General features: G+C 34.7%; 53 protein-coding genes (1 of these 53 only partly in view). 22 read left to right on the top strand and 31 right to left on the bottom strand.

Features of this window, described 5'->3' with window-relative positions:
- Nucleotides 1-140: 140 nt before the first annotated feature.
- The 7 genes from miaB to groL all read left to right on the top strand — a co-directional run bounded on the left by miaB (nt 141) and on the right by groL (nt 7,059).
- On the top strand, nt 141-1,601 hold the full coding sequence (gene miaB, locus Q4566_RS11245; protein WP_303421195.1) for a tRNA (N6-isopentenyl adenosine(37)-C2)-methylthiotransferase MiaB: 1,461 nt from the start codon (nt 141-143) through the stop codon (nt 1,599-1,601).
- 91 nt (nt 1,602-1,692) lie between these two features.
- Nucleotides 1,693-2,964: a sigma-54-dependent Fis family transcriptional regulator gene (locus tag Q4566_RS11240; RefSeq protein ID WP_303421193.1), complete on the top strand. Its 1,272-nt coding sequence runs from the start codon at nt 1,693-1,695 to the stop codon at nt 2,962-2,964.
- 52 nt (nt 2,965-3,016) lie between these two features.
- Nucleotides 3,017-3,526, top strand: a complete 510-nt coding sequence (gene lptE, locus Q4566_RS11235) for an LptE family protein (RefSeq protein WP_303421191.1) — start codon at nt 3,017-3,019, stop codon at nt 3,524-3,526.
- 43 nt (nt 3,527-3,569) lie between these two features.
- Nucleotides 3,570-4,532 carry a hypothetical protein gene (locus Q4566_RS11230; RefSeq protein WP_303421188.1) on the top strand — a complete coding sequence of 321 codons (963 nt, stop codon included), beginning with the start codon at nt 3,570-3,572 and terminating at the stop codon, nt 4,530-4,532.
- On the top strand, nt 4,532-4,882 hold the full coding sequence (gene secG, locus Q4566_RS11225; RefSeq protein WP_303421186.1) for a preprotein translocase subunit SecG: 351 nt from the start codon (nt 4,532-4,534) through the stop codon (nt 4,880-4,882). The genes Q4566_RS11230 and secG overlap by 1 nt, the downstream gene beginning before the upstream one ends.
- 170 nt (nt 4,883-5,052) lie before the next feature.
- Nucleotides 5,053-5,328, top strand: a complete 276-nt coding sequence (gene groES, locus Q4566_RS11220) for a co-chaperone GroES (protein WP_303421184.1) — start codon at nt 5,053-5,055, stop codon at nt 5,326-5,328.
- A 99-nt stretch (nt 5,329-5,427) separates the two neighbouring features.
- Nucleotides 5,428-7,059 carry a chaperonin GroEL gene (gene groL, locus Q4566_RS11215; RefSeq protein WP_303421182.1) on the top strand — a complete coding sequence of 544 codons (1,632 nt, stop codon included), beginning with the start codon at nt 5,428-5,430 and terminating at the stop codon, nt 7,057-7,059.
- Nucleotides 7,060-7,153: 94 nt separating this feature from the next.
- Here the strand turns inward: groL and Q4566_RS11210 are convergent, their stop codons facing one another.
- The 8 genes from Q4566_RS11210 to xrtF form a co-directional block, all read right to left on the bottom strand.
- On the bottom strand, nt 7,154-7,552 hold the full coding sequence (locus Q4566_RS11210) for a hypothetical protein (protein ID WP_303421180.1): 399 nt from the start codon (nt 7,550-7,552) through the stop codon (nt 7,154-7,156).
- Between the two features lie 73 nt (nt 7,553-7,625).
- The gene (locus Q4566_RS11205; RefSeq protein WP_303421178.1) at nt 7,626-8,765 is read right to left on the bottom strand and encodes a PepSY domain-containing protein; all 1,140 of its coding nucleotides are present in this window, start codon (nt 8,763-8,765) and stop codon (nt 7,626-7,628) included.
- A 106-nt stretch (nt 8,766-8,871) separates the two neighbouring features.
- Nucleotides 8,872-11,262, bottom strand: a complete 2,391-nt coding sequence (locus Q4566_RS11200) for a TonB-dependent receptor (RefSeq protein WP_303421176.1) — start codon at nt 11,260-11,262, stop codon at nt 8,872-8,874.
- Nucleotides 11,263-11,568: 306 nt separating this feature from the next.
- On the bottom strand, nt 11,569-11,931 hold the full coding sequence (locus Q4566_RS11195) for a heavy-metal-associated domain-containing protein (protein WP_303421174.1): 363 nt from the start codon (nt 11,929-11,931) through the stop codon (nt 11,569-11,571).
- Between the two features lie 35 nt (nt 11,932-11,966).
- Entirely contained in the window at nt 11,967-14,213 is a 2,247-nt protein-coding gene (locus Q4566_RS11190; protein WP_303421172.1) for a TonB-dependent receptor, read from the bottom strand.
- 119 nt (nt 14,214-14,332) lie between these two features.
- The gene (locus Q4566_RS11185; protein ID WP_408056949.1) at nt 14,333-14,734 is read right to left on the bottom strand and encodes an HYC_CC_PP family protein; all 402 of its coding nucleotides are present in this window, start codon (nt 14,732-14,734) and stop codon (nt 14,333-14,335) included.
- A 68-nt stretch (nt 14,735-14,802) separates the two neighbouring features.
- The gene (locus Q4566_RS11180) at nt 14,803-15,231 is read right to left on the bottom strand and encodes an exosortase F system-associated membrane protein (RefSeq protein WP_303421168.1); all 429 of its coding nucleotides are present in this window, start codon (nt 15,229-15,231) and stop codon (nt 14,803-14,805) included.
- Nucleotides 15,224-15,805: an exosortase family protein XrtF gene (xrtF, locus tag Q4566_RS11175; protein ID WP_303421166.1), complete on the bottom strand. Its 582-nt coding sequence runs from the start codon at nt 15,803-15,805 to the stop codon at nt 15,224-15,226. The genes Q4566_RS11180 and xrtF overlap by 8 nt, the downstream gene beginning before the upstream one ends.
- 103 nt (nt 15,806-15,908) lie before the next feature.
- On the opposite strand from xrtF, the gene Q4566_RS11170 reads away from it, so the two are divergent.
- The 7 genes from Q4566_RS11170 to def all read left to right on the top strand — a co-directional run bounded on the left by Q4566_RS11170 (nt 15,909) and on the right by def (nt 24,574).
- Nucleotides 15,909-16,367 (top strand): GAF domain-containing protein, encoded by a 459-nt coding sequence (locus Q4566_RS11170; RefSeq protein ID WP_303421164.1) that lies wholly within the window; start codon nt 15,909-15,911, stop codon nt 16,365-16,367.
- 217 nt (nt 16,368-16,584) lie between these two features.
- Entirely contained in the window at nt 16,585-18,117 is a 1,533-nt protein-coding gene (gene purH / locus Q4566_RS11165) for a bifunctional phosphoribosylaminoimidazolecarboxamide formyltransferase/IMP cyclohydrolase (RefSeq protein ID WP_303421162.1), read from the top strand.
- A 188-nt stretch (nt 18,118-18,305) separates the two neighbouring features.
- On the top strand, nt 18,306-19,334 hold the full coding sequence (locus Q4566_RS11160) for a rod shape-determining protein (RefSeq protein ID WP_303421161.1): 1,029 nt from the start codon (nt 18,306-18,308) through the stop codon (nt 19,332-19,334).
- An 18-nt stretch (nt 19,335-19,352) separates the two neighbouring features.
- Nucleotides 19,353-20,177, top strand: coding sequence for a rod shape-determining protein MreC (gene mreC / locus Q4566_RS11155; protein ID WP_303421159.1), 825 nt, complete (start codon nt 19,353-19,355; stop codon nt 20,175-20,177).
- Between the two features lie 495 nt (nt 20,178-20,672).
- The gene (gene mrdA / locus Q4566_RS11145; protein WP_303421155.1) at nt 20,673-22,610 is read left to right on the top strand and encodes a penicillin-binding protein 2; all 1,938 of its coding nucleotides are present in this window, start codon (nt 20,673-20,675) and stop codon (nt 22,608-22,610) included.
- Nucleotides 22,611-23,888, top strand: coding sequence for a rod shape-determining protein RodA (gene rodA, locus Q4566_RS11140; RefSeq protein WP_303421153.1), 1,278 nt, complete (start codon nt 22,611-22,613; stop codon nt 23,886-23,888).
- 59 nt (nt 23,889-23,947) lie between these two features.
- Complete coding sequence (gene def / locus Q4566_RS11135; RefSeq protein WP_303421150.1) at nt 23,948-24,574, top strand: peptide deformylase; 627 nt, start codon at nt 23,948-23,950, stop codon at nt 24,572-24,574.
- Here def and gldC read toward each other — a convergent pair.
- Together gldC and gldB are read right to left on the bottom strand one after the other, a co-directional pair.
- Complete coding sequence (gene gldC / locus Q4566_RS11130; protein WP_303421148.1) at nt 24,571-24,909, bottom strand: gliding motility protein GldC; 339 nt, start codon at nt 24,907-24,909, stop codon at nt 24,571-24,573. The two genes, def and gldC, sit on opposite strands and share 4 nt — an antisense overlap.
- Nucleotides 24,909-25,883, bottom strand: a complete 975-nt coding sequence (gldB, locus tag Q4566_RS11125) for a gliding motility lipoprotein GldB (protein WP_303421146.1) — start codon at nt 25,881-25,883, stop codon at nt 24,909-24,911. The genes gldC and gldB overlap by 1 nt, the downstream gene beginning before the upstream one ends.
- Nucleotides 25,884-25,957: 74 nt before the next feature.
- On the opposite strand from gldB, the gene nadE reads away from it, so the two are divergent.
- Entirely contained in the window at nt 25,958-26,746 is a 789-nt protein-coding gene (gene nadE / locus Q4566_RS11120) for an NAD(+) synthase (RefSeq protein WP_303421144.1), read from the top strand.
- 102 nt (nt 26,747-26,848) lie between these two features.
- Nucleotides 26,849-27,478, top strand: coding sequence for a response regulator transcription factor (locus Q4566_RS11115; RefSeq protein WP_303421143.1), 630 nt, complete (start codon nt 26,849-26,851; stop codon nt 27,476-27,478).
- Here the strand turns inward: Q4566_RS11115 and dnaG are convergent.
- Entirely contained in the window at nt 27,473-29,431 is a 1,959-nt protein-coding gene (gene dnaG / locus Q4566_RS11110; RefSeq protein ID WP_303421141.1) for a DNA primase, read from the bottom strand. The two genes, Q4566_RS11115 and dnaG, sit on opposite strands and share 6 nt — an antisense overlap.
- 258 nt (nt 29,432-29,689) lie before the next feature.
- On the opposite strand from dnaG, the gene Q4566_RS11105 reads away from it, so the two are divergent.
- The 3 genes from Q4566_RS11105 to Q4566_RS11095 are packed head-to-tail and all read left to right on the top strand — an operon-like array spanning nt 29,690 to nt 33,036.
- Nucleotides 29,690-31,132, top strand: a complete 1,443-nt coding sequence (locus Q4566_RS11105) for a circularly permuted type 2 ATP-grasp protein (RefSeq protein ID WP_303421139.1) — start codon at nt 29,690-29,692, stop codon at nt 31,130-31,132.
- Between the two features lie 14 nt (nt 31,133-31,146).
- A complete protein-coding gene (locus tag Q4566_RS11100) occupies nt 31,147-32,073 on the top strand; it encodes an alpha-E domain-containing protein (protein WP_303421137.1) in 927 nt (308 codons plus the stop codon).
- A 6-nt stretch (nt 32,074-32,079) separates the two neighbouring features.
- The gene (locus tag Q4566_RS11095) at nt 32,080-33,036 is read left to right on the top strand and encodes a transglutaminase family protein (RefSeq protein WP_303421136.1); all 957 of its coding nucleotides are present in this window, start codon (nt 32,080-32,082) and stop codon (nt 33,034-33,036) included.
- Between the two features lie 36 nt (nt 33,037-33,072).
- Here Q4566_RS11095 and Q4566_RS11090 read toward each other — a convergent pair whose 3' ends face one another.
- From Q4566_RS11090 to Q4566_RS11020, 15 genes are all read right to left on the bottom strand, one after another.
- Complete coding sequence (locus tag Q4566_RS11090) at nt 33,073-34,326, bottom strand: DUF2254 domain-containing protein (protein ID WP_303421134.1); 1,254 nt, start codon at nt 34,324-34,326, stop codon at nt 33,073-33,075.
- Nucleotides 34,327-34,412: 86 nt separating this feature from the next.
- On the bottom strand, nt 34,413-35,390 hold the full coding sequence (locus Q4566_RS11085; RefSeq protein WP_303421132.1) for a polyprenyl synthetase family protein: 978 nt from the start codon (nt 35,388-35,390) through the stop codon (nt 34,413-34,415).
- Between the two features lie 47 nt (nt 35,391-35,437).
- Nucleotides 35,438-36,478, bottom strand: coding sequence for a 23S rRNA (adenine(2503)-C(2))-methyltransferase RlmN (gene rlmN, locus Q4566_RS11080; protein WP_303421130.1), 1,041 nt, complete (start codon nt 36,476-36,478; stop codon nt 35,438-35,440).
- A gap of 121 nt (nt 36,479-36,599) precedes the next feature.
- Entirely contained in the window at nt 36,600-37,649 is a 1,050-nt protein-coding gene (gene queA / locus Q4566_RS11075) for a tRNA preQ1(34) S-adenosylmethionine ribosyltransferase-isomerase QueA (RefSeq protein WP_216065949.1), read from the bottom strand.
- A gap of 79 nt (nt 37,650-37,728) precedes the next feature.
- A complete protein-coding gene (locus Q4566_RS11070) occupies nt 37,729-38,952 on the bottom strand; it encodes a 3-phosphoshikimate 1-carboxyvinyltransferase (RefSeq protein WP_303421125.1) in 1,224 nt (407 codons plus the stop codon).
- A gap of 36 nt (nt 38,953-38,988) precedes the next feature.
- A complete protein-coding gene (locus Q4566_RS11065; protein ID WP_303421123.1) occupies nt 38,989-39,315 on the bottom strand; it encodes a nucleotide pyrophosphohydrolase in 327 nt (108 codons plus the stop codon).
- The gene (locus Q4566_RS11060; RefSeq protein WP_303421121.1) at nt 39,281-39,826 is read right to left on the bottom strand and encodes a metal-dependent hydrolase; all 546 of its coding nucleotides are present in this window, start codon (nt 39,824-39,826) and stop codon (nt 39,281-39,283) included. The genes Q4566_RS11065 and Q4566_RS11060 overlap by 35 nt, the downstream gene beginning before the upstream one ends.
- A complete protein-coding gene (gene dtd, locus Q4566_RS11055) occupies nt 39,826-40,278 on the bottom strand; it encodes a D-aminoacyl-tRNA deacylase (RefSeq protein ID WP_303421119.1) in 453 nt (150 codons plus the stop codon). The genes Q4566_RS11060 and dtd overlap by 1 nt, the downstream gene beginning before the upstream one ends.
- Nucleotides 40,275-41,225, bottom strand: a complete 951-nt coding sequence (rsgA, locus tag Q4566_RS11050; protein WP_303421118.1) for a ribosome small subunit-dependent GTPase A — start codon at nt 41,223-41,225, stop codon at nt 40,275-40,277. Before rsgA ends, dtd begins: the two co-directional genes overlap by 4 nt.
- Before the next feature lie 140 nt (nt 41,226-41,365).
- Nucleotides 41,366-44,689, bottom strand: a complete 3,324-nt coding sequence (locus Q4566_RS11045) for a bifunctional proline dehydrogenase/L-glutamate gamma-semialdehyde dehydrogenase (RefSeq protein ID WP_303421116.1) — start codon at nt 44,687-44,689, stop codon at nt 41,366-41,368.
- A 431-nt stretch (nt 44,690-45,120) separates the two neighbouring features.
- Nucleotides 45,121-45,651 (bottom strand): hypothetical protein, encoded by a 531-nt coding sequence (locus Q4566_RS11040; RefSeq protein WP_303421114.1) that lies wholly within the window; start codon nt 45,649-45,651, stop codon nt 45,121-45,123.
- A gap of 145 nt (nt 45,652-45,796) precedes the next feature.
- A complete protein-coding gene (locus Q4566_RS11035) occupies nt 45,797-46,879 on the bottom strand; it encodes a bifunctional 3-deoxy-7-phosphoheptulonate synthase/chorismate mutase type II (protein ID WP_303421112.1) in 1,083 nt (360 codons plus the stop codon).
- 9 nt (nt 46,880-46,888) lie between these two features.
- Nucleotides 46,889-47,740 carry a prephenate dehydrogenase gene (locus tag Q4566_RS11030; RefSeq protein WP_303421110.1) on the bottom strand — a complete coding sequence of 284 codons (852 nt, stop codon included), beginning with the start codon at nt 47,738-47,740 and terminating at the stop codon, nt 46,889-46,891.
- Between the two features lie 2 nt (nt 47,741-47,742).
- Nucleotides 47,743-48,888, bottom strand: a complete 1,146-nt coding sequence (locus tag Q4566_RS11025; protein ID WP_303421108.1) for a pyridoxal phosphate-dependent aminotransferase — start codon at nt 48,886-48,888, stop codon at nt 47,743-47,745.
- Nucleotides 48,885-49,712, bottom strand: coding sequence for a prephenate dehydratase (locus Q4566_RS11020; protein ID WP_303421106.1), 828 nt, complete (start codon nt 49,710-49,712; stop codon nt 48,885-48,887). Before Q4566_RS11020 ends, Q4566_RS11025 begins: the two co-directional genes overlap by 4 nt.
- A 336-nt stretch (nt 49,713-50,048) precedes the next feature.
- Between Q4566_RS11020 and gldA the strand changes: the two genes are divergently transcribed.
- The 3 genes from gldA to Q4566_RS11005 all read left to right on the top strand — a co-directional run bounded on the left by gldA (nt 50,049) and on the right by Q4566_RS11005 (nt 54,379).
- Entirely contained in the window at nt 50,049-50,945 is an 897-nt protein-coding gene (gene gldA / locus Q4566_RS11015; protein ID WP_303421103.1) for a gliding motility-associated ABC transporter ATP-binding subunit GldA, read from the top strand.
- 153 nt (nt 50,946-51,098) lie between these two features.
- Nucleotides 51,099-53,189: a phosphate acetyltransferase gene (gene pta / locus Q4566_RS11010; protein WP_303421101.1), complete on the top strand. Its 2,091-nt coding sequence runs from the start codon at nt 51,099-51,101 to the stop codon at nt 53,187-53,189.
- A 2-nt stretch (nt 53,190-53,191) separates the two neighbouring features.
- Nucleotides 53,192-54,379: an acetate/propionate family kinase gene (locus Q4566_RS11005; RefSeq protein ID WP_303421099.1), complete on the top strand. Its 1,188-nt coding sequence runs from the start codon at nt 53,192-53,194 to the stop codon at nt 54,377-54,379.
- Here Q4566_RS11005 and Q4566_RS11000 read toward each other — a convergent pair.
- The 5 genes from Q4566_RS11000 to metH form a co-directional block, all read right to left on the bottom strand.
- Nucleotides 54,365-55,111, bottom strand: a complete 747-nt coding sequence (locus Q4566_RS11000; protein ID WP_303421097.1) for a head GIN domain-containing protein — start codon at nt 55,109-55,111, stop codon at nt 54,365-54,367. The two genes, Q4566_RS11005 and Q4566_RS11000, sit on opposite strands and share 15 nt — an antisense overlap.
- Nucleotides 55,108-56,205 carry an acyloxyacyl hydrolase gene (locus Q4566_RS10995; protein ID WP_303421095.1) on the bottom strand — a complete coding sequence of 366 codons (1,098 nt, stop codon included), beginning with the start codon at nt 56,203-56,205 and terminating at the stop codon, nt 55,108-55,110. The genes Q4566_RS11000 and Q4566_RS10995 overlap by 4 nt, the downstream gene beginning before the upstream one ends.
- Before the next feature lie 33 nt (nt 56,206-56,238).
- Nucleotides 56,239-57,195, bottom strand: coding sequence for a methylenetetrahydrofolate reductase [NAD(P)H] (gene metF / locus Q4566_RS10990; RefSeq protein ID WP_303421093.1), 957 nt, complete (start codon nt 57,193-57,195; stop codon nt 56,239-56,241).
- Nucleotides 57,196-57,364: 169 nt separating this feature from the next.
- Nucleotides 57,365-57,610, bottom strand: a complete 246-nt coding sequence (locus Q4566_RS10985) for a hypothetical protein (RefSeq protein WP_303421091.1) — start codon at nt 57,608-57,610, stop codon at nt 57,365-57,367.
- Nucleotides 57,611-57,624: 14 nt separating this feature from the next.
- A protein-coding gene (gene metH / locus Q4566_RS10980) for a methionine synthase (protein WP_303421089.1) crosses the window boundary here: on the bottom strand, nt 57,625-57,671 show its 3' end. It continues 2,629 nt past the right edge of the window; only the last 47 of its 2,676 coding nucleotides appear in the window; its start codon lies off the right edge, out of view; it ends in the stop codon at nt 57,625-57,627.

Genomic DNA, 57,671 nt, shown 5'->3' with positions numbered 1-57,671 from the left:
AACATAACCGAAAGCAAAACCTCTATGAATCATTAAAACAATCTTAATTGTGTGCTAAAATCGAACTGTCACTTTGTCACAAATCATAATTAAATTGTATCTTTGCGTGCTTATTGACCGATAAAAGGTTTCAGTAAATTATGGAAAAGATTATAGACGAAAACAAACAAGGAGAAGCCTTAGTTTTAGAACAAAAAGACACCAACAAACGTAAACTATTTATTGAAAGTTACGGATGTTCCATGAATTTTAGTGATAGTGAAATCGTGGCGTCTATTATGGCGAACCAAGGTTTTAACACCACGCAAAAACTAGAAGAAGCCGATTTAGTTCTAGTAAACACTTGCTCTATTCGAGATAAGGCAGAACAAACCGTACGTAAACGTTTAGAAAAATATAATGCCGTTAAGCGCGACCTAAATCCGAAAATGAAAGTTGGAGTTTTAGGCTGTATGGCAGAACGCTTAAAAACAAAATTTCTTGAAGAAGAAAAAATCGTCGATTTAGTAGTTGGCCCTGATGCCTACAAAGATTTACCAAATCTTTTAGCTGAAGTTGACGAAGGTCGAGATGCTATTAACGTGATTCTTTCAAAGGAAGAAACTTATGGCGACATTTCACCTGTACGATTAAACACAAATGGTGTTACCGCTTTTGTTTCCATTACACGAGGTTGTGATAATATGTGTACTTTTTGTGTGGTACCTTTTACTCGCGGTCGTGAGCGTAGTCGCGATCCTCAAAGTATTCTTGAAGAAGTAAATGACTTATGGAACAGAGGTTACAAAGAAATAACACTCTTAGGTCAAAACGTAGACAGTTACCTTTGGTACGGTGGCGGATTGAAAAAAGATTTTGAAAAAGCCAGCGATATGCAAAAAGCGACAGCGGTAAACTTTTCAAACTTGTTAGAAATTTGCGCCAAAGCACAACCTAAAATGCGTATTCGATTTTCAACATCTAATCCTCAAGATTTAACGCTTGATGTGATTGAAACGATGGCAAAATTCGATAACATTTGCAATCACATCCATTTACCAGTTCAAAGTGGTAGTAACCGCGTTTTAAAAGCCATGAACCGTTTGCATACGCGTGAAGAATACTTCGAATTGATTGACAACATTCGTCGCATTATACCAAATTGTGCCATCAGTCAGGATATGATTGTTGGGTTTCCTACAGAAACAGAAGAAGATTTTCAAGATACCGTTTCCTTAATGGAGTACGTAAAATATAACTTTGGATATATGTTTACTTACTCGGAGCGTCCAGGCACCATGGCTGGAAGAAATATGGAGGATGATGTTCCTGAAGAAACTAAAAAACGTAGACTTCAAGACATTGTGGATTTACAACGTATTCATAGTGAAATTAGAACCAAAGAACATTTAAATACTGTTGTAGAAGTTTTAATTGAAAAGGAATCAAAAAAATCTGCCGAACAATGGTCTGGAAGAACATCGCAAAACATCGTATGTGTTTTCCCTAAAGCACATTACAACATTGGTGATTTTGTAAATGTAAAAGTTACCGATTGTACAAGTGCCACTTTAATTGGGGAGGCAAGCCCCCTAATCCCCGAAGGAGAAACTGCAGAGTAAGACCTAAATTGATTTAAGAAAAAATTAAAGGGATTACGGCATAAATAATTAATAAATTAAAAAGATTTCCGTTTTCACGGAAATGAAAATTATGGAATCAGTTCAAGCAATAAAACAACGTTTTGGTATTATTGGGAATACACCAGCATTAAATCGTGCTATCGAAAAAGCCATTCAAGTGGCACCTACAGATATTTCGGTTTTAGTTACAGGAGAAAGTGGTGTAGGTAAAGAGAGTATTCCTAAAATAATACATCAGTTATCACACAGAAAACACAACAAATATATCGCTGTAAACTGTGGTGCGATTCCTGAAGGCACCATAGACAGTGAACTTTTTGGTCACGAAAAAGGCGCTTTTACAGGCGCTTCGCAAACCAGAGCAGGTTATTTTGAAGTTGCTGATGGCGGAACCATTTTTCTAGATGAAGTTGGCGAATTACCCTTAACTACACAGGTTCGTTTATTACGTGTTTTAGAAAATGGCGAGTTTCTAAAAGTAGGTTCTAGTAAAGTACAAAAAACCAATGTTCGCATCGTTGCAGCTACAAACGTAAATATGTTTGAAGCTATTGAAAAAGAAAAATTTCGTGAAGATTTATACTACCGTTTAAGCACAGTAGATATCAATTTGCCGCCGTTACGCGAACGCCAGGATGACATCCACTTATTATTCAGAAAGTTTGCGAGCGATTTTGCTTTGAAATATAAAATGCCTACCGTAAAACTTAGCGATAACGCGATACAAATGCTTATAAAATTCCGTTGGGGTGGTAACATTCGTCAGTTACGAAATATCGCTGAGCAACTTTCGGTTTTAGAGCAGAATAGAACCATTACTTCAGAAATTCTACGTGGTTATTTACCAGATTCGGCTTCAACTAATTTGCCTGCTGTTATAAAAACATCAAAATCGGAAAGTGACTTTAGTAGTGAACGTGAGATACTGTACAAAGTGCTTTTTGATATGAAAAGTGACTTGAACGATTTGAAAAAACTCACCATGGAGTTGATGAAAAATGGCAACACCAAAGATGTTGAGAAAAACAACGAAAGTTTAATTCAGAAAATTTATGGCGATGAAGACGATGAGGACACCGATTATGAAGAATCGTTAGACCCAGAAACAGAGCTACTTTCAATTAATGAACATGCCATTGAGGAAGACCTCGCTCCTATTCAAGATAAATATCATTTTGCTGAAGAAATCGAGGAAGAAGAAACCTTATCGCTTCATCAAAAGGAACTCGAACTTATTAAAAAATCACTTGAGCGTCATCAAGGAAAGCGTAAATTAGCTGCCGCAGAATTAGGTATTAGCGAGCGTACCTTATATCGCAAAATTAAACAGTATGATCTTTAGAAATAAGTTTTACAACCTTATAAACCTGCTTATTAAGTTATAGTTATTCAGAATGAAAAAATATTTAAAACACATAGCCCTTGCCGTATTTAGCTTAACATTTTTAGGCTGTGGCATCTATTCTTTTACAGGAGCTTCTATTCCTGCGGGGGTAACCACCTATCAAGTTAATCGTTTTGAAAACACTGCGCTTCTTGTAGAACCAGGTTTAGAACGTGACTTTAAACTAGCTTTAGAAGATTTAATTCAGAATCAAACCAATTTAAACTTAGTGCCTTCTGGTGGTGATTTAGTTTACGAAGGTGAAATTACAGAGTATAGAATCTCACCAACCACAGCAACTTCAGACCAAATAGCCGCGCAGAATAGATTAACAATTAGTGTAAGTCTAAGATTTATCAACAGAAAAAAGCCTGAAGACGATTTGGAGCAGCGTTTTTCATTTTTCTATGATTACCCAGGAACCGATCAACTTATTGGCACCCAAAAAACAACAGCTCACGAAGAAATATTTGAACGTATTACACAAGATATTTTCAATGCAACCCTAGCCAAGTGGTAAAACCAGCCTTTCATATTTAAAATTACTAAATTTGGCACGGCCAATGAATCAAGAAGATTACATACAAATTCTCCAAAATCCACAAGTTTTAACGAACGCGCAAACTGATGGGCTAAAATCGGTAATCACGAAGTTTCCCTATTTTCAGTCGGCTCGCGCCATTTACCTAAAAGGTCTCAAGGAGCAAAGTAGCTTACAATACAATCAAGAACTAAAAACAACAGCAGCCTACACTGCGGATCGAAGCATTTTATTTGACTTTATAACTTCAGAAATATTTGTTCAAAATGAAATTTCTGAAACCATAAAAAACAACAGTTCTTATTTAGGAAATATTCCTGTAGAAATAGAAGATCTTTCAATAGACAGAAAAGTGACTATTGACGATACTTTGAAACAACAAATTAGTGATACCGATGGTGTTTTAGATCCAGCACTTTTTGAACCAAAAGAAGCGAGGCCTCTAAAAGAAACACCTTTACTTGAAAAATCGACTAAAGCCGCTGAAGCTTCAAAAGAGACACTGGAAACAGAAACATCTTCCGCTGAAACAGTTTTAGATTTGGGTAAACCACTTCCTTTTAATAAAAAAGAATCACATTCTTTTAATGAATGGTTACAATTAACACGTTTTGCGCCTATTGAAAGATCTTCTGAAGAGAAAGAACCTATAAATACTGAAGATGAAATTGCTGAAACAGTGCCTTCTACAGATTTAGAAAAGGAACAAAAGTTCAAACTTATCGATAAATTCATCGCTGAAAATCCTAAAATTAGTCCGACAAAACCCTTATTACAGAAAGGGAATTTGGCTCAAGCGCAAATGATTCAGCCGGAAGCCTTAATGACAGAGACTTTAGCACGAATTTACGTAGAACAAAAAAACTTTAAAAAGGCAATTCAATCTTATAAAATTTTAAGTTTGAAATATCCAGAAAAAAGTAGTTTCTTTGCAAACCAAATTAGAGCAGTAGAGCAATTACAAGAACAAAACAATAAAAAATAATGAGTACGTTTACAATATTTTTAGTCCTTATAGTGGTGGTAGCGTTTTTACTTATCGTAGTAATCATGGTTCAAAACCCTAAAGGTGGCGGATTATCATCATCTTTCGGTGGTGGTGGAACACAACAATTAGGTGGTGTAAAGAAAACCACAGATTTCTTAGACAAGAGTACTTGGTACTTAGCAACCTTACTATTGGTATTAATTTTAGCTTCTAACGTGGCTATCAACAGAGGACCTGCTAACAACGAATCTAAAGCTTTAGATACTGATGCGGTTTCAACTCCAGTAGCTTTACCTGATGTTCCTGCAACAACTAATGATGCAGCTCCAGTAAAGGAAGCAGAATAGTATTCAAACACATAAAACAAGACAAAAATGCCAACTATTTAAGTTGGCATTTTTTGTTTCTACCCGTTCGGTAGACAGGTCTGCAAGTTTGTCAGTTATCTGCTATTGGCACATTTTTCGTATGAATTGACCTAGTATTTATAAACTTAATCATTAAAATATAAAACAAAATGGGATTAAACATTAAACCATTAGCAGACCGTGTTCTTATTGAACCAGCTGCAGCCGAAACTAAAACTGCTTCAGGAATTATTATTCCAGACAACGCTAAAGAAAAACCTCAAAAAGGAACTGTAGTAGCCGCTGGACCAGGTACAAAAGACGAGCCAATTACTGTTAAAGTTGGAGATACCGTTTTATATGGTAAATACGCTGGAACAGACTTAAAACTTGAAGGTACCGATTATTTAATCATGCGTGAGAGTGATATTCTTGCGATTGTATAAATAGCTTTTTTCATTTCCACGAAAGTGGAAATCTCATAAAACAAAAACAAAACATATTTAAAAGATTCCCTTCTTCAAGGGAATAAAAATAAGAAAATCATGGCAAAAAGTATAAAATTTGATATTGAAGCACGCGACGGTTTAAAACGTGGTGTTGATGCATTAGCAAACGCTGTAAAAGTAACTTTAGGACCTAAAGGTCGTAACGTAATTATTAGTAAAAGTTTTGGAGCCCCATCGGTAACTAAAGATGGTGTATCTGTTGCTAAAGAAATTGAATTAGAAGATGCACACGAAAACATGGGTGCACAAATGGTAAAAGAAGTGGCTTCTAAAACTAACGATTTAGCTGGTGACGGTACAACTACCGCTACTGTTTTAGCCCAAGCTATCGTTAAAGAAGGTTTAAAAAACGTGGCTTCTGGTGCTAATCCAATGGATTTAAAACGTGGTATCGACAAAGCTGTTGAGGCGATTACAAAAGACCTTGAAGACCAAGCTCAAAAAGTAGGAAACTCTTCAGAAAAAATTAAACAAGTTGCTGCAATTTCAGCAAATAACGATGATACTATTGGTGAATTAATTGCTCAAGCTTTTTCTAAAGTTGGAAAAGAAGGTGTGATTACCGTTGAAGAAGCCAAAGGTATGGAAACTTATGTTGACGTTGTTGAAGGTATGCAATTCGACCGCGGATACTTATCTCCTTACTTTGTGACAGATTCAGATAAAATGGTTGCCGATTTAGAGAATCCGTACATTTTATTATTCGATAAGAAAATTTCTAACTTACAAGAAATTCTTCCAATCCTTGAACCAGTTGCACAATCTGGTCGTCCTTTATTAATTATTGCTGAAGATGTAGACGGTCAAGCTTTAGCTACTTTAGTAGTTAACAAATTACGAGGTGGATTAAAAATTGCTGCTGTAAAAGCGCCAGGATTTGGTGATAGACGTAAAGCTATGCTTGAAGATATCGCAATTTTAACTGGTGGAACTGTAATTTCTGAAGAAAGAGGATTCACTTTAGAAAATGCTGATTTAAGCATGTTAGGTTCTGCTGATACGGTAACTGTTGACAAAGACAATACAACGATTGTAAACGGTTCTGGTGATGGTGAAACGATTAAAGCGCGTGTAAACCAAATTAAAGCTCAAATTGAAACAACGACTTCAGATTACGATAAAGAAAAACTTCAAGAGCGTTTAGCTAAATTAGCTGGTGGTGTTGCTGTACTTTACGTTGGTGCTGCAAGTGAAGTTGAAATGAAAGAGAAAAAAGACCGTGTTGACGATGCTTTACATGCAACAAGAGCTGCTGTAGAAGAAGGTATCGTTGCTGGTGGTGGTGTTGCTTTAGTAAGAGCAAAAGCTGTTTTAGAAAAAATCACTACTGAAAATTTAGATGAAACTACAGGTGTTCAAATCGTAAATAAAGCGATTGAAGCGCCTTTAAGAACGATAGTTGAAAATGCTGGCGGTGAAGGTTCTGTAGTAATCAATAAAGTATTAGAAGGTAAAAAAGACTTTGGTTACGATGCAAAAACTGAAACTTACGTAGACATGCTAAAAGCTGGAATTATCGATCCTAAGAAAGTAACACGTATTGCTTTAGAAAACGCTGCTTCTGTTGCTGGAATGATTCTTACAACGGAGTGTGCCTTAATTGATATTAAAGAAGAAGCTTCTACTATGCCTCCAATGGGTGGTGGCGGAATGCCAGGCATGATGTAGTCGAGAGCCTCGACACACAAATTATATTAAAAACGCTTCAATTGATTTTGAAGCGTTTTTTGTTTTTAATTTAACTGGGGTTAGACCTAAGTTTTTACTTTGAAGTCCGTTTTAACAACTCCTGTTCGATGTTGGTAGGAAACTTTAAAACGCCGCGATACCAATAATTGTATTCGGTTAACTCTTCTGGTTTAAACTTGTGTTGCTTAACCGCTTTAAAAAGTTTCAGCTCTTTTTTACGAAGCTTTTTTATATGTTTCAAATATTTAGATTCTGAAATCACTCCCGTTTTAAACAAATTCTGTTGGGTTTCAAATTCATTTTGAATATGGTTAAAACGTAATTTAAAGGCTTCAGCAGAAATACTATCTTGATTCACTTTAATATTTTCAGCCTTAACAAAGGAGTTTAGTGGCGTATTTCTGTTTTCCGCCGTAAGGCTAATAGTAGAGAATAGCACAATAGTGAAAACAACTATTTTGGTATGTATCATAAATCAAAAATAGTCAAAAGGCAACCAATAAGTTCACTTATTTAATTAGCTGAAGTATAAAGTATTATTCTTGTTATGCTTGAAGTTCCTTTTTATTTTTATAGTTTCTACCGTACCAAAGCAACACCCCTGTTACAGGTAAACTTGCTGTGAGTAGACTCACTAAAAAGGCTATAATTTTCCCAACAATCCCACCAATAGCGCCAATATGAATGTCATAATTCATTCTTAGTATTTTATCAGCAAACTTAGCATCTTCATATTTCCCATAGATACCCGGTGTTTCAATTTCTTCAAGTGTATTTTGATCGAAGAACCTAAAATCAGAATCATAAAAAATGCCTGCCGTTTTAGAAACCTCAACATAAATACTAGACGTGTCCGATTCTGGATAATGCAATTCATAATTATCAACGTCAGGAGACGCTTTCCAAAGTTTCGGAATTAATTGATCTATAGGTGCAACGCCTTCCGAAGCATCGTTAATTTTTAAGCCGCTATTATTTTCAGGGATAATAAAAGCCGCCACTTTATCACCTCCAGTAGACTTATAAAGCACGTATTTTAACCAATCATATGACATTACGGTACCTGTAAAAGCTAAAATCAAAGCTAAAGAACAGATATAAAAGCCTATGACAGTATGCAAGTCGAAGTTCTTTCGTTTCCACCGTGTAGTTGATTTCCAATCGAAAGTAATGCGTTGTTTTAAATTTTTACGCTGTTTTGGTATCCATAAAAGGAAACCTGAAATGATTATAAAAATAAAAAGTAATATAGAAGCTCCTACGAATTGTTCTCCAAATTCTTTAGGAAACCACAAACGCATATGCCCTTTCAATATAAAAGGAAAAAAACCAGAAAGATTATCATTAACCTGAATCACTTCACCTGAATACGGATTTAAATAAACATCTTGATAAAATTCAGGTTCTCTATCGTAAAAAATAACTTGAATGGCTTGATTAGGTTTTCCGAAAATCGCGCCATGAATATGGTTATCTGGGAAAACTTCTTGTGCAATAGTTTGTGCTTCGGTAACCGTAATTTGAGGTGTGTCTTGTACTTCTACCGTTTTATAGTCTGAATATAAACTTTCTATTTCATCTTTAAAAGCCCAACAGCATCCTGTAATAGAAACCAGAAAAACGACCAATCCTGTGGCAAGTCCAAGTATTTTATGCAGGGTTAATATTTGTTTTCTATATTTCATAGGCTTAAAAAAAGATTGTTTGATAGTCTAGTTTTAACTCAAACTAAAGTCGGCAAAAGTACCACAACTTGAGACTATCAAACAACCTACTAATTATAATTTATTATTAAAATTTATAAGTAAAGTTTGCAATTAAAGCTCTTGGTGTTTGCGGCGTAATGGTTGTCCAACCTTTATAATATTCTTTATTAAACGCGTTATTTAACTTTAAAGCCACACGGTATTGTTCTGCTTGATAAAATAAAGACGCATTAAAAATGGTATAGCTTGGTAAAATAAAATCACCCGTGTTCGCATAATTAATAGCAAAACGTTCGCTAGCACCGTTAAATCCAGCTCCCATTCCGAAGCCATCTAACAGCCCTTCTTGAAATTCGTAGTTTGCCCAAAAGTTATAAAGATTTTCTGGACCCGCTTCAAGCGGACGCTTACCTAAGATATTCACATTATCAGATTCGGTCGTTTCACTAAAGTTATTACTAAAACCAGCTCTTAGGTTTAATCCGTCAACAGGATTAGCATTTACTTCAAGTTCAAAACCTCTACTCACCACTTCACCACCTTGAATTTTATTAAAAGGCGAACTTGGATCTGTGATCACTTGATCGGTCACTTTAATATCATAATAACTTACAATGGCATTTAAACGATTTGAGAATAAATTGGTTTTAACACCAAATTCTAATTGATTGGCTTGCTCTGGATCAAAAGTTTTCAAGGTTTGTGCACCTGCACTAGGATCGCCAACTAATGTTGGAGCTACGTTTGTAAATCCGTTTTGATAGTTGGCAAAAACAGATAACTTATCTTGAATTGGCTGAAACACCAATCCGAATTTAGGCGAAAAGGTACTTTGGTCATAGTCATCTTCAGAGTTAGACAAATCACCTTTATTATCAAAATGATCAAATCGAATACCTACCATAGCGGAAAGACTTTCAGTAATATTCAATACATCTGAAGCATAGATACTAAAAATATTATATTCTGATTTGATATTATTTACCGTTGCAGAAGCTAAAGCAGCATCAATTCCTGAAGCTGATAAAGGATAACCGTCTTCGGTAGTACCATCAGCTTGAACGCTTCCGTAGTATGCATAACTTGTACTGTTATCCACACTTGTGGTGTTTAAATAATCGATTCCAACTACCATTTTATTTCTTAATCCTAAAACGTTAAAGTTTCCGATAAAATTTTGCTGAATATCGGCAGTTTCAGTAGTTGCATTTTGTTTATTTATAAATCTTGAAAAAGTATCTACTGGATTTCCACCCAAATCATATAAATAACTATAGTATCCTTTTGTAGAGGTGCTACTTCTTGAAAGAAGCGTTTGTGATTGCCATTGATCAGACAATTTATAATCCATTTCTACTCTGTAATTTTGAGTAGGATTTTCTAATGTAATATCGTTACTCGTGAATGATAGTTTATTATCATAACCTAACTCATCCAAATTACTAGCAATACTTGGCGCTCCTCTGTTTAAGAATAAAAACATCGGGTTGGTTTGTTCGGCCTGTGTAATTTCTCCATAAAATGAGAATGATAGTTTATTATTCACCTTATACGAAAGTGAAGGCGCTACAAAAAATGATTGTTTAAATCCTGCATCCTGAAAGCTTTCAGATCGCGAAAAAGAAGTATTTAATCTGAAATAAATATTCTTGTCTTTGTCTAAGGCCGTGTTGAAATCTCCAACAATTTGATTTAACCCGTAAGATCCTGTAGTAAACGATAGTTCACCGCCTGTACCTACAAATGGTTTTTTAGTCACTACGTTTATTAATCCCCCATAAGAGCTTACTGCATTACCAAATAAAGTTGCTGAAGGCCCTTTGATAACTTCTATACGCTCAATATTAGCCGCGTTAATCGTTCCGTTGGTTAAACCAGGAAGACCGTTTACCAACTGTGGCTGTACAGCAAACCCCCGTAAAGAATAGTAGCCTGCACCATCGCCACCTCTACCGGTAGATGTCCATAGGTTTTCTACCCCTGCAGCATTTTTTAACGCATCATCAAAGTTAGTAACCACTTGAGATTCTAGCAAGCTCGTAGTAATGGTACTGTAAACTTGTGGGTTTTCGATATCTTTTAATGGTAATTTAGAAACGTAGGCCGTTTGCTTTCTAGAGAATTTATTTCCGTCTCCACCATAAACAACCACTTCATTTAAAATTTCGTTGCCTTCATAAAGTGTAATGATACCTAAGTCCAAATTCTGATTAGCCATAACCGAAATCTCAACTTCTTTAGTTTTGTATCCTAAAAAAGAAAAAGACAACGTATAGCTTCCCGCTTCAATATTTTCGAGATTAAATTCTCCCTGCGCATCTGTTTCTGTTCCTGTTGTTGTGTTTTTCAACACCACATTAACGTTCTCAATAGGTTGAAAAGCTGAGTTATTTACAACACCTAACACGTCGTTGTTTTGAGAGAATCCTAAGAAAGAAAGGGTTAAAAATAATAAGCAAGTAATTTGATATTTCATTTAATTTTATTTAAACCAATTATAAATAGTAAATTTTTCGGCAAATGTAATTGCTGAACTCCTTACTCCCAAATTATTTATAATAAATCTAAATAAAATCTTAATTTTAATATATTAAGCCTGAAAACACTTACGACAAACGGTAAATTCTACCAATATAATCTTATGTTTTAAGTTCGTTTTACCTCTTGTAAACCACCAGATATAACTATAAAAAAAATCTCAGATTAAAAATTAACCTGAGATTTTATTATGAATTTCTACTTGTAGCGCTAACCACAAGATTTTACTTAAAAGGTGTTCAATTTATTCCTCTTCTTCTTTATGATCGTCTTGAACAGCTTCGTCACGATACTTACAGCAAGGATGTACACTGTTATAAGCTTCATCAGTAGCTTTTAAATCTTTAGTATCATGGCCTACTTCTAACACACTAGCTTCAATAGCTTCTAGATTTGTTTTTCTTTCGTCATAGATTAAAGCAAGCTCATGTGTGTTAACATCCCAAACGGCAGATTTTACACCTTTGGTTTTAAAACAGGCTTTTTCAATTCTAGTTTTGCACATTAAACATACGCCGTCGACTTCAATAGAAGCTCTAGCGTTTTTATTTTGTGCGAATGACACAGTCCCAACAAGGAGCATGAATACAATAATTACTTTTTTCATTTTTTTTATAGGTTTTAATAGTTTATTAATTTGAATTATATTTTTAACCGAAAACCTGCATAATACAGACTTCCAAAAATAGGACCATACACAAAAGTAGTGTCAAAATTTGATCCAAAAGGATCGTTTGCCGCTAAAATAGGGTTTGATTGCCTTAAGTTGGTAATATTCTCTCCCCCTACATAGATTTCAAATTTAGGCGAAAACACCTTAGTCACTTGTGCATTTAAAGTTGATAAGGTTGGTGTATAATCTGGAAGTTGATAAGCTACCGGATTACTTGCTGTGGAAGAAAAACGCTGTTCGCCTAACCAGTTAAACGTGGCATCAAACTTCCAATGCCCACCATTTTCTTTTGGCGCTGTTTCATAGGAAGCATTAGCAAAAAAACGATGTTTTGGCACCAATGGCTTATCTAACAACCCTGACTCGAACTGGGTTTTCACTTCATAATATTTATAAGCCAATCTGACATCGAAATGTTCAAAAGCGTTGTAATTTAATTCAGCTTGAAAACTATTAGCGTAACTCTTTCCTTCTAAGTTATAAAAATTGACTTCTAAAGGGTTTTCATAATCGACAACCACCTGGTTGGTAAAATCGGTTTTGTAATAGTCTAAAGTGATATCGGCTTTTCTTCCGAATAAATTAAAGCCTTGTAAATAGGATATGCCATAATTCCAAGCAATTTCAGGATCTAAACCATAAATGTTTCCGTTTGAATTCTGAATATTAAAGGTTCTAGACGTCGCAAACATCTGTTGATTTTCAGCAAAAATATTAGCACTACGTTTACCTCTTCCGAAAGACATTCGAAATGCTGATTTTTCCCAAGGCGTATATTTCGCATGAAACCTCGGCGTAATAAACGTACCTAATAAATTATTATGATCAATACGAATACCTGCTGTTAAATTCAGTTTTTCTAAATTATCATAGTTATATTCAAAGAAAGCACCAACGTCATATTCAGTACGCTCATAATTTGAGTCAAGATTTGAAGCTACTAAAAACTCATCATAATGATCATAAGTGTAGCTCAACCCTGTTTTAATTTTGTGTCTGGAATCGCTAATAATCGAACTATACATCGCACTGGTGTATAAACTATTCTGTGTGATATCGTATTGATTTAAACCAAAATAAGATTCTTGCTCATGACTGCTAAACGCCGCTTGAACGCCAATTTTCTGATAAGGAATATTCGGATTCACATAACCAAACTTCCCTGAAACCTCATAACGTTTAGTATCAATTTCACTTCCCCAAGCGTTTGTAGTCAGTTTATCCGTATTCGGATCAAAATCTAACTCCCCTGTTTGCTTTTCATCATTTAGAAACTTTAAATTGATGAAACTTACCAAGCCTTTTTCAGCATTAGTATACTGCCAACGGTTCATAAGGTTTATTTGGTTGTATTTGGGCATATCAAGAAAACCATCATGATTCACATCGTGTTCCGCATTGTGTGAGTTTCCGTGTAAATACAATCCGGTATCCCATTTGTCACTCACTTTTGTGTTGATATGGGTGTTAATTTCCATACGCTGACTGGAAGCGCCATACACATTTACAAACACTTTATCATCTGTTAGTGGCTTTACTAATTCGGCATTAATTTGTCCTGCTATGCTTTCATATCCATTTACAACACTCCCCGCTCCTTTGGTGATTTGAATACTTTCCACCCAAGTTCCTGGGATAAAGCTTAATCCGAATGCCTGTGAAGCGCCACGAATGGAAGGAATGTTTTCAGTGGCTATTAAAATATACGGACTCGTAAGACCCAACATTTTAATTTGGCGTGTTCCTGTAACCGCATCGGCAAAGTTCACATCAATGGACGGGTTGGTTTCAAAACTCTCTGCGAGGTTACAGCAGGCCGCTTTAAGCAACTCATCACTGCTAACGGTAAATGTGTTTGTAGCTTTTAAATATGATTTGGATGTGGCTTGTTTTCGCGATTTTATAGTAACCGCATCTAAATTATCGGTGGGCTCAAGCCAGTGTTTAACTGGCTTTGTAGAATTAACAGTAATGGTATCTGTTTTAAACCCGATATAACTTATCACCAGTTTTTTATATTCTGGTTTATAAGGTATGCTGAACTCACCATCAATATTGGTTACAGCTCCAACCGTCGTATTGAGCCAATAGACATTAGCTCCGGGTAACAACAGATTTTTATTTTCATTATTTGCTTCTAAAATAACACCTTCAAGCTGCTCTTGAGAAAAGAACATCGTAGGCACTAGTAAAAGCACATAAAATATATGTTTCATTGAATTAAAATTTGATTTTATATTATTCACTAACTATTTCCACAAATTGAAAATAGACCTGTACTCTACATGCACAACATGAAGAGTATCCTTTTTAAAAGGTTACAATGAATATAAAATCAAATGATAAAAACCTGGTCTAAAACCTGAATATCGGTAACCAGTTTTGGAGGAGCATAATTTTTATGTGGAATCTCATGCTTTTCTAGGCTTTCAAAACCAAAAATATAACTGTGTGTAAAAGCATAAAGAAATTGTTGCTGCTCAAACTCTAAATCGTCGTAAGAAGAAATTGTTAGTTCATCTTGCCCTTGAACAACATTCATTTCGTCTTTACAGCAGGTTTTCTTCTGAAGTATTTCTAAGGCTTCCATTTCACATTTATCGGCTTCGACAAAAACCGAAACATCAACTAAAACATCACCACAGAAATGCTTTTCAATGGTAAAAGATACCGTTGAAAACAACACCAGCAATGCTAGTATACTTGTAAAACCTTTATGTAAAATTGTCTTTAACACCATACAAAAGTACAAAATTGAATATTCCTATAAACTTTTTATTACCGCTTTAACATTTTGATACACCATCAACTTTTAAGCTTATGGTAATAAAACGCAGGTAATAATAAAATTAAAATAATGGGTTGAATTAAAAAACGACGCATATTAAAAAACATATAATAGTCTTCTTGTCTGGGACGAATCACGAAGTATAAATAAGCAGACATTAAAATTATAAAGACAAGTACATAAACAACCGCAGATAACTTAACCATACTTTTATCTAAGAAAACCACATAAATTATAGCTAAAGAAATAACTGCATTTAAAACATACCGCAATGTTGTAAACCCAACAAGTTTGGCCACTTCTCTACGCGGACTATCGATATACAAATAATCATTTTCAAAAAAACTTAAATACGGGTCGTAAAACAGAGTGTCTTCAAAAAACCGAATTAAAATCAGCATCAAAAACAAAAAAGACAAGGCTAATATTTTATACGCTCTAGACATGCTTTTTCTTAAGTTTAGAAAAACGATTCACCCAAATCACCCAAAGTAAAAACACCATACCATAAATAATACCAGGAAATACCACGTTATGCAAAACCTCTTCGTATTCAGGGAAAAGATACAGACCTATAGCCAAAACTGCGATACGCAATAAATTAACGATATAAATCAACACACTTCCAGACAAAATGTAAATAGTAGTTATTTTGAACGTACCGGAAAAAGCAATTATAAAAGAGATAAATAATATAATAACGCTTAAGGCATTACAACCTTCAACTATACGTGCTAAATATTCACCATTTAGAAGCAATTTTAAAGATGGTTCGTTAGGGTGTTTTAATACTTCACTTTGATAACCAAAAAACTCTAACAACTCACTTGTTTGTAAACCAACGAGATTGGTAAAATAATCTGGATAATATATTGAACCATCAGAAAACTCTAAATAAAAGCTATAAATTACAGACAAAGCCACATACACCCCTAAAAAAGTAAGCATGAACTTTATAACCGATTTGTATTTAATGAATAAGGCTTTCAAGGGTATGTTATCAGCACTTATATTGTTCAAACGCGCTGCTATGTACTTTTAGTTAAAGAAATCTATTAATGTTATCTTAATCAATTTTCAAATTACGCCATTTTAAATACTTTTACCAAAACCTTTTGAAATTATGATTTTTGAACAACTAAAACCTCAAATAGAAGCCATAGTCTCTAATGACATAAAAACTGTAGACGAGCGCCTATATAGTATTTGCGAACTATTAGAAAAAAGCATCGATTACTACAATTGGGTTGGTTTTTATTTCAGTGACGCCAAAAAAGAAGAACTTCATTTAGGCCCTTATGTTGGCGAACCTACAGACCACACCGTGATTCCTTTTGGAAAAGGGATTTGCGGACAAGTTGCTTTAAGCAACAAAAATTTTGTGGTGCCCGATGTTAAAGCCCAAGATAATTACATCGCGTGCAGCATTACGGTAAAAGCTGAAATTGTAGTTCCTATTTTCAAAAACGGCGAAAACATTGGTCAAATTGATATTGACTCCAACACCCCTGACCCTTTTACAGAATTTGACGAACCATTTTTAGAGTTTGTTTGCGAAAAAGTAGCCTCCATCCTTCCTTAACTCAAAATTATAACAGAAACTTTAATTCATATTCATTGTTAAGTGTTTAATTTCTCGGCTTTATTGCACAAAGTATAACCTTTTTTAAGAAATCAAAGCTTGTTTTTTAGAAGAAATAAGTACTTTTGCACTTATTTTCAAAACTCAGTGTAAAGCGCTGATAAACACGATCAAATTATTTTTAAAACAAATAATTAAAAAACATAACACAATAGAAATGAGCAACGAGAAAACAATTAAATCTGCCTTAATTTCAGTATTCAGTAAAGATGGCTTAGAACCAATAGTTAAAGAACTTGACAAACAAGGTGTTACCATTTATTCTACTGGTGGTACAGAAAAATTTATTAACGATTTAGGTATCAAAGTTGTTCCTGTTGAAGATGTTACTTCATACCCTTCTATTCTTGGTGGTCGCGTAAAAACATTACACCCTAAGGTTTTTGGAGGTATTTTAAACAGACAAAACCATGATGGTGATGTTGCTGAGTTAGCCGAATACGAAATTCCACAAATTGATGTGGTGATTGTTGATTTATACCCGTTTGAAAAAACAGTGGCTTCTGGTGCTAGCAACCAAGATATTATTGAAAAAATCGATATCGGAGGTATTTCTTTAATCCGTGCTGCAGCTAAAAATTATGCAGATGTTATTTGTGTATCTTCAGTTAATGATTATGCTGAATTCTTAGAACTTATTTCTGCTAATAACGGAAGTATTTCTGAAGAAGACAGAAAACGTTTTGCTGGAAAAGCATTCAACGTATCTTCTCATTATGACACAGCAATCTTCAACTATTTCAATCAAAATAATGAAGAAACTGTTTTAAAAATAAGTGATCAAAACGGTAAAACATTACGTTACGGTGAAAACCCACACCAAAAAGGATTTTTCTTCGGAAATTTTGATGAATTATTCACAAAACTTCACGGAAAAGAATTAAGCTACAACAACCTATTAGATGTTGATGCAGCGGTTAATTTAATGAATGAATTCAAAAATGACGCACCAACATTCGCCATTTTAAAACATAACAACGCTTGTGGTTTAGCGCAACGTGACACCTTACACCAAGCTTATGTTGATGCTTTAGCTGGAGATCCAGTTTCTGCTTTTGGTGGTGTTTTAATTAGTAATAAAGAAATTGATTTAGCTACGGCTGAAGAAATCCATAAATTATTCTGTGAAGTAGTTATCGCACCTTCATTTTCCGCGGAAGCGCAAGAATTACTTCAAGGAAAAAAGAATAGAATCTTATTAGTCATTCACGATATTGAATTACCAAAAACAAACGTAAGAAGCTGTTTAAACGGTGTTTTAGTTCAAGACAGAAATAACATTACAGATACTGCTGAAGGTTTAACAAACGTGACTACTTTAGCGCCTACGGATGGTCAAGTAGCCGATTTATTATTTGCTTCAAAAATTTGTAAGCACACGAAATCGAACACCATTGTTTTAGTTAAAGACAATCAACTTTGTGCTAGTGGAACCGGACAAACAAGTCGTGTAGATGCTTTACAACAAGCCATTCACAAAGCAGAATCTTTTAACTTCGATTTAAAAGGCGCTGCCATGGCGAGTGATGCATTCTTCCCTTTCCCTGACTGTGTAGAAATTGCTAAAAATGCTGGAATTACCTCTGTTATTCAACCAGGAGGATCTATTAAAGATCAATTAAGCATCGATTATTGTAACGCTAATGATGTGGCTATGGTGATGACAGGAACACGTCATTTCAAACATTAAAAAATCACAATATTACGTCTCATCGGTTTTTATTCGCGTTTCTAACCGTCTAAAAACCGATGAAAAACGTATAACACTCTGAACCTATATTTTAATCATAAAATGGACGGCGTAAATCGTGTATATTTATATACTTTTATTACATTTACGGAATTCGTTATCAACTACTTTAAAACATTTAATAGCACATGGGCTTTTTTGACTTCCTAACCGAGGAAATTGCGATAGATTTAGGTACCGCCAATACTCTTATTATACACAACGACAAAGTAGTTGTTGATGCGCCTTCTATAGTAGCTCGTGATAGGGTTTCAGGAAAAATTATTGCAGTTGGCCAAGAAGCCAGCTTAATGCAAGGTAAAACCCATGAAAATATTAAAACAATTCGACCATTAAAAGATGGTGTAATTGCCGATTTTGATGCTTCGGAACAAATGATGAGTATGTTTATTAAAAACATACCTGCTTTAAAAAAGAAATTCTTCACCCCTGCGTTACGTTTAGTTATTTGTATTCCTTCAGGAATTACTGAGGTTGAAATGCGTGCGGTTAAAGAAAGTGCCGAACGTGTTAATGGTAAAGAAGTTTATTTAATTCACGAGCCTATGGCTGCGGCTATTGGTATTGGGGTAGACATCATGCAACCTAAAGGAAACATGGTGGTAGATATAGGTGGTGGTACTACAGAAATTGCCGTTATCGCTTTGGGTGGTATTGTTTGCGATAAATCGGTTAAAATTGCAGGTGATGTATTTACAAGTGATATTGTTTATTACATGCGTACACAGCACAATTTATATGTGGGTGAACGTACTGCTGAAAAAATAAAAATTCAAATTGGTGCAGCCACTGAAGATTTAGAGTTACCTCCAGAAGACATGAGCGTTCAAGGGCGTGATTTGCTTACAGGAAAACCTAAACAGGTTCAAATTTCTTATAGAGAAATCGCCAAAGCCTTAGATAAATCAATTTTAAGAATTGAAGATGCGGTTATGGAAACCCTATCTCAAACGCCTCCAGAATTAGCTGCCGATATATACAACACTGGTATTTACTTAGCAGGAGGAGGTTCGATGCTTCGTGGTTTAGACAAACGTTTATCTCAAAAAACAGATTTACCGGTTTACATTGCTGAAGATCCTTTACGTGCCGTAGTTAGAGGTACTGGTATAACACTTAAAAACTTACCTAAATTCAAAAGCATATTGATAAAATAAGAACCTTTATAAAATACCATGCAACAAATTATTAATTTTATAATTCGGTTTAAAAACTTTTTGTTGTTTTTGTTTCTGTTTTGTATTGCGCTTACTTTCACAATTTTATCACACTCTTACCATACTAGTAAATTTATTAATTCGGCAAATTTCTTCACGGGTGGTTTTTACAAATCATTTCATCACATAAGTCGTTATATGAATTTAAATTCACAAAATGATTTATTAGCTGAAGAAAATCGTGCCTTACGCGACTTATTGTATAATACTGAATCGCTTGATGATTCAACGTATATAGATACGGCTTCGTACAAAAATGATTACCGTGTATATTCTGCACAGGTTATTAAAAACAGCTACTCCATTACTAATAATATTCTTACCCTTAACAAAGGAAAGAAAGACAGTATCCAACAAGATCTTGGTGTTATTTCTTCAAAAGGTATTATTGGAATTATTGAAAAAACCAGTGCTAATTACTCCAGTGTACTTTCTATTTTAAATACAACCAGTCGTATTAGTGCCCAATTAAAAAAGACGAATCATTTTGGAACTTTAGTTTGGGAAGGTGTTTCTCCTGAATATATAAAACTTATTGATATTCCTAAAATTGCACCGGTTCAGCCAGGAGATACAATCATTACATCGGGACGCTCTTCTATATTTCCAAAAGGTATTCAAATAGGTATCGTTAATGATTTTAAATTAGATCAAACTGAAAACTATTACGAAGTTCAAGTAAAATTATTCAACGATATGACCGATTTAGAACACGTTTATATTATTGAAAATTTACATACCGAAGAAATTAAAAGCCTACAAAGAGAAAGCGCCGATGAATAGTATTCTATCCGTACATACCGTCCGTTTTATTATCTTAATCTTGTTACAGGTTTTAATACTAAACCACATCAATTTTTTAGGCTATATAAACCCTTACATTTATATCTTATTCATTGCATTATACCCGATAAAAAATAATCGTATTACGATAATTTTTTTAAGTTTTTTATTAGGAATGATAATAGATATCTTTCAAGATTCTGGAGGTATACACGCCGGAGCTTCTGTATTTATTGCCTACGCTCGACCAGTGTTTTTAAAATTTGCCTTTGGAACGATGTTCGAACACCAAATTTTAAAATTCAATACAATTGAGTTCAGTTCAAAACTTACCTATTTTACATTGTTAACCTTTACGCACCATTTTGTTCTATTTACTTTAGAGATATTTAGCTTTTCTAAGATAATATTAATACTAGAAAAAACGTTGTTTTCAAGTATATTCACTATTTTATTAAGCATCATACTCACTATCATATTTAGTAAAAAAATAAAATGAGACAATTTTTACTTTTCATTTCTATAATTGTTGTTGGACTCATATTCATTGCGAGGCTCTTTTACCTTCAAGTTTACACCACAGGATCACACAGCCTCTTTGCTGATAACGCCATTAGAAAAGTTTACGATTACCCTAAAAGAGGTTTTGTTTTCGACAGAAACGGCAAACTCCTGGTTTCCAACCAGCCCTCTTATGATGTGATGGTTATCCCAAGAGAAGTAGAACCATTAGATACTTTAGAGTTTTGTAATTTATTAAAGATCACTAAAGATCAATTTTTAGCTAAATACGAGAAATCTAAACATTACTCTCCAAGACTGCCTTCTGTTTTTGTATCTCATTTATCCAAAGAAGACTACGCTGTATTACAAGAAAAAATGCGAAAGTTTCATGGATTTTATATTCAGAAACGTTCCCTTAGACATTACGAAGCAAGCATAGGCGCCAATGTACTTGGTGACCTTGGAGAAGTAAATAATAGAACCATCGAAAATGACCCCTACTATAGAATGGGGGACTTAATAGGAAAACAAGGCATAGAAGCTTCATACGAAAATACGCTTCGAGGTGTGAAAGGAATTAAATTTATCCAAAAAGATCGCTTTAATAGAAATATCGGTCCTTATAAAAACGGAGAATTTGATACCATACCAGAACCAGGTAAAGACATTACAATTACGATTGACTCGGATTTGCAAGCTTACGGTGAACTATTAATGCGCAACAAACGTGGTGGTGTTATTGCGATAGAACCAGCAACAGGAGAAATCTTAGCTATGGTCGCTGCGCCTACTTACGACCCTAATCTTTTGGTAGGAAGAGACAGATCAAAAAACTTTACAAAACTCTACAACGACTCCATAGCCAAACCGCTTTTTAATAGAAGTTTACAAGGAGTTTATGCCCCTGGATCACCGTTTAAATTAATGAATGCGTTAATATCATTACAAGAAGGTGTGACAACACCAAAGGAAACTGTTACTTGTTACCGCGGCTATCATTACGGAAGAAGTTTCATGAAATGTCACTGTGCTAGCGGAACAAGGAACAACATGATATCGGGAATACAACATTCTTGTAATGCCTATTTTGCAACCATGTACCGCAAAATATTGGATAAAAATGGTAATGCTTCAGAAGGCATCAACGTTTGGAGCGAACATGCAAAAAGTTTCGGTTTAGGTGAGTTCTTGAATAACGACCTATTTGTTGGTCAGAAAGGTAGAATACCAGACCGTGAGTACTATAAATATGCCTATCCGAAAACATTCTATTCCAGCTATACCGTTTCCAATGCCATCGGCCAAGGGGAAGTAGCTACCACACCAATACAATTGGCTAATATGGCAGCAGCTATAGCTAATAGAGGCTACTTTTACACCCCGCATATTATAAAAAATATAGAAGACGAAACTTTACCTGAACAATTTACAAAACCCAAGTATACAACTATAGACAGCCAACACTTTGATCCCGTTGTTGAAGGTATGCATGAAGTTTACAAACGAGGTACAGCAGCCTCTCTACAAGTTAGAGGCATTGATATTTGTGGAAAAACAGGAACAGTTGAAAATTTTATAAAACTGGATAGTACTAAAGTACAATTAACAGATCATTCGATCTTTTTAGCTTTTGCTCCCAAAGAAAATCCTAAAATTGCAATCTCTGTCTTTGTTGAAAACGGTTACTGGGGAAGTAGATACGCAGGTAAAATCGCCAGTTTAATGATTGAGAAACATTTAAGAGACACCATCACCAGAACCGATTTAGAAACTTGGATTCTAAAACACAGCTTAGAGGATGAATACGCTAAACCTTATTCGGGCAAACCCTTTGGAATAAACGGACGTTCTGCATTTCAAGTGGTCGACGATGAAGAATATGCCGAATTAAGAGCCTTGCTTGAACAAATAAATAACCCTGACAAATAAATGGTTAGAGAAACGAATAGACACTTTAAATTCGATTGGATTACAATTCTACTGTTCTTTTGCTTAGTTGGCTTTGGGTGGCTAAATATACTATCAGCTTCCCATGTAGGAACCGAGGTTAATTATTTCGACTTTTCTCAGCCGTTTGGAAAACAACTCGTTTTCATCTTTTGCACCATACTATTAATAACACTGCTACTCGCAATTGATGCTAAATTCTACGAACGCTTTGCCAGTGTGATATACGTTATTTCCATGCTTTCGCTCGTCGGTTTATTTGTATTTGGTAAAAATGTAAACGGCGCAACTTCCTGGTATGGTATTGGAAGTTTCACACTCCAACCCAGCGAATTTGCTAAAGCTGCAACAGCTCTGGCAGTTGCTAAGTTCGTAAGTGATTTAAACACCAATTTAACCTTCTTTAAAGACCAGATAAAGGTATTTGCAATCATCATTACCCCTGCCATTTTAGTTTTACTACAAAACGATACAGGAAGTACTATTGTTTACGGTGCTTTCTTTTTTGTTTTATACCGTGAAGGTCTTCCTAAATACTATTTAAATATTGCGGTTTCATTAATTCTTATCGCTATTTTATCATTAAAATTCGGAGCTGTGATCACGTCAATTATTGCCGTTTTTGTAGCCATTGCCATCTACTTTTTCAATAAAAGAAAATTTCGAGTTCATCATATTATCATGATGTTAGCCGTAGCTATTGCCGTATCTTTCAGCATCAAATTATTTTATAATAACATATTACAACCCCACCAAAAAGACAGAATTAGCCTTTGGTTAAATCTTGAAAAAGACCCGATCAAACTTGATCAAATGAAAAAAACCTTCGCTTATAACCTTAATGAATCTGAAAAAGCGATTGGTAAAGGTGGTCTCTGGGGAAAAGGTTTTATGCAAGGTACAAGAACCACGGGTAAATTTGTTCCAGAGCAACATACCGATTATATATTTAGCACCGTTGGTGAAGAATGGGGGTTTGTAGGAAGTAGCCTGGTGGTTATAACTTTTGTTTTACTCCTTTTGCGTATCCTTCATTTGGCTGAATTACAAAAGTCACAATTCAGTAGAATATACGGGTATAGTGTTGCCGCTATCGTTTTCATTCACTTTTTGATTAATATTGGAATGGTTATGGGTTTAATTCCAACCATTGGAATTCCGTTACCCATGTTTAGTTATGGTGGTTCCGGACTATGGGCGTTTACCATATTAATTTTAATTTTTGTGAAGTTAGATTCCAATAGAATTAATGAATGGTAATTTCTGAATTGGTTTTATTAAATTTAAAAAAACGCATTACACTACCCTTATTTTCACGCATGAAACCATTATTCTATCTCATAACGGCTTTACTTTTAACTGTGAGTTGTTCGTCTTCTCGTTCTTTTTCGGAAGCTGAAACAAAGTTAATAATGAGTGCCGATAGTTTAACACCTATGCGCGTTTATAAAATCACAAACCGAGAAGATTCTCTTTTACTTCGAACCCCAAGTGGAACAATAAAAGCAGATCCTAACAATCCAGCAATAAAGCATTTTGTTAGCAGACTTTTTGCCACAGTTAGAGACAGCATTTCAATGGGTGTTGGCATTGCTGCACCACAAGTAGGCGTCTTAAAAAACATTATTTGGGTACAACGTTTTGACAAAGAAAACATGCCTTTTGAAGTCTATTTAAATCCGAAAATCACCAAATACTCCAAGAAAAAGCAATCCGTTAGGGAAGGTTGCTTGTCAATACCTAATCGAAGTGATGTTTTAAATTGCAGGTCAAACCGCATTGAAATCGAATACGACACGATGGAAAACGAACACAAAAAAGAAACGGTAGAAGCTTTTACTGCTGTCATTTTTCAGCATGAAATTGACCACCTAAGCGGCATCCTTTATCTCGATCATTTGAAAAAAGAAATGGAAGATGCTAAAACTAAAACCACGAATGATTAGTCCTTTTTAAGCTCTAATTTTTCAGCAAAATAATCACAGAAATCTTTCATAGTAGCACTCATTTTATCATCCTGAGTAGCTCTATAAAACGTATCACTCATTGCCACTAAAGTTTGATGAAAAAACACTTTCATTTCGTCTACAGGCATATCTTTTGTCCACAAATCGATACGTAATGTTTCTTGAGTTTTAGCATCCCAAACAGCTAGCATCATTGCTTTTGCTTCTTCGTTCGTAATACCGCCATCTTGAGCCGTCCAATGCAACTTTTCCGGCACACGGTTTTCATCAAGTTCTACATTAAGCTCTATTTTAGATTGGTGTGTATTTGCCATTATTTTCTAGGTTTAAACTTTGAATTATTAAAAATGTCTTCGCTACTCTTTATTAGCATATCTTTTAGAGGCACATCGTTGTTTTCCATATAGGCGCAAACAATTTGCCATCCTATATATTGCCCCACACGACCTGGTGAATTGGCATCAATATCTTTAAGGTAAAATTTTGAAAAAGGGGCTGGATTTATAAATCGTGTAAGTAGCTTTGAGTCAGTACTATATAAAAGTTCCCGCTCAACAAAATAACGCCAAATATAACTTTCATTGGTTTTAGCCCAATCGTATTGCGCTTCACTATACCCAATGCGCTCAGCTTCTGTTTTAAACGGAATAACAGCATCCTTGAAATAAAGTTGCTTTCCGAAGTAAACCATTTCATCAAGCAACGATTTACGCTTCGCCTGAAAAATATACTTTTCAGAATACGTATCGGCTAAATCAACTACAATTTGACCTTGATTTAAGCCCTCTCTTAAATACATTGGAATACTTCCGTAGAATTTATGATCGGTACCCAAATAAGCATCTAATGCAATAACAGCAATGGTATCGGTAACAATAACACGGTTTCGGTAATCGACATCATTCGTAACAGTTATCAACCTTGGTGTATTGAACTCTGGGAAATAGTATTTTAGGTGATTGAATAAGGATTCTATCTCAAACTCGGTCGTTTCAAAATCTGAAAAGGACTTACGAACTTCATTAAACAGCTCAATTTGTAGAGAATCTGATTTTTTATCTATCCAAAATTCATCGGGATATCGATTTGAAAACATAAAAGGGTAGTCGGTTTTCAAGTCTTCCAAACCCTCTGGTGTCACTTCCGCAAATAACCTATCGAAACGTTCTACCTTAATATCTGTGTTTATTTTAGCAATCTCATTTTCTAGAGCATCTTCAGTTTTACAAGAAACCACTGTTACTAAAACAAACAGCATCCATAATTTCATTAAAAACTTAAACGTCATAAATTTTTATAAATTAAGTGTTTGGGTTATTTTTGTTTGCAAAGGTACTATTCTTTGACTTAAATTCATTTAAAATGCAAACAGAAAAAGTAATTGATCACATTGTAAATTGGCTAAAAGATTACGCAACTAAAGCTGGAGTAAATGGTTTTGTAATAGGGATTTCTGGTGGAGTTGATTCTGCTGTAACCTCAACATTATGTGCTAAAACGGGGCTAAATGTTTTATGTATTGAAATGCCTATTCATCAAGCGGAAAGTCATGTTTCTAGAGCTCAAGAACACATTGCACAGCTTAAAGCGCGTTTTGAAAATGTAAGTGATACACGTACCGACCTAACGCCTGTTTTTGAAGAATTTAAAACCGAAGTATTTTTTGATGGCGACCAAGCCACTGTTGATATGGCATTGGCCAACACAAGAGCGCGTTTACGTATGACTACTTTATATTACTATGCCGGATTATACGGTTTACTTGTTGCTGGAACAGGAAATAAAGTTGAAGACTTCGGAGTTGGCTTTTACACAAAATATGGCGATGGCGGTGTTGATTTAAGTCCGATTGCCGATTTGATGAAATCTGACGTTTTTGAATTAGCAAAAGCCTTAAATGTACCAGAATCGATTTTAAATGCAACCCCTAGTGATGGATTATTTGGTGATGCCAGAAGTGATGAAGATCAAATTGGAGCCACCTATCCTGAACTTGAATGGGCGATGCAAAAAGCCGCGGAAGGCAAGGTTTTAAGCGACTTTTCTGACAGAGAACACGAGGTATTTAGCATTTACAAACGTTTAAATAATGCTAACAAACACAAAATGATTCCTATACCTATCTGTGAAATACCTACAAATTTATCATAAGAATTGCAATTAATGTAAAAAATCATTACTTTTGCAGTAAGCTTAATCTCTCAATATAACTTGCTCTCTAATTAGTTATATTTAAAAAAGCTCTCTTATATTATGATAAATTTATTAATAGCAGACAATCATCCAATTACAAGAAAGGGACTCGAAGTACTTTTCTCTGCATCTCCTAACATTAATATTGTTGGTAGCGTAGACGATGGCGAGGCCATCCTTGAATTTGTAAAGAAAAATCCAGTAGACATTATTCTAACTGAAACTGATTTTCCGAAATTAAACGGATTAACAGTTTTACGTTATTTAAAGAATGACTACCCGGACATTAAAACAATTATTTTTAGTGCTCAACCAGAAGAGGTTTATGCCATTAACGCCATAAAAGCTGGCGCTGCAGGTTATTTAAACAAATCTGTTAATGTGATAACCATTAATGAGGCTATAATGAAAGTTCACGATGGCGGTATTTACTTAAGCAACGATTTAACGCAACAATTAGCGTTTGGATCACGAGTAAATAAAGGCGGTGCTTTTTACAAGAAACTTTCAACCAGAGAATCTGAAGTATTAAAACTTCTAACTATTGGTAAGAAAAACAAAGAAATATCTAAGGAATTAGATATAAACGAAAAAACAGTTAGTACTTATAAGGCACGTTTAATGCGTAAATTAAAAGTAACCAACTTGGTAGATTTAGTAAATCAAGCAAAATTAACGCAGGAGTTATAAAACCCGGTTAAGTTTTCTTGACAACAACATTTTTAGACTCGAATAGTCTTTTACTTCTTCAAGTATATTTCTATTCGTGTCTATTTTGTTATGTAAGGTTTCCTGTTGGAAGCCTTTTACTTTTTGATCTATTAAGAAACAACGTAAACTCAAAATCGTTTCACTTACTATTTGAGCAATAGTGACTTCCTTTTCTTTAGGAAAAATATCCATACGATTCCAATCGTCCAGGCTATAACGCTCATCTTCCATTAAAATGGTCGTGATTTCGTTGGCCATATCTTGATCTACTGAATTCACAAAAGTTTTAAGCTCAAACTCTGCATCTTGATTTAACCTATCTATAATCGTGTAATAAAGTATTTTGAATTGCGGATTACTAAACTCCATTTCATCATCTTGCAGATCTAAAAATATTTTTTCAAAAACCTTAGCTTGTTGAATCACAGGTTCCAACTCCAACTCACCTTTTTCATTTTCCTTAAAAACCAGATCTTCAAAATCCTTTGTTTTACTACCGTAAAGCAATAAAAGTTCAATAATTTTTCGCTCTAAAAGATATTGGACATCAACCTTCTGTTGTGGTTCTTCATGCTTTATTACCTGAAAAGCCTTTTGTTCAGATTGTGCTTTTTTGTTTTCCTCTTGGGTTTCCTTCTTATCAAGCTGTGCTAAAGTAGTGAATAGTACTTCTTCACTAATATCCATGATTCGAGCACATTCTTGAATATAAATTTCTTGTTTAATACGATCAGGTATTTTAGAAATACTGGTAATGATATCTCTTACCGTTTCAGCCTTTTTTATAGGATCATTTTTAGACTCTTCGAATAATACAGAAGCCTTAAATTGAATAAAATCTTTAGCGTTTTCACTCAAATAAGTTCCTAATTCATCAAGTGTATTTTGTTTAGCAAAACTATCAGGGTCTTCACCTTCCGGAAAAGTACACACCCGAACATTCATACCCTGCTCAAGAATTAAATCGATACCACGAAGCGAGGCACGCATACCTGCAGCATCACCATCAAAAAGCACCGTAATGTTTTTTGTAAGCCTATTAATTAATCTAATTTGCTCTGAAGTTAAAGCCGTTCCTGATGACGACACCACGTTGTGAATACCTGTTTGGTGAAACTGAATCACATCGGTATAGCCTTCAACTAAAAAACAATTATCCTCCTTTGCAATACTTTGTTTGGCTAAGTGAATACCATACAAAACTTTACTTTTATAATAAATTTCACTCTCTGGTGAATTTACGTATTTCGCTGCTTTTTTATCAGTGATGAGTATTCGCCCTCCAAACCCTAAAACACGTCCGCTCATACTCTTAATAGGAAACATCACACGGCCTTTAAAGCGATCAAAACGTTTATCTTCCTTAACTATGGTAAGCCCAGTTTTAGCTAGGTAATCTATATTATACCCTTTTTTCAAGGCTTCATCGGTAAAAGCTTGCCATTCATTTAAAGAATACCCTAAGTCGAATTTTTTAATCGTTTCTTCCGTAAAGCCACGTTCTTTAAAATAACTGAGCCCGATAGACTTGCCTTGATCGGTTTTATGCAATACGTTTTTAAAATATTCACTAGCAAACTCACTTACCAGGTACAAACTTTCTTTTTCGTTTGCTTTCTCCTTTTGCTCGTCGGATTGTACCGTTTCTTCAATTTCAATATTATACTTTTTCGCTAAATACCTTAAGGCTTCCGGGTAGGTAAAATGTTCATGCTCCATCAAAAATGACACGGCAGTCCCCCCTTTTCCTGTTGAAAAATCTTTCCAAATTTGTTTTACAGGAGACACCATAAAACTTGGCGAGCGTTCATCACTAAAAGGACTTAATCCTTTAAAATTACTCCCCGCTTTTTTTAATTGCACAAAATCGCCAATAACTTCCTCTACACGAGCAGTTTCAAAAATTTGGTCTATGGAAGAAGGTGATATCAAAGTATATTTTTATGAATTAAAATAAAAAATTAAAGAATTCCGATTGCAAAATTAAGCATAAACAATGGTCATTCATAATAACAGTTTCTACTATAATTCAAGCTCTTAAAATATAATATTCATAAAATTCATATCTAAAAACCATGTATTCAAATATTATTTGCAGTGTTTTTTAGTTTTTATAGATTAATTATTTGATAACATTAGAATTCATTGCATTTAATTCAAAATTAAGTATCTTTAAAAAAAGTGAAGCTGATGACGAACAAACAATTATTTTCTTCATACCAATTACTTCCAAACACTTGGGATGAAATGTACAGCGAAACATCCAACATTCGCTCTCAATACGAAATCATAAACAATTACTTAAGAAACACCTCTACCAAAGTATTATACAAAAAGGAAGAATTATCTAGGCAATTATTTATGAGTCAGGGTGTCACTTTTACAGTTTATAATGACAATGAAGGTGTCGAGAAGATTTTTCCTTTTGATATTGTTCCAAGAATTATAACAGCTTCCGAATGGGAACACATCGATATAGGGATTAAGCAACGTTTAAAAGCGTTAAACTTATTTATTAAGGATATTTACCACGATCAGTTTATCATTAAAGATGGCATTATCCCTGCGGAACTCATTTATTCCTGCCCATATTTTCTTCGCGAAATGAAAGGTGTAAAAGTGCCACATGATATTTATGTGCATATTGCTGGTGTCGATTTAATACGAAACAGCGATGGTGAATTTTACGTGCTCGAAGATAATTTACGAACCCCTTCGGGTGTGAGTTACATGCTTGAAAATAGAGAAATCTCAAAACGTATTTTTCCTGGCATATTGCCTAAAAATGGTATCAGACCAGTATCAGACTATCCTAATTTATTATACAAGAAGCTTAAAGCACTGTCGAATCATAGCGACCCAAACATTGTGCTTTTAACACCAGGAATTTACAATTCAGCATATTATGAACACACCACTTTGGCGAGACTTATGGGTATTGAACTTGTAGAAGGTAGTGATTTAGTTGTTCAAGATCACGTGGTGTACATGAAGACCACAAGCGGCCTAAAACGCGTGGATGTGATTTACCGACGCGTTGATGATGATTTCCTAGACCCTTTAGAATTTAACGCCTCTAGCGCGTTGGGTGTCGCTGGGATTATGGCTGCCTATAGAAAGGGCAATGTTAATATTGTAAATGCGCCAGGAACCGGAATTGCAGACGATAAAGCCATTTATATTTATGTGCCAGACATGATTCGTTACTATTTAAATGAAGAACCTATTTTAAAGAGCATAAAAACATATCAGTTAGCCAATTCTGAAGACTATGCTTATGTTGTAGAAAACATAAAAAAAATGGTGTTAAAAAAAACTGATGGTAGTGGCGGTTACGGCATGCTTATGGGGCACGAAGCATCAGATGAAGAAATCGCAGATTACATCGATACCGTTAATAAAAAACCTGAAAATTTCATTGCGCAACCCATATTAAGCTTATCCACAGCACCCTGCTGTATTAATGGCGTATTATCTCCTAGGTGCATTGATTTAAGACCATTTGCATTAACAGGCCCAGATGGCATAGATATTACCCCGGGTGGTTTAACTAGAGTTGCCTTAAAAGAAGGCTCGTTGGTTGTAAACAGTTCGCAGGGTGGTGGCAGCAAGGACACCTGGGTTATTCAATAATTAAAACATAAAATATGCTTAGCAGAGTAGCAAATAATTTAATTTGGTTAGAACGGTACATGGAGCGTGGTAATGGCATATTGAGTTTACTTAAGGTAAATTTTTATGCCAATCAAGACTCGCCCGAGCTTTTTCCGTGGACACCAATTATTAAAAACTACACCGATTACAACAACACATTTTACACTGAAAATACTGTAGAATGTTTAGATTTCATGATATTCAATAGAGATAATGCCAATTCGATTTTAAACATTGTTACAAGAGCAAGAGAAAATGCCAGAAGTGTTCAAGAGCATATATCTAGAGAGCTATGGATTTGTGTTAACAATTATTATCTATTTTTAACCAAAAAAGGTTTACGTAAAAAACTTAAAAACGAAGACCCTATTGAGTTTCTAGACAACCTTAGAAACTACCATTTGATGTTTTACGGTATTATGGATATCACGCAAGAACGTGGTGCTCCCTATTATTTCCTGAATTTAGGAAAGTTTCTAGAACGTATGATTTTAGTTTCAGATTTCACAGAACTTAAACTTACTGAAATAGCAAAAACAACAGATAAATTAGAGCAAAGTTTTTATTGGAAAAACCTGCTACTATCTATGGGAGGCTATCAGTTATATTTAAAAAAATATAAATCAGCTTTTAAGGAGGACCATATTATTTCCATGGTATTTCAAGAAAAACTATTTCCAAGGTCATTGTATTACTGTGTGAACAAATTAAACCTTAGTGTAGGTAAACTTATTGAAGGCGGTCAGCTTGACAAAAATTACATTGAATTTTCTTTAGGAAAACTTGAAAGCACCATTAAATACACAACCATAGAAAGCATTAACAAACAAGGTCTCGAGCATTTTATAAACGAAATTAAACAGGATATTCATGACATATCAAAGAGTATAAACAAGATTTATTTTTCAGAAATAACCTAAACAATTATGCCAACATTTTATATAAAACACATTACAGAATACAACTATAGTGATTCAGTTTATGATGCCGCTAGTCAAATGATGCTTCATCCCATTCAAGATGAGTATCAAAATATTCCATCGCATACCCTAAGTATTACAAATAACCCTACCATTGAGACCCGCAAGGATTTCTATGGCAATACCGTTGGCACGTTCATGATTATTGAACCACACAATCAATTATCTATCATCTCTGAAGTTGAAGCCGTAACTTTTGAAAAAGCACTTCCTGAGGATCAAGCACCGTTGGAACAACAATGGGATACTTACAAGCAGTTAAAATATAGTCCACTGTTTATGGATTTTTTAAACCATAAACCTTTTGACGGCACTCATGAAATTTCTAATCTTATAGATTCCCATGATTTACGTCGCTTGACGCCGTTTAAAGCCACTATGGCGCTTTGTGATTATGTGTTTAACAACTTTAAATACATTCAAGGCATAACGAATGTGGATTCAAATCTCAATGACATATGGACTTTAAAAGCGGGTGTTTGCCAAGACTTCACCATTTTACTCATTCAATTGGTTAGAATGCTAGACATTCCTGCACGCTATGTTAGTGGTTATATCTGTCCTAATGATGATAACTCTAGAGGTGAAGGTGCTACACATGCTTGGGTAGAAGTTTACATTCCATTTTATGGTTGGCTAGGACTCGACCCTACAAATAATATTATAGCTAACCAATACCATGTACGACTTGCTGTTGGCAGAAATTTTAAAGATTGTACACCTGTAAAAGGCGTTTACTCAGGTCAATCTGAAGAAGACCTATTTGTAAAAGTTGAAATTAATACCACGAAAAGCATTGGTAACAACAAGTCTTACCCTTCTAATGAAGGCGAACACGTTACACACCGCAATAGCTATAGGCAAAGTCTTCAAAACATACCAAACCAGCAACAACAGCAATAAACCTTTAACGTTTATGGTTTTCTAAAGGAATATTTATTATTTAAACAAAGCTACTTTTTTTAAAATTTTAAGATCATCTTCCACGTTAATAGAGGCTACTGCCCTAGTAAATGCATATTTAGAATGTTTTTTTGAAGCCGATTTAATCTCGGAATGATTTATAGTATCTAATGACGAGAATACCTTTTGCATACGCAACATCACTTCTATAAATCCAGAACCATCCCTAGAAATAGGTTTAAAAGCATCATCAAAGAAATCGTTCATCTCTATTTCAGGAACTTCTACACGGTCGTAAACCACTTTATTTTCTAATTTTTCCTCATTTCTATCATTCCACAGAAAAAAGAGTCGTTCATGGCTACCAATAATCTGAATGGCTGTTCCAGGGTCATTAATGCCAGGTGATAAAGCCCTACTGGCAATTTCCGTTAAGGTAATTAATCCGAACCTTGGATCCTCATCAAACAACCTTGTATGCCCAATTTCAATAGCTTCGTTTATCTTTTTAGATACTTCAGAAATATCTATTTTACTATTTGAACTCACAAAGGCGATTTCTAAATTTTCATTTACAAATTTACCTGGTAAACAATTTAATCGAACTCTTAAATCGAACGTTTCTGCCAATTCCTGCAAACGCTCCATGTTTATGTTTTGAAGATATCCCGTAGAATGGGCAAACACAGGTTTTCCATTTTTAAAGTCATCAATTATGGGTACCCCTTTTCGTAGCGGATTTTTAATATAATTTGATAACGATTCTATAGCAACTTCTTCAACTTGTAAAATGGTGTGTTCTAATCTTCCTAATCGTGAAATACGATCTACCCATCTTAAAAAAACGAGAATTACTGCTGTAAAAAACACTAAAGTGATGATAAAGAGTATAAACTTTCCAGCCTTATTATAATAACCATTTTCTAAGGCTACTGTAGCCACAATACTAAATATAAATGCTCCTATAAAAGTTGAAAGTGCATATTGAGAAACATCATCGGTAATAACAATTCTAAATGATCTTGGCGTTGCGGTTCTACCTGCAGCCGAATAAGCTGAAAGCATGGATCCTACAGCAAATATGGCGATCACCAACATGCTCGCCGACAAAATATCTAAAAGATCTTCTATAGATGCTGTTTGTATTTCTGGAACCAAATCATTTAGAGGCGTTTCATCCGCTTGATGTGCAAATAAAGCCGCAGCTACCGACAACAAACAAAACAGTAATGGCCTGAACCATAAATGCTCTCGAATTCTACGGATAAAAATAATAAGTTTGTTTTTCATAGTTTTTGGAACACAATTAGATACGAAAATTTACAAAACACCAATTATGAATTTACGCAATTTATTGATACGACAAGATTCTATCGCTACTTCTTCCTGTCGATCACGTAGTTGACCATAAGTTCTAGCGAAGATTTAAATTCGGAACTTGGGTAAGTATTTAACAGCTGAAGCGCCTCATTTTGAAACTGCTTCATTTTTTCAACAGCATAGTCTAGACCCCCGTTTTCCTTCACAAAAGCAATCACTTCTTTAACACGTTTCGTGTCTTTATTATGATTTTTAATGGAGTTGATTAACCATTTTTTATCTGCTTTAGAAGCATGGTTGAGCACATAAATTAAAGGCAAGGTCATTTTTTGCTCTTTGATATCAATACCGGTAGGCTTTCCTATTTTGGCACTCCCGTAATCAAATAAATCATCTTTTATTTGGAAGGCCATACCAATAAGTTCCCCAAATTTACGCATGGTTTCAACATGAGTTGAATCTGGCTTTACGGAAGCGGCTCCCAAACTACAACATGCTGCAATTAGGGTTGCTGTTTTCTGACGAATAATTTCGTAGTAAACAGCTTCAGTAATATCAAGTTTACGTGCTTTTTCAATTTGAAGCAATTCACCTTCACTCATTTCGCGAACAGCAATCGATATGATTTTCAGTAAATCAAAATCGTTATTATCAATAGATAAAAGGAGCCCTTTTGAAAGCAGGAAATCACCAATTAAAACAGCAATTTTATTTTTCCAAAGCGCATTTACAGAGAAAAAGCCGCGACGACGGTTGCTATCATCCACCACATCGTCATGCACTAAAGTAGCGGTGTGAATGAGTTCGATAACTGAAGCCCCACGATAAGTACGTTCGCTTACTTCCCCATTGGACACCATTTTAGCCACTAAAAACACAAACATTGGGCGCATTTGCTTCCCTTTTCTATTTACAATGTAGGTGGTAATTCGGTTAAGCAAAGCGACTTTACTAGACATTGACAACAGAAACTTTTGTTCGAAAAGTTCCATTTCAAAGGCTATAGGTTGTTTAATTTGCTCTACTATTTTCAAACGCTGGAATTATGAGTATTCAAATATAAGTGATAGAAAATAATTTTTTACGTTTTATTCGCTAATTGTCCGCATGCCGCATCAATATCTTTTCCGCGACTGCGACGCACATTCACCACAATTCTATTTTTTTCTAAAGTTGAAATATAATTTTCTAAGGCCTCATTGGTAGCTTGTTGAAATTCTCCATCATCAATAGGGTTATATTCAATGATATTGACTTTACATGGCACGTATTTACAAAACTTAACAAAGGCATCAATATCTTTTTGGCTGTCATTAATACCGTTCCAAACGACATATTCATAACTTATTTTACGTTTGGTTTTTAAGTACCAATACTCTAAAGCTTCTCGTAAATCTTCTAAAGGAAAGGTTTCATTGAAAGGCATAATAGATGTACGCACTTCGTCAATAGCCGAGTGTAATGACACGGCTAAATTGAATTTCACCTCATCATCGGCCATCTTTCTAATCATCTTTGGCACTCCAGAAGTTGAAACCGTGATACGCTTTGGGGACATGCCAAGACCTTCTTCAGAGGTAATTTTATCAATGGCTTTAATTACATTGTTATAGTTCATGAGTGGTTCTCCCATACCCATAAAAACAATATTACTTAAAGGTCGGTTATGATACAATCTACTTTCATTGTCAATAGCAACCACCTGATCGTAAATTTCATCTGGATTGAGGTTCCGCATGCGTTTTAAACGCGCTGTTGCACAAAATTTACAATCTAAACTACAGCCCACCTGACTGGAAACACAAGCCGTAGTACGCGTAGCTGTTGGGATTAAAACGGATTCTACGATTAATCCATCATGTAATCGTACTGCATTTTTTACGGTACCATCGTTACTGCGTTGCATGGTGTCCACTTCAATGTGGTTGATAACGAAATTTGCTTCAAGCATATCACGTGTTGCTTTTGAAATATTCGTCATATCGTCAAAAGTATGTGCTGCTTTTTGCCACAACCACTCGTAAACTTGATTGCCACGAAAGGCTTTATCACCTCCCTTTACAAAGAAATCTCGAAGTTGTTCTTTAGTTAATGCGCGTATGTCTTTTTTTCCTGTTGCCATAAGAGTTGCAAAAATAGTGAAAGCAAATTAGAATACAGATTTGAAATGAATACATTCATCGTGTACAAAAAAAAGAGCCCCTAAAAAAGAGGCTCTTATTATATTTTAACGTTTTTCCAAATTAGATGATTAACATCGCATCACCATAACTATAGAATTTATAACCTTCTTTTACAGCTTCGTCGTAAGCACGTTTCATAAAATCGTGACCAGCAAATGCAGAAACCATCATTAATAATGTTGATTTTGGCGTATGAAAGTTTGTAATCATACTGTTAGCGATGCTAAATTCATATGGAGGAAAGATAAATTTATTGGTCCACCCTTCAATTTCATTTAAGCGACCACTTGAAGACACCGCACTTTCAATAGCACGCATAGCGGTTGTACCTACAGCACAAACACGACGTTTTTCTTCAATTCCTTTATTAACGATACCTACCGCTTTTTCATCAATTTTAAGTTCTTCGCTATCCATTTTGTGTTTCGATAAATCTTCAACCTCAACTGGATTAAAAGTCCCTAAACCAACGTGTAAAGTCACTTCAGCAAAATTAACACCTTTAATTTCTAAACGTTTTAATAAGTGTTTTGAAAAGTGAAGACCAGCAGTTGGTGCTGCTACAGCGCCTTCATTTTTAGCGAAAATCGTTTGGTAACGCTCTTCATCTTCTGGTTGCACATCTCTTTTAATATATTTAGGAAGTGGTGTTTCTCCTAGTTCATTTAATTTTAAACGGAACTCTCTGTAAGACCCATCATATAAGAAACGCAAAGTACGTCCTCTTGATGTGGTGTTATCAATAACCTCAGCAACTAAGGTATCATCATCACCAAAATAAAGCTTGTTACCAATTCTTATTTTACGTGCCGGATCTACCAAAACATCCCAAAGGCGTTGCTCTTCATTTAATTCTCTTAATAAGAAAACCTCAATTCTCGCTCCAGTTTTTTCTTTATTACCATATAAACGCGCTGGAAAAACTTTAGTGTTATTCAGAATTAAAACATCATCCTCTTTAAAATAGTCGATTAAATCTTTAAACATTTTATGTTCAATAGTTTGCTCTTTTCTATTTAAAACCATTAAACGAGATTCATCTCTATTTTCAGCAGGAAATTCTGCTAATAATTCATCAGGTAATTCGAAACCGAAGTTTGATAATTTCATAGGTGTTGTTTATTATTTTTATGAGAAAGCTGCAAATATACAATCTGAGAATAGGCCTTGTCAAGTAAATACGTGATTATTATTTAGTTATTTGAAACCCTATAGCCTCAAGGTCTTCCCAAAACGTTGGGTATGACTTTGAAACCACCATCGCATCTTCAATAATAATTGGCACTTTTAAAGCCATTGGTGCAAATGCCATAGCCATTCTATGGTCGTTATACGTTGCAATAGGCACTAAACTATTAAAATCTTTTGATGCCTTTAAATGTAAAGATTCATCAGTAATTCTTACCTCTCCACCTAATTTTTCAATTTCAGTTTTTAAGGCTACCAATCTATCGGTTTCCTTAATTTTTAAAGTATGTAATCCTGTTAAATAGCATGGCATTCCTAGGGCAAAACAAGACACTGCGATCGTTTGCGCGATATCTGGTGCATTTCTTAAATCTAAATGCAAACGTTCTTCACCTACTCTTTCCTTTTTTATCGTTAAAGCGTTTCCATTAAAAGTAGCAAAAACACCAAAGTTTTTATAAATTTCAATTAAAGCTGAATCGCCTTGTAATGAATTTTCTTTATAAGATGATATTGTAACTTCTGTACCAATATCGCTTAAAGCAACGATACTGAAGTAATAAGAGGCCGAAGACCAATCGGATTCTACCGTTAAGGTTTTGGGAGTTAATTTTTCTGTATTTGGTTTTACCGTGATCACGTTACCTTCAAATGATGATTTAACACCAATTTCATCTAATAAAGCTAAAGTCATTTTAATATAAGGTACTGAAGTAATTTCACCTTCTAAAGTTAACTCTATACCGTTTTCAAGTTTTGAAGCAATTAACAACAAAGCTGAAATATATTGACTACTTACATTGGCCTTTAAAGACACCTTATTGTTCAAGAGCTTTTTACCCTTGATCTTTATAGGAGGAAAACCTTTGTTTTCAACATAACTAATTTTAGCTCCTAAGTCTTTTAAAGCACTTACCAATATTTTAATTGGACGCTCCTTCATACGCTTCGATCCCGTAATTACGGTTTCACGACCTTCTTGAATGGAGAAATATGCCGTTAAAAAACGCATAGCGGTTCCTGCGTGATGAATATCAACGACAGTTTCAGATGAACTTAAAGCATCTGTCATTAAGTTACTATCATCTGAATTTGAAACATTTTCCAGTTTAAATTCTGGATATAAAGCTTGAAGCAATAACAATCGATTTGATTCACTTTTAGAACCAGTAATTTGAACAGATGATTGTTTTGCTATTTTAGATTTTTGAAGTGTAAAGTGCATATTCGAGAAAATTTCTTTTTTAAAGAAGCGGTAAATTTACTTTAATTTTTCGTTATTATGATGCCTATCATGGTCTCGTTTTGCTTTCTTGTCCATTCTTTTATCGAATGCTCCTTGCAAATCTACTCCTGTTTGATTGGCTAGACACAGCACTACGAATAAAACATCGGCTAATTCTTCGCCTAAATCTTTACCCTTGTCACTTTCCTTTTCACTCTGTTCGCCATAGCGTCTAGCAATAATACGCGCCACCTCTCCTACCTCTTCGGTAAGTTGCGCCATATTTGTAAGTTCATTAAAGTAACGAACACCGTGCTCGTTAATCCATTCATCTACTATTAATTGTGCGTTTTTTATGTCCATTATATTTTTTATAAGCATATAAAATTACTAAAACTATAATACATGGGAGTCCAATATAAACAAATTCACTATAAAGCACTTTCAATCCCCATTCTGAAAAAAAGCGATCTACTCCAATTGGTGATACTTTTATAGGTCGGAACGGAAAAAAATAGCGTGAATTATCAAAAGGAATAAAGAACCCAACCCCTTTTCCGCCAGATGTCATAGCGTCTAAAACCCCGTGAGAAAGTGTAGAACATAAAACAACAAAAAACCAAATGATTTTATTTTTCCTTCCTAAAGTTAACATGAGAAACAGTGCCCAAAAAAAGGCAAATGAAATAGAATGCGTAAGTCCGCGATGCCCTAAAGCATGCTCATAAGGAATTCCTAAACGGAAAGCGACAACATCAAAATCAGGCAAAACAGTTGAAAATATAGCTGCAAAAAGCAACCATTTTAGATCCTTCTGATCTACTAATTTTGTTAATGCATATCCCACAACACCATGACCAAATATAGATGCCATTATTCTCGGTTTTTAGAATCTATGATAATGGTTACTGGTCCGTCGTTTAGTAGTTCGACTTTCATGTCGGCGCCAAACTGACCGGTTTGCACAGGTTTCCCTAAATCTTGTTGAAGTTGTTTTACGAAGTCATTGTACAATGGAATAGCCACATCTGGCTTTGCTGCTTTTATATAACTTGGACGGTTTCCTTTTTTTGTACCTGCATGTAAAGTAAACTGACTTACCACAATAACATCGCCATTTAAAGCTTTAAGCGAATTATTCATAACACCATGATCATCTTCAAAAACACGAAGATTCACTATTTTATTGGTTAGCCATTTGATGTCTTCAGAAGTGTCTTCAGCAACAATCCCTAAAAGGATTAGAAGTCCCTGATTGATACTTGCAACTTTCTCTCCTTCAATCGTTACACTCGCCTTAGAAACACGTTGAATAACTATTTTCATTCCTTATCCCAAATATCTGTTCTGTAATGCTCGTCTTCACCTTCAATAATTTGTAAATAACTACGATAACGTGAATACTCTATTTCATCGTTATCTAGTGCTTTTTTTACGGCACAATGCGGTTCTTTAACGTGAAGGCAGTTATTAAACTTACAGTCTTGTTTTAGCTTGAATATTTCAGGGAAGTAATCACCAACTTCTTCCTTTTCCATATCAACAACACCAAAACCTTTAATTCCCGGCGTATCTATAATTTTAGCTCCAAAATCTAAGTCGAACATTTCAGCAAAAGTCGTTGTATGTTGTCCTTGCATGTGCTGAGAGGAAATGGCTTTTGTTTTAATATTTAATGTTGGTTCTATAGCATTTACAAGTGTCGATTTACCTACACCAGAATGCCCAGAAAACATGCTTACCTTATCCTTCATAAGCGCCTTAACCTTATCGATATTCTTGCCTGTTATCGCTGAAACACCAATACATTCATATCCTATTTTTCGATAGATATGCGCTAGGTATCTTACCTCATCCAGTGTTTCTTGGTCGTATACATCTATTTTATTGAAAAGTAAAACGGTTTTTATAGAATAAGCTTCTGCAGTTACCAAAAAACGATCTATAAAACTACTAAGGGTAGGCGGATTATTGATGGTTATCATTAAAAAAACCTGATCTAAATTAGCCGCAATGATATGCGTTTGCTTAGATAGATTTACAGATTTTCGAACGATATAATTACTTCGGTCATGAATATTATGAATAACTCCAGACTCTTGATTGTTATCTGTTTCTAATTCAAAATCGACAAGATCACCAACTGCAATGGGGTTGGTACTTTTTATACCTTTTAAGCGGAATTTCCCTTTTATACGACACTCATAGGTATGTCCTAAGTCATTTTTTACCGTGTACCAGCTGCCTGTAGATTTGTATACTTGTCCTGTCATTTATAAACTCTAATACTGCAAATTAACAACTTTTAAGCTTAAGAGTGCACAATAATCTTTTCTTATCGCTGTTCAAAAAAAAACCTCGAAACAGGGTTTCGAGGTTTTACTATAAATTTTGACTTTATTATAAAGTCTTTTTATTCATAAAATCTAGGTTTCTCATTTGGGTTATATTCAGCACCCATTAAGTTTCCGTAACGGTGGTAGTTATGCGAATAACTTTGCTCAATTAAATAATTAAGCAATTCTATTCGTCCGCTATTTCTTGGTTCATCTTTATATACATGAATGGCATTTTGATGACATCTAATTAAGAAGTGATCGGATAAAACACCCAAAGTTCTAACACAGGTAAAATCTTTAGGATGATGTTTCAATGCATTACCACAAGTATCCTTTATTAATGGAATATTTAAAAATTCTGCGATGTATTCAATTTTATCAATATGCTTTTGAGGTGTGTGTACATCATAAAATAATAAAATTTCCTTGTAGGTATTGTAACTGCAAATATTAGATTGACCACGTAGGTTTACATAATCTATTTTTTTACTAAACAAGGCGTCGTACCATTTTTGATAATCGGCTTTCCAGTCTGTAACTTTAGAGTTAATATTTGTAAACTGAAGCACATAATTGATACCACCGGCTTTCATACCAAAACCAAAGCAAGAGGCTTTAATACCTCCAAAGGGTTGCCTTTGCACAATGGCTCCCGTAGTAGATCTGTTAACATATTTATTACCAGCTTCTATATGCGTGTTCCAATAATTGATTTCGTTATCATCTAAAGATTCTAAACCAGCTGTTAAACCATAATCAACATTATTAGCAATATTTACGGCATCTTCTAAATCTTTAGCTTTCACTACAGAAAGTATTGGTCCGAATAATTCATTTTGATACGGATAATCTTCGGTAGTCACATCCCAAACAATCCCAGGAGTTAACATGTGATTCCCGTTTAATTTAGGCTTCACTAACCATTGGTCATCCGGTGTATTACGAATAACATGTTTTAATTTCTCTGATAACTGTACGGCTAGCGGACCAATTTCAGTAGAATAATCCCAAGGATTACCAAAAGTTTTACTTTTTGCAGCATCTTTCAATAACGCTCTAAACTCTTTATCGTTAAACACATCTTCAGTTAAAATCAATAAAGACGTTGCAGAACATTTTTGCCCAGCATTACCAAATGCAGACTGTACAATGTTGACAGCAGCCTGTTCTTTATCAGCTAAACTGGTTACTATCGTACTATTTTTTCCGCCTGTTTCTGCGTATAAGTTTAACTGCGGATTTCTTTCTAATAAGAAGTGTGCTGTATCTGTTCCTCCCGTTAAAATAACAGCATCGAAAATATTCCCAGTACTTAAAAAATCATCAAGAATAGCTTCTTCACAAGGCAAAAAGTACAAGGCATCTTTAGGAATTCCTGCTTCCCATAAACATTTACAAACTAAATACGAGCACGCTGAAGCATTAGTAGAAGGTTTTAAAATCACCTTTTTACCTGCGGCTAAAGACGCTAAAGCACCACCAATAGGAATAGCAATAGGGAAATTCCATGGCGATAATACTAAATTTACACCCACATCGTCACTTGTAAACTCTTTAGCAATATCTAAAGCACTTTCAGCATAAAAGTTAGCAAAATCAATGGCTTCAGAAACCTCAACATCAACTTCTTTTACGGTTTTACCAAGTTCTGCTACGGCAACACCTATTAAATCTGCTCTACTTTTTTCAATTTCTACAGCAGCCTTTTTCAATAATTCTGCTCTTTTTTCTACCGAGTAGTCTTGCCATTCACTAGGATTATCAATCGCTTTTTGGTAATCTTCTTTTAAAGACATTTCGTAATCCCATGGCGGGGTACCAGACCAGTTATTTACTTTTACAGTGTATCTTTCAATATCATCTAAATCGCCAACAACAGGAATTGTTTTTCCGATAATATTTTCTGGCGTTTCCCAATCGGTTCTAATTTTTTGAGCCCATTCAATGTTCTGCGGTAAGTTCCAATCTGTGTTTGGTACATTATGGAAACCTTCCATAATTTGAGGCACTTCTGTATTTCTATCCTGTTTTCTATTAGGCGTGGTATCTAAATTTTGCATCAAAGAAAGTGAATACAAAAATTCATCTTTTAATTCATGCCATTTCTCAGACCCTACTTCTAAGTCGTAACCTTCCTTTAAAAAGTTTCCAGGCTGCGTACCTTCATCTAGTCTTCTTACTAGATAAGCGATGGCCGCATTGTATTGGTTTTCTTTTACAGTTGGGGTATATAATAATAAATGTACTTTTTCAGCTAATAAATTATCAACGGTTTGATTGGCCATACCTTCTAGCATTTCAAAATCAACACAGTCTTCTAATTCGTTTTCTTTTACCAAATTTAAGGCATAAGAAATATCAAAAATATTATGCGAAGCTACGCCAACATTCACCACTCTAGCCGAATCTGAAGTAAGCATTTCTGATAATATTTTCTTGTAATTTGCATCGGTTTCAGGCTTTGTGCTATACGTTGCTAATGGCCAATCTTCTATTGAGGATTCTGTCATTTCCATTTCCATATTGGCACCTTTCACCAATCTCACTTTCACACATGACCCGCCATTATTTACTCTTTTTTGCGCCCAAGCATATAACTTTCGGTAATAGTGAATCATTTCAGGGATATAAGCCTGTAGCACAATTCCCGCTCTAATATTTTTATAGGCTGGTAAGGATAAGGTTTTAATAAACACATCGAAAGTGATTTCTAAATCCTTATACTCTTCCATATCGAGGTTAACAAACTTCTGAACGCCAGTTTCCTTTTCAATCCTTAAGATTTCATCATAGAACATAGCCAACCTGATGGAAAGTTTTTCAACAGTGTCTTCGTGCGCTAAGGATGAAATTTGAGAAAAGATGGTAGAAATCTTAATTGAGATGTAATTCACATCTTTTCTGTTAAGCAAGGCTAAATAGCCTAAAATTCTTTTCTGAGCCTCGTCTTCACCAATTAAAGCTTCACCAATAAGGTTTACGTTTAAGGTGATCTTCTGTTCTTTTCGTTTTTGCGCGTGCTTTTTAAACTTTTTACTATTGATAAAAAACACCACATCACTTGAAGTCGCCTGAATTTTTTTAAGCATGATAGACACACTTAATGAAGGCACTACTTTTCCAACTACGGTAAACGACTTTAACAAGGCATTTTCAACTGGCGTAAACAAGGATTCGTAATTCTTTTTTGTATTTAACAAATAAATTACGTGACCCGCCACTTTTTTATAGTTTTTAGACCTAAAAGCAACATCCATCATCTGGATTAAAAAGTGTTTGCTTTCAGGTTCGTCTATAATAGTTTTAAGTCGATCTGCAAAAGGATTTTTCTTAGCAGAACCTTGATTTGACTGCAGTTTCTCTGCGAGCTTCAATGTGTTTTCAGTCGTTCTATCCATATAGTTTATCAATTTAAAAATGGGCTGTAAGGCCAATTGTGATGATGGTTATTAGAATAAGGGTGTTAGAATCTTCTATTAAAATTCTTAGATTTTATAAAGTAAATATTCTACATGACAAACCTAAGTACTTAGGCCGCAAATAAAGAACTTTTATGATTAAGATATTAACCCTAAAAAAATATTAACAAAAATTTAAATTTTTTAGTTAATATGAAATATAAAGACAGGTTTTTTATGAATTTTTAAAACAAAACAACCCGAAACAACACTAATTAATAACATATCTTTAAAAACAACTTTAACAGAAAAGTGACTAGCATTTATATATAGAATAGGTTATGAAATTCAATTTAAGTATTTAAACATAGAAAACAATCAAAAGAAAACTTGATCAAGCAAAATACTGGTATACTGACCTTTGAAAAAGGTTAAAACTTTTTCCCCAGCCCAAAACTTAGCCCCCAAGAGCTATACTCCTCTTTAAAATCATAATTTAGAGCAGGCAACAACAACCAAGAATTTCCAATGTCAATTTTATATTCTACAGCAAGGCGCATAACAAACAAGTTTTTATGATCTTCAAATTCAATCGCTGGACCGGCCATAATTGACCATTTTTCAGAAAGTTCATAACCTGCTACAGCACCAATTAAAAACGCTTTATTCCGCTCTAAATCGCCTCTATTAAATTCCACTAAATAATCGGCAAGCTCTAAATCTAATATTGCTCCTAATACCCATTTTTCATTTAGTTTTCTAAAATAATCGATACCTATGGTTGGCACAAAAACAGGATCTTCCATCTTCCCGTTTTCAAAAGCACTTGGAATATGCGTGTAACCAATAACAAAGTTTATTTGATTTTTCTCTTCACTTACTTCAAATTCGCTGTTTTCCTGTGCGGAAAGCTTTACTAAAAAAAAGAAAAAAACAATTAAGAGAAGTAAAACGTTTTTCATAATACATGGTTTAAGATAAAAATAGCTCAACTAATTTAATCATAAAACTTAGAAATAATAAGCCTAATTAAAAAAAACATAAACTTTGGGCATAAAAAAGCCTTCCAAATTGGAAGGCCTTTTAAATAGTATTATCATCAATTGATTATGATTGAAGAATTTTTTCTTGGTGATTAATTGATTCTTGGTGAATTGCTTTGAACATTTTTAAAATGAATTCTTCACTTAAACCATATTGTTCTCCTTCAATAACCATTTTTCCTAAAATCTCATTCCAACGTTTCGATTGAAGAACTGCAACGTTCTTATCTTTTTTCAACTGACCAATACCATCGGCAGCTTTCATACGTTTTCCTAATAATTCTATAATTTGATTATCAACAACGTCAATTTGAGCTCTTAAGTTCTCTAAAGCATTTGTGTAATCTGCTTCAGCATTTGTTTCTTTTCTAATTTTCAAATCTCTCATAATTTGAACTAAAGTAGAAGGTGTCACTTGCTGTGCAGCATCACTCCATGCATTTTCTGGATCGTAATGTGTTTCAATCATTAATCCGTCAAAGTTTAAATCTAAAGCTGACTGAGACACATCAAAAATCATATCTCTTTTTCCTGTAATGTGCGACGGATCGTTAATTAAAGGAATGTCTGGGTATTTATTTTGAAACTCAATAGCCAATTGCCATTCTGGGTTGTTTCTATATTTCGTTTTTTCGTAAGTTGAAAAACCTCTATGAATCGCTCCAATATTTTTCACTCCAGCCGCGTAGATTCTTTCGATACCACCTAACCATAAGGCTAAATCTGGATTTACTGGATTCTTAATTAATACAGGCTTATCTGTTCCTTCTAAAGCATCTGCAATTTCTTGCATGATAAAAGGACTTACTGTAGAACGCGCGCCAATCCATAATAAATCAACATCATGTTCTAAAGCTAATTTTACGTGCGCTGCATTTGCAACTTCCGTACAGATTTTCATCCCTGTTTCTGCTTTCACTTTCTGTAACCATTTTAAGCCCAATGCACCAACACCTTCAAACATTCCCGGACGTGTTCTTGGTTTCCAGATTCCTGCTCTAAAATAAGTAACATCGGTATCTTTTAACTCATGCGCAATTTTTAAAACTTGCTCTTCCGTTTCAGCACTACAAGGTCCTGCAATTACTAGTGGATGATCTAAATTTAAATCATCTAACCACTTTCTCATTTCTTTGTTGTTTTCCATAATTTTAGCTTAACTAATTCCTTTTAAAATTTCTTTGATATGATTTGTACTTTCCATCTCACTAAAAATAGCATCGAAATCATCCTTTTGCATGAATTCTTTAAATTTAGTAAGGTTGTTAATATATTCTTCTAATGTTTCAATAACATTGGTTTTATTCTGCTTAAAAATTGGCGTCCACATTTCTGGCGAACTTTTTGCCAAACGCACAGTAGATGCAAATCCACTGCCCGCCATATCGAAAATATCACGTTCGTTACGTTCTTTTTCAATAACCGTCTTACCTAACATAAACGAGCTAATGTGCGATAAGTGCGACACATAAGCTATATGTTTATCGTGTGCTTCAGGGTTCATATAACGAATACGCATCCCGATATCTGTGAACAACTTCAAAGCTTTCTCTTGAAGTTTAAACGTTGTTTTTTCAACCTCGCAAACAATATTTGTTTTCCCTACAAACAAACCAGCTAATGCTGCTGTTGGCCCAGAGTGCTCTGTACCTGCAATGGGGTGCATGGCAAGAAAATTTCTTCGTCTTGGGTGATCTTCTACGGCCTTACAAATATCTACTTTAGTTGAACCCGCATCTACAACCAATGTCGTATCAGATATTTTATCTAAAATTGTAGGGAGTAATTTTACGGTAGCATCAACAGGAATAGAAATAATAACCAAATCGGCATTTTCAAGATCGTCTAAAGTTGCTTTTTTGTCAATTATATTAAGCTCAAGTGCTTTATTAAGCGTGCCATCTTTTCTACTAATACCATGAATAACCGCCTCTGGATTATTCTTTTTAATATCTATAGCAAGACTTCCCCCTATTAAACCAACACCTATTGCATATATATTTTTCATACTTATTTTACTCTTGCTATGGTTTCTTTAATGGCAACACTTGTTGCACATAATGAAAACCTAATATATCCTTCACCTTGAGTTCCGAAAACGGTTCCAGGTGTGATGAAAATATTTTTTTCAATTAAAATTTTATCTATAAAAGCTTCCGATTTTACACCTTCTGGCAATTTAGCCCAAATGAATAATCCTGAAGCATTTTCATCGTAAGTACAGTTTAAGGCATCTGCTAATTGCCACACCAATTTACGACGTACCTCATATACTTTATTCAGTTCTGAATACCATTCGTCTGAACATTTTAAAGCTTCAATGGCTCCTTTTTGTATGCCGAAAAACATACCAGAATCCATATTACTTTTTACTTTTAAAATATTATTAATGTGTTCTGCCGATCCCATAACCATACCAACACGCCAACCAGACATATTGAAGGTTTTACTTAAAGAGTTAAGCTCTAAACACACCTCTTTAGCACCTTCAACTTCTAATAAACTTTTAGGCGCATCGTTTAATATGAAACTATACGGGTTATCGTTTACAACTAAAATATTATGACGTTTTGCAAAAGCTACTAAATCTTCAAATACGGTTTCCGATGGTTTTGCTCCCGTTGGCATGTGCGGGTAGTTTACCCACATCAGCTTCACTTTGCTCAAGTCTAACTTTTCTAAAGCTTCAAAATCTGGCATCCAATTGTTTTCAGCATCCAAATTATACAGCACACCTTTAGCACCTACTAAATTAGTAACCGATTGATAGGTTGGATACCCAGGATTCGGGATTAAAACTTCATCACCTTCATTTAAGTAAGCCATAGAAATGTGCATGATGCCTTCCTTGCTTCCCATTAAAGGAAGAATTTCGTTTGCCGGATCTAAAGTTACGCTAAACTGTGTTTTATAAAAATGAGCCATGGCTTCACGAAGCTCTGGTAAACCTTGATAACTTTGATATTTATGCGCGTTCGGACTTTTAAAACTTTCAGAAATCGCTTCCACAACTTCTGCCGGAGGTGCCATATCTGGACTTCCAATTCCTAAACTGATAATTGGTTTACCGCTCGCAATGAGCGCACCTACTTCTCTTAATTTCTTAGAAAAGTAGTATTCTTCAACCGTCTGTAACCGATTTGCTACTTCAATCATAACTTCGCATTTTTATATTCTCCTAACACTTTAAAAGCATCACCCATAATTTCTATAAGTGCTTTTGCTTTCTTGAAATCTTCGTAACTATCAAAAGTAACATCTACGAAAAAAGCATATTTCCAAGGTGTTTCAATAATTGGTAACGATTGAATTTTTGTTAAACTCAATCGGCAATCACTCATAACATTTAGGATTGCCGCGAGACTTCCGCGTTTATGGTTGGCTTCAAATTTTACTGAAGCTTTATTTATTTCACTTTCTGGAACTGCCGAATTCTTACGCTTCACGATAACGAAACGGGTTTCGTTATTTTTTATCGTTTGAATACTTTCTGCCAGAATATCTAATTCAAAAATTTGAGCCGCTGCAACACTTGCTATAGCACCAATACCTTTAAGTTGATTCTCTTGAATACGCTGTGCCACTTCGGCCGTATCTTTATCTTCAACTAACTTTATATGAGGGTAAGCTCTAAAAAATTGTTTACACTGCAATAAAGCCATAGGATGTGAATACACTTCCTTGATATCTACAATACTTTGCCCTTTAAGCGCCATTAAATTATGTTGAATATCTAAATAATGCTCTCCAACAATATGCAACTCATTTTTATCAATTAGCGCGTAATTAGGAATTATAGACCCCGCAATGGAATTCTCTAAAGCCATAACTCCAGCATCACTTTCTTTCGTGATTAAAGAATCAACAACCCTATCGAATGTCATACACTCAATAGAATCTACCGGATTATCAAAAAATTGCTGGGTAACAATATGATGAAAAGATCCTCTTACGCCTTGTATGGCAACTGTTTTAATCAATTTTTCAGTTTTTATTAATTTCTAAAACTTTAGCACTTTGTTCTGTAATCCTTTAGACAAAAAAAAGTCTCGATTTTCATCGAGACTCATATCATTAATTTATGTTTATAAATTATACATACAACGCCTCGTTTCTTTTGCTAAAAAAGAAATAGTTGTTAAAAAATGTATAATATACTGTTGTTGTCATAATTACGGCGCTAAAGTAATTATTATTTCGAGAAATCAAAACACAATAAAATATTTTTTACAGTTTAATTAAAAGTTTTAAAGATTTTACAGTAAAACTTCCTTTACATTATATATTCATTTATTTTTGAATAAATAAATTTAATTATGTCTATTGAAGTCCTCGGTGTCTCAAAACTTTACGGAAATCAGAAAGCCCTTAATAACATTTCATTTCATGTAGGAAAGCCCGAAATTGTTGGTTTTTTAGGTCCGAATGGTGCCGGAAAATCCACTTTAATGAAAATTCTAACCACCTACATCAAGGCTAATAGCGGCCAAGCGTTAGTTAATGGTTTCGACGTGACTACAACCCCTAAAGCGGTACAGCAAAGCGTGGGATATCTTCCTGAGCACAACCCTTTATATTTAGAACAATACGTTAAGGAATACCTAGATTTTAATGCCCAAGTTTACAAAATTAGCAAGCAACGCATTAATGAGGTGATTGCCCTAACCGGCTTAACTCCTGAAGCTCATAAAAAAATCGGACAATTATCTAAAGGGTATCGCCAGCGCGTTGGTTTAGCGAATGCTTTATTACACGATCCCGATGTACTTATTTTAGATGAACCTACCACAGGGTTAGATCCCAACCAATTAATTGACATTAGAAACCTCATAAAAACTATTGGGAAAACAAAAACGGTTTTTCTTTCTACACATATTATGCAGGAAGTTGAAGCCATGTGCGATCGGGTTATCATTATTAATAAAGGTGAAATTGTAGCCGATAAAAACTTAAAAGACCTTAGAAACGAAGCCGAACAAGTGGTTGTCGTAGAATTTGATTACCGCGTGGAAAATGCCTTCCTACTGAAACTACCAAAAGTGGAAAGCGTTGTTAATACATACGATTTTGTTTATGAAATCACCTTTAAAACCACACAGGATATGCGCTCACATGTTTTCGACTTTGCGCATGACAACGAATTAAAGATTCTTCAGCTTAATCAAAAAAACGCCAGTTTAGAATCTCTTTTTAGGAATTTAACCTCAGAATAACTACCTTAAATTCCGATTATGACAAAAGTCATCTTTATCCAAACAACTACCTACTAATTTTGCGAAAGGAAAATAATCCTTTAGCAACTTAAATTGATTCATTTACGTCAAAAATGAAATAAATTAATCTTGTTAAATTAGAAAAAACACAACATGAGTAAAGGTATTTATGTAGCAACTATTGAACCTAACAGCGGAAAATCTGTCGTTGTACTTGGTTTAATGCGTATGCTATTAGGAAAAACAGCGAAAGTAGGATACTTCAGACCTATTATTGAAGACACTGAAGCAGGCGAAGTAGACAACCACATTGATACGGTGATGTCTTATTTCGAAATTGATCTCAATTACAAAAAAACATTCGCATTTAAGCGTAGTGAAGTTCTCGATTTATACAACAAAGGCAAAGCTGGAGATGTTATTGACGAAGTGATAAAAAAATATAAACATCTAGAAGAACGTTTTGATTTTATTCTTGTAGAAGGCACTGATTTCTCTCATGAAAATTCGAGTTTGGAGCTAGATATAAATACACTTATTGCTAAAAACTTGAGTCTTCCAGTTATTCTAGTTTCTCGTGGCGATAATTTACTAATTTCAGAAATCACAGACAATGTACAGTTGGCTTATGATACTTTTAAAGAAGAAGTAGATGTACTGTCTATCATGGCAAATAAGGTTGCTCCTTCCGACGTTAACGATTTAAAAGTCCTATTAAAGGATAGAATTGGAGGAGATACTGATATTACGGTTATCCCTAAGATTGCGAGTTTAGCAAATCCAACAATCAAAGAAATCATCAAAAACGTTGATGGAGAAGTCCTTTTCGGTAAAGACATGCTAAATAATCAAGTGGACAGTGCTATTTTAGGGACTATGCAATTGCGTAATTTTTTAAATCACATAAAAGACGACTGTTTAATTATTACTGCTGGCGATAGAGCCGATATTATTTTAGGAGGCTTACAAGCACACGTATCTAAAAATTACCCTAAAGTAGCCGGAATTGTATTAACAGGAGGTTTAATTCCTGAAGACACCATTTTAAAGTTAATTGAAGGTCTTAACGGCGTTGTTCCAATTATTAGTGCAAAAGAAGGCACATTCTCGATAACCAATAAAATTGGTAAGATTAAAACAAAAATTTACGCCGATAACATCGAAAAAATAGAAACTTCTATTGCAACGTTTGAAAAACACGTGAATACTGATAAATTGGCGAATGATTTAATCACCTTTAAATCTGGAATTTTCACACCTAGAATGTTTCAATACAACTTGTTACAACGTGCGTTAAAAAACAAAAAACACATTGTTTTACCAGAAGGTTACGACGAACGTGTTTTAAGAGCGGCTGCAAGATTAATTGATGCACACGTTGTTAAATTAACCTTAATTGGTGAAAAAGATAAGATTCAAGAGGTTATTACAAGACAAGACATTCCTTTAGATTTAAAGGATGTGAATGTTGTGATGCCACAAGAATCGGAGCATTATGAAGATTATGCAAATACGTTTTACGAATTAAGAAAACATAAAAACGTTAACCTTCAAATGGCTAAAGATACCATGTGTGATGTATCATACTTCGCAACCATGATGATTCACAAAGGTCATGCAGATGGTATGGTTTCTGGGGCTGTTCACACTACACAACACACCTTAAGACCAGCACTTCAATTTATTAAAACGAAGCCAGGTGTCAACATTGTGTCTTCTGTATTCTTTATGTGCTTAGAAGATCGTGTGTCTATATTTGGTGACTGTGCCATTAATCCGAACCCTAATGCAGAACAACTGGCTGAAATCGCTATTTCATCTGCTCAAACAGCTCAAGATTTTGGTGTAGAACCTAAGGTAGCCTTATTATCTTATTCTTCTGGTTCTTCAGGAAAAGGTGAAGAAGTTGATAAAGTAAGAAAAGCAACTGAAATTGCTAAAGAAAAAGCGCCTCATATGAAAATTGAAGGGCCTATTCAATACGATGCAGCAGTAGATATGCGTATCGGAAAAAGCAAATTACCAGATTCTGAAGTTGCAGGACAAGCGAGTGTTTTAGTTTTCCCTGACTTAAACACAGGAAACAACACGTACAAAGCTGTACAAAGAGAAACTGGTGCCTTAGCTATTGGCCCTATGTTACAAGGTTTAAACAAACCGGTTAACGATTTAAGTAGAGGTTGTACTGCAGATGATATTTACAGTACAGTAATAATAACAGCAATTCAAGCTCAAGATATATAAAAATGCAAGTACTTATTTTAAACTCAGGAAGTTCATCACTGAAATTTCAATTGTTTTCTATGCCAGAAGCCACTATTTTATGCTCTGGACTTATAGAACGTATTGGTATGGATGATGCCAAATTTATCTATAAAACGGACAACGATAAAATTGAACTTGAAACACCAATATTAAACCATAAAGAAGGTTTATCATTACTATCTGAACAACTTTTAGATGCTAAAACAGGCATTATCAAATCGGCAGACGATATTGATATTGTAGGCCACCGTGTGGTTCAAGGCGGGTCACTTTTTGATAAAACAACTGAGATCACGCCAAAAGTTAAAGAACAAATAAAAGGTCTTTTTAGTTTAGCACCACTTCACAACCCTGCTAATTTTGAAGGGATAGAGGTTGCTGAAACTATTTTCTCTAAAGCGAAACAAGTGGCTGTTTTTGATACGGCTTTCCATCAAACCATTCCAGAACAAGCCTATAGATATGCGATTGCTAAGGAATTTGTAACCGAACACAACATTCGTTTATATGGTTTCCACGGAACAAGTCATAAATATGTTTCTGAAAAAGCCATTGAATTTCTTGGTAAAAAAGAATCAAAAATCATCACAATTCACTTAGGAAATGGTTGTAGTATGACGGCTGTTAAAGACGGAAAAAGTATCGATCACTCTATGGGGTTAACACCTTTAGATGGTTTAATCATGGGAACACGTTCTGGAGCTATCGATCCGTCGGTTGTATTTCACCTGGCTTCTAAATTAGATTATAGCGTTGATGATATCAATACCCTTTTACAGAAGAAAAGTGGTATGCTAGGTTTAACAGGCTATAGTGATTTAAGGGATATTCAAGCTGAAGCTGCTAAAGGCAATAAAGAATGTCAGTTAGCATTAGAAATGAACACCTACCGTATTAAAAAGTACATTGGTAGTTATGCTGCCGTTTTAAACGGAATTGACGCCATAGTATTTACAGCGGGTATTGGAGAAAACTCCGATTTAATCCGTGAGATGGTTTGTGAAGACATGGATTACTTCGGATTAGAATTAAATAAAGAAGAAAACAAAAAACGTTCTGGCGATATTCGTGAGATTAGTTTACCAACTTCAAAAACTAAAATTCTTATCATTCCAACGAATGAAGAGTTAGAAATCGCGAAGCAATCGGTAGATTTATTCAAAAATTAATCGTCCTTCGTAAACTTCTTCAACCTCTACAATTGGAGGTTTGTTAACAGAAATAATATCACCCGTACTCGAGATCTTTCCTTTAAGTTCTTGGTACGGGTTTATTATGATGTCATTTGAACTTCTATTATAAGCCCATATTTTTTGTGCAATTAGTTCACGGCCTTCAAAACGAGAGGTTCCAGCTGCAAAAGTCACACTCAAATTTTCTGTATTTCCTGTAACGTAAGCATTCGACAAGTTATTAAATACAAACGTTAATCTTTCGTTATCTACTTCCAAATAGAAATCAGCGTTAGTGTAGGTTCCAGGAGCTCCATAATTTTCAGATAAAATGGTTAAATCTGGGTAGGTTAAAACACCATCTGATTTGATATCGCGTTGCGTAGAACTTCGTATTTCTGTAATATTTGGTGAAGTGACATATACTCTTGTCGGTTCGTAATCGCGAATCAAATTACAGCTATTATTATCGATCAAAGTTAACTTGCCGTTTTCAACCGTAGCTGTCACGTCAGGCATTAAATTTTTACCTGTTTCTATAAGTACTTTTTGAATAGGACCTTCTTTAATAATGAGTTCGATATCTTTATTTACAAAAATAGTTTCAAATTCATCCAACTGGATTTCTTTTTGAATAAGGTCTCCTGTGGTTTGAAAACAATTGTTTGCCGATTCGCTATCGCAAGCTAAAAGGAGTCCTAAAACACATATGTATAATAATTTCTTCATATCCTTATTCCAACCCCAAATTCAACAGCTTCTGCTTTTGCACCATGTGATTTGATGCTTATTTTTCCAAACATCCGTTTTCCAAAATATTGCTTCATCCCCAGTCTTAAATACACACGACCTTCAAAATCATAAGGGTAATAGGCATAGTAACCGAGTTGCCCTATTATAGACAACTTATTAATAAATAGCTCATGCCCTACAAACACACCAACACGTTTATAGTCTTCATCACCTGAAATATCTTCCTCGGGATAAGCGACGCTATAATATTCTATAAGCTCTTTCAATGCCATGGCAAAAAACACTTCGGTTCCTAATTGAAACGCACTTTTTCGCGTAATCCTTTTATCTACAGCTGCCGATAAGGTGTAAAACGGAAACTGCCCGCTACCAACAACATCACTTTCTGTGACTCCCGAACTGAAGGTAAAATTAAATCGAAAAGGTTCAGTGAATTTTCTATCGTTTTCCGCTAACGTATACTGATATTCTAGAGGGTCTTCATCAATATTATACGTAAGTCCGACGTTTAACAATAAAGAATTTGTGCTTGTATTGGGCGATTTAAAACTTCCGTTTGAATAATGAATTAAAGTTAACCCCGCTTGAAGTCCGAATCTATCGAAAATACGTTCCTTTCGATAATTAAGCATCAAAAAAGTACTGCTCAATAGATGAGAACCATAAGCCACATTTCGGTAATTAGTCTCCTTATCATATGGGCTGTCTGTGTATGCAATACCTTGTCCCAAACGAAGCATGAGATGGCGATTTAAAAAGTATAGATTGTAATGCGCATACAAGGCAGCCAAGCTTCCCAAGTACTCATTTTTCATATTCTGGTAGGCGTAGGTCACCCCCAAATCAGGATAATTGTAGCGCTGCTCCCAGTCTTCAAAACCAAACGTTTTGCGGTTCCAGCTCAACATAAAACCTTCCGGGTGGCCCGTAATTAAATGAGATATATCTGGATTGTGTTCAGCAATATTTCCGTAGAAATAATTTAAATCTATTGTAGACGTATGTTTTTTATCTTGCCCAAAACCCAGAGTACAAAATAAACAACACAAACAAAACAGGTAATACTTCATCAACAATTTTATATTCGGCAAATGTAAATGAAATTAAAACAATGCCGATGCGATCGCCTGCACGTTGTCACTTTTCCCCATAGAATAATAATGTAAAAATGGCACACCAGCATCTCTAAGTTCTTTAGATTGCTGAATAGCAAACTCAATACCTACTTGACGCACAGCCTTATTGTCTTTACAGCCCTCTACAGCTTCAATAAGATCCTCTGGTAAATCTATTTTAAACACCTGTGGTAAAATTTGTAAATGACGCTTCACAGCTAAAGGTTTAATCCCTGGAATAATTGGAATCGTAACCCCTATTTCTCTAGCCTTAGCAACAAAATCGAAATACTTCTGATTATCAAAAAACATCTGCGTCACCACGTAATCTGCTCCAGCATCAACTTTTGCTTTTAAGCGTTTTAAATCGGTAGTTAACGACGGTGATTCCATGTGTTTTTCTGGATATCCTGCCACACCCACACAAAAATCGTAGTTGTGTTCTACCTTAATATCATCGTGTAAGTACTGACCTTTATTCAAGTTTGAAATTTGCTGAACCAATTCACTAGCATAAGCGTTTCCATCTTTTGTAGGGATAAAATATGACTCGTCTTTTCTAGCATCACCACGTAAAGCCACGACATTATCAATACCTAAATAGTGACAATCGACTAACACATATTCAGTTTCCTCTTTAGTAAATCCGCCACAAAGCAAGTGCGGAATGGCATCCACCTTATATTTATGCATAATAGAAGCACAAATACCAACAGTTCCCGGACGCATACGTGTAATGCGTTTTTCTAGAAGCCCGTTGCCCTTATCTACATAAACAAACTCCTCTCTAGAAGTTGTTACATCTATAAATGGCGGATTAAACTCCATTAACGGATCAATATTATTGTATAAATCTTGAATATTTTTCCCCTTTTGCGGTGGAATAACTTCAAAAGAAAATAATGTTTTTCCGTTTGCTTTTTTTATGTGATCTGTTACTTTCATCAGCTATTTTTTGTCATTCCCACGAAGGTGGGAATCTCATCAATATTAATTTTAATTTTCCTTTACAACGAATTCACTAATGATTTCTTTGTATTTATTGGGCGTTACCGCAAGGGTCGGGCTATCCGTTACAAGTCCTCGTTGCACTGCGGGCTTTCCACTACTATCCCTAACGCAGACTTACTAGTTGTTGCATTACGTCTTTATAATTCTCTTCATATTCCCAGTATATCCATCTGCCATCTACATAATCGGTTAGAACATACGTTTCACTAAGCGATTTTATTCGCGAAACCGCAATACACTTTTTAGCAAAAGAATCAGATTTTACGTGTTCTAAAATCTCCTTATTCTTTTTGGTATCGTACCCATGAGAAATAATATAACTCCCCAGTGTTAATTCTATAAAACTCATCGTTTTTTCTTTTTTTAAGAATCAGCAATATTCGCATGCAACCACTTCCTAGCTTTATCCT

This window comes from Tamlana sp. 2_MG-2023, assembly GCF_030548465.1.
Lineage (GTDB): Bacteria > Bacteroidota > Bacteroidia > Flavobacteriales > Flavobacteriaceae > Pseudotamlana.
This window is presented reverse-complemented; position numbering and strand designations above follow the sequence as displayed.

Excerpts from the sequence above, each read along its gene's own strand:
- gldB (WP_303421146.1), bottom strand. The coding sequence starts at position 25,883 with ATGACGTTTAAGTTTTTAATGAAATTATGGATGCTGTTTGTTTTAGTA.
- Q4566_RS11230 (WP_303421188.1), top strand. The coding sequence starts at position 3,570 with ATGAATCAAGAAGATTACATACAAATTCTCCAAAATCCACAAGTTTTA.
- Q4566_RS11025 (WP_303421108.1), bottom strand. The coding sequence starts at position 48,888 with ATGATTGAAGTAGCAAATCGGTTACAGACGGTTGAAGAATACTACTTT.
- secG (WP_303421186.1), top strand. The coding sequence starts at position 4,532 with ATGAGTACGTTTACAATATTTTTAGTCCTTATAGTGGTGGTAGCGTTT.
- Q4566_RS11100 (WP_303421137.1), top strand. The coding sequence starts at position 31,147 with ATGCTTAGCAGAGTAGCAAATAATTTAATTTGGTTAGAACGGTACATG.
- Q4566_RS11195 (WP_303421174.1), bottom strand. The coding sequence starts at position 11,931 with ATGAAAAAAGTAATTATTGTATTCATGCTCCTTGTTGGGACTGTGTCA.
- Q4566_RS11240 (WP_303421193.1), top strand. The coding sequence starts at position 1,693 with ATGGAATCAGTTCAAGCAATAAAACAACGTTTTGGTATTATTGGGAAT.
- rlmN (WP_303421130.1), bottom strand. The coding sequence starts at position 36,478 with ATGGCAACAGGAAAAAAAGACATACGCGCATTAACTAAAGAACAACTT.
- rodA (WP_303421153.1), top strand. The coding sequence starts at position 22,611 with ATGGTTAGAGAAACGAATAGACACTTTAAATTCGATTGGATTACAATT.
- purH (WP_303421162.1), top strand. The coding sequence starts at position 16,585 with ATGAGCAACGAGAAAACAATTAAATCTGCCTTAATTTCAGTATTCAGT.
- Q4566_RS11040 (WP_303421114.1), bottom strand. The coding sequence starts at position 45,651 with ATGAAAAACGTTTTACTTCTCTTAATTGTTTTTTTCTTTTTTTTAGTA.
- rsgA (WP_303421118.1), bottom strand. The coding sequence starts at position 41,225 with ATGACAGGACAAGTATACAAATCTACAGGCAGCTGGTACACGGTAAAA.
- Q4566_RS11115 (WP_303421143.1), top strand. The coding sequence starts at position 26,849 with ATGATAAATTTATTAATAGCAGACAATCATCCAATTACAAGAAAGGGA.
- Q4566_RS11030 (WP_303421110.1), bottom strand. The coding sequence starts at position 47,740 with ATGAAAAATATATATGCAATAGGTGTTGGTTTAATAGGGGGAAGTCTT.
- miaB (WP_303421195.1), top strand. The coding sequence starts at position 141 with ATGGAAAAGATTATAGACGAAAACAAACAAGGAGAAGCCTTAGTTTTA.
- mreC (WP_303421159.1), top strand. The coding sequence starts at position 19,353 with ATGCAACAAATTATTAATTTTATAATTCGGTTTAAAAACTTTTTGTTG.
- queA (WP_216065949.1), bottom strand. The coding sequence starts at position 37,649 with ATGAAATTATCAAACTTCGGTTTCGAATTACCTGATGAATTATTAGCA.
- Q4566_RS10995 (WP_303421095.1), bottom strand. The coding sequence starts at position 56,205 with ATGAAGTATTACCTGTTTTGTTTGTGTTGTTTATTTTGTACTCTGGGT.
- Q4566_RS11105 (WP_303421139.1), top strand. The coding sequence starts at position 29,690 with ATGACGAACAAACAATTATTTTCTTCATACCAATTACTTCCAAACACT.
- Q4566_RS11095 (WP_303421136.1), top strand. The coding sequence starts at position 32,080 with ATGCCAACATTTTATATAAAACACATTACAGAATACAACTATAGTGAT.
- Q4566_RS11205 (WP_303421178.1), bottom strand. The coding sequence starts at position 8,765 with ATGAAATATAGAAAACAAATATTAACCCTGCATAAAATACTTGGACTT.
- mrdA (WP_303421155.1), top strand. The coding sequence starts at position 20,673 with ATGAGACAATTTTTACTTTTCATTTCTATAATTGTTGTTGGACTCATA.
- Q4566_RS11180 (WP_303421168.1), bottom strand. The coding sequence starts at position 15,231 with ATGTCTAGAGCGTATAAAATATTAGCCTTGTCTTTTTTGTTTTTGATG.
- Q4566_RS11210 (WP_303421180.1), bottom strand. The coding sequence starts at position 7,552 with ATGATACATACCAAAATAGTTGTTTTCACTATTGTGCTATTCTCTACT.
- Q4566_RS11070 (WP_303421125.1), bottom strand. The coding sequence starts at position 38,952 with ATGCACTTTACACTTCAAAAATCTAAAATAGCAAAACAATCATCTGTT.
- Q4566_RS11000 (WP_303421097.1), bottom strand. The coding sequence starts at position 55,111 with ATGAAGAAATTATTATACATATGTGTTTTAGGACTCCTTTTAGCTTGC.
- Q4566_RS11190 (WP_303421172.1), bottom strand. The coding sequence starts at position 14,213 with ATGAAACATATATTTTATGTGCTTTTACTAGTGCCTACGATGTTCTTT.
- Q4566_RS11160 (WP_303421161.1), top strand. The coding sequence starts at position 18,306 with ATGGGCTTTTTTGACTTCCTAACCGAGGAAATTGCGATAGATTTAGGT.
- Q4566_RS11090 (WP_303421134.1), bottom strand. The coding sequence starts at position 34,326 with ATGAAAAACAAACTTATTATTTTTATCCGTAGAATTCGAGAGCATTTA.
- dtd (WP_303421119.1), bottom strand. The coding sequence starts at position 40,278 with ATGAAAATAGTTATTCAACGTGTTTCTAAGGCGAGTGTAACGATTGAA.
- groL (WP_303421182.1), top strand. The coding sequence starts at position 5,428 with ATGGCAAAAAGTATAAAATTTGATATTGAAGCACGCGACGGTTTAAAA.
- Q4566_RS11170 (WP_303421164.1), top strand. The coding sequence starts at position 15,909 with ATGATTTTTGAACAACTAAAACCTCAAATAGAAGCCATAGTCTCTAAT.
- nadE (WP_303421144.1), top strand. The coding sequence starts at position 25,958 with ATGCAAACAGAAAAAGTAATTGATCACATTGTAAATTGGCTAAAAGAT.
- lptE (WP_303421191.1), top strand. The coding sequence starts at position 3,017 with ATGAAAAAATATTTAAAACACATAGCCCTTGCCGTATTTAGCTTAACA.
- Q4566_RS11060 (WP_303421121.1), bottom strand. The coding sequence starts at position 39,826 with ATGGCATCTATATTTGGTCATGGTGTTGTGGGATATGCATTAACAAAA.
- def (WP_303421150.1), top strand. The coding sequence starts at position 23,948 with ATGAAACCATTATTCTATCTCATAACGGCTTTACTTTTAACTGTGAGT.
- metF (WP_303421093.1), bottom strand. The coding sequence starts at position 57,195 with ATGAAAGTAACAGATCACATAAAAAAAGCAAACGGAAAAACATTATTT.
- Q4566_RS10985 (WP_303421091.1), bottom strand. The coding sequence starts at position 57,610 with ATGAGTTTTATAGAATTAACACTGGGGAGTTATATTATTTCTCATGGG.
- Q4566_RS11005 (WP_303421099.1), top strand. The coding sequence starts at position 53,192 with ATGCAAGTACTTATTTTAAACTCAGGAAGTTCATCACTGAAATTTCAA.
- Q4566_RS11045 (WP_303421116.1), bottom strand. The coding sequence starts at position 44,689 with ATGGATAGAACGACTGAAAACACATTGAAGCTCGCAGAGAAACTGCAG.
- groES (WP_303421184.1), top strand. The coding sequence starts at position 5,053 with ATGGGATTAAACATTAAACCATTAGCAGACCGTGTTCTTATTGAACCA.
- gldC (WP_303421148.1), bottom strand. The coding sequence starts at position 24,909 with ATGGCAAATACACACCAATCTAAAATAGAGCTTAATGTAGAACTTGAT.
- Q4566_RS11035 (WP_303421112.1), bottom strand. The coding sequence starts at position 46,879 with ATGGAAAACAACAAAGAAATGAGAAAGTGGTTAGATGATTTAAATTTA.
- pta (WP_303421101.1), top strand. The coding sequence starts at position 51,099 with ATGAGTAAAGGTATTTATGTAGCAACTATTGAACCTAACAGCGGAAAA.
- gldA (WP_303421103.1), top strand. The coding sequence starts at position 50,049 with ATGTCTATTGAAGTCCTCGGTGTCTCAAAACTTTACGGAAATCAGAAA.
- Q4566_RS11065 (WP_303421123.1), bottom strand. The coding sequence starts at position 39,315 with ATGGACATAAAAAACGCACAATTAATAGTAGATGAATGGATTAACGAG.
- Q4566_RS11200 (WP_303421176.1), bottom strand. The coding sequence starts at position 11,262 with ATGAAATATCAAATTACTTGCTTATTATTTTTAACCCTTTCTTTCTTA.